Source organism: Streptomyces sp. NPDC048516, assembly GCF_043199875.1.
Lineage (GTDB): Bacteria > Actinomycetota > Actinomycetes > Streptomycetales > Streptomycetaceae > Streptomyces.
Window position 1 is genome coordinate 1 of sequence record NZ_JBICWS010000013.1, and the last position, 56247, is coordinate 56247.

General features: G+C 70.3%; 48 protein-coding genes and 3 pseudogenes. 27 read left to right on the plus strand and 24 right to left on the minus strand.

Going from position 1 to position 56247, the window contains the following annotated elements; all coding sequences use genetic code 11:
• Positions 1–389 precede the first annotated feature (389 nt).
• The 3 genes from ACGFR7_RS24435 to ACGFR7_RS24445 all read left to right on the plus strand — a co-directional run bounded on the left by ACGFR7_RS24435 (position 390) and on the right by ACGFR7_RS24445 (position 2160).
• Positions 390–1610, plus strand: coding sequence for a cytochrome P450 (locus ACGFR7_RS24435; protein ID WP_393323026.1), 1221 nt, complete (start codon positions 390–392; stop codon positions 1608–1610).
• Positions 1611–1657: 47 nt separating this feature from the next.
• Complete coding sequence (locus ACGFR7_RS24440; RefSeq protein ID WP_393323029.1) at positions 1658–1858, plus strand: ferredoxin; 201 nt, start codon at positions 1658–1660, stop codon at positions 1856–1858.
• Between the two features lie 98 nt (positions 1859–1956).
• Entirely contained in the window at positions 1957–2160 is a 204-nt protein-coding gene (locus ACGFR7_RS24445; RefSeq protein WP_393323522.1) for a hypothetical protein, read from the plus strand.
• A gap of 152 nt (positions 2161–2312) precedes the next feature.
• Here ACGFR7_RS24445 and ACGFR7_RS24450 read toward each other — a convergent pair whose 3' ends face one another.
• The 7 genes from ACGFR7_RS24450 to ACGFR7_RS24480 form a co-directional block, all read right to left on the minus strand.
• Complete coding sequence (locus ACGFR7_RS24450) at positions 2313–2564, minus strand: hypothetical protein (protein ID WP_393323031.1); 252 nt, start codon at positions 2562–2564, stop codon at positions 2313–2315.
• Complete coding sequence (locus ACGFR7_RS24455) at positions 2561–3217, minus strand: AAA family ATPase (protein ID WP_393323034.1); 657 nt, start codon at positions 3215–3217, stop codon at positions 2561–2563. Before ACGFR7_RS24455 ends, ACGFR7_RS24450 begins: the two co-directional genes overlap by 4 nt.
• A gap of 191 nt (positions 3218–3408) precedes the next feature.
• Entirely contained in the window at positions 3409–4152 is a 744-nt protein-coding gene (gene narI / locus ACGFR7_RS24460) for a respiratory nitrate reductase subunit gamma (RefSeq protein WP_393323037.1), read from the minus strand.
• Positions 4149–4769, minus strand: a complete 621-nt coding sequence (gene narJ, locus ACGFR7_RS24465; protein WP_393323040.1) for a nitrate reductase molybdenum cofactor assembly chaperone — start codon at positions 4767–4769, stop codon at positions 4149–4151. Before narJ ends, narI begins: the two co-directional genes overlap by 4 nt.
• A complete protein-coding gene (gene narH / locus ACGFR7_RS24470) occupies positions 4766–6409 on the minus strand; it encodes a nitrate reductase subunit beta (protein WP_393323042.1) in 1644 nt (547 codons plus the stop codon). Before narH ends, narJ begins: the two co-directional genes overlap by 4 nt.
• A 1-nt stretch (position 6410) precedes the next feature.
• Positions 6411–10073, minus strand: coding sequence for a nitrate reductase subunit alpha (locus ACGFR7_RS24475; RefSeq protein WP_393323045.1), 3663 nt, complete (start codon positions 10071–10073; stop codon positions 6411–6413).
• A gap of 456 nt (positions 10074–10529) precedes the next feature.
• On the minus strand, positions 10530–11111 hold the full coding sequence (locus tag ACGFR7_RS24480; protein ID WP_393323047.1) for a helix-turn-helix domain-containing protein: 582 nt from the start codon (positions 11109–11111) through the stop codon (positions 10530–10532).
• Between the two features lie 35 nt (positions 11112–11146).
• Here ACGFR7_RS24480 and ACGFR7_RS24485 point away from each other — a divergent pair, with 35 nt between their 5' ends.
• Positions 11147–12409: an alpha/beta fold hydrolase gene (locus ACGFR7_RS24485; RefSeq protein ID WP_393323050.1), complete on the plus strand. Its 1263-nt coding sequence runs from the start codon at positions 11147–11149 to the stop codon at positions 12407–12409.
• A 16-nt stretch (positions 12410–12425) separates the two neighbouring features.
• Positions 12426–12598: pseudogene (locus ACGFR7_RS24490) on the plus strand (transposase); the annotation flags it as partial.
• A gap of 73 nt (positions 12599–12671) precedes the next feature.
• Here ACGFR7_RS24490 and ACGFR7_RS24495 read toward each other — a convergent pair.
• The 5 genes and pseudogenes from ACGFR7_RS24495 to ACGFR7_RS24515 all read right to left on the minus strand — a co-directional run.
• Positions 12672–13252: pseudogene (locus ACGFR7_RS24495) on the minus strand (transposase); the annotation flags it as partial.
• Positions 13253–13339: 87 nt separating this feature from the next.
• On the minus strand, positions 13340–13834 hold the full coding sequence (locus ACGFR7_RS24500) for a DinB family protein (RefSeq protein ID WP_393323052.1): 495 nt from the start codon (positions 13832–13834) through the stop codon (positions 13340–13342).
• Between the two features lie 285 nt (positions 13835–14119).
• Entirely contained in the window at positions 14120–14566 is a 447-nt protein-coding gene (locus ACGFR7_RS24505) for a cupin domain-containing protein (RefSeq protein ID WP_393323055.1), read from the minus strand.
• Positions 14567–14596: 30 nt separating this feature from the next.
• On the minus strand, positions 14597–15328 hold the full coding sequence (locus ACGFR7_RS24510; protein WP_393323058.1) for an SDR family oxidoreductase: 732 nt from the start codon (positions 15326–15328) through the stop codon (positions 14597–14599).
• Between the two features lie 62 nt (positions 15329–15390).
• Positions 15391–15582, minus strand: a pseudogene (locus tag ACGFR7_RS24515) (IS1380 family transposase); the annotation flags it as partial.
• Positions 15583–15895: 313 nt separating this feature from the next.
• On the opposite strand from ACGFR7_RS24515, the gene ACGFR7_RS24520 reads away from it, so the two are divergent.
• From ACGFR7_RS24520 to ACGFR7_RS24535, 4 genes are all read left to right on the plus strand, one after another.
• Entirely contained in the window at positions 15896–16030 is a 135-nt protein-coding gene (locus ACGFR7_RS24520) for an SDR family oxidoreductase (protein ID WP_393323061.1), read from the plus strand.
• A gap of 199 nt (positions 16031–16229) precedes the next feature.
• Positions 16230–16391, plus strand: a complete 162-nt coding sequence (locus tag ACGFR7_RS24525) for a hypothetical protein (protein ID WP_393323064.1) — start codon at positions 16230–16232, stop codon at positions 16389–16391.
• 281 nt (positions 16392–16672) lie between these two features.
• The gene (locus ACGFR7_RS24530; RefSeq protein ID WP_393323066.1) at positions 16673–17635 is read left to right on the plus strand and encodes an alpha/beta hydrolase; all 963 of its coding nucleotides are present in this window, start codon (positions 16673–16675) and stop codon (positions 17633–17635) included.
• A 206-nt stretch (positions 17636–17841) separates the two neighbouring features.
• Positions 17842–18054 (plus strand): transposase, encoded by a 213-nt coding sequence (locus ACGFR7_RS24535; RefSeq protein WP_393323525.1) that lies wholly within the window; start codon positions 17842–17844, stop codon positions 18052–18054.
• A 30-nt stretch (positions 18055–18084) separates the two neighbouring features.
• Here ACGFR7_RS24535 and ACGFR7_RS24540 read toward each other — a convergent pair whose 3' ends face one another.
• Positions 18085–18507: a secondary thiamine-phosphate synthase enzyme YjbQ gene (locus ACGFR7_RS24540; protein WP_393323069.1), complete on the minus strand. Its 423-nt coding sequence runs from the start codon at positions 18505–18507 to the stop codon at positions 18085–18087.
• Between the two features lie 670 nt (positions 18508–19177).
• On the opposite strand from ACGFR7_RS24540, the gene ACGFR7_RS24545 reads away from it, so the two are divergent.
• From ACGFR7_RS24545 to ACGFR7_RS24565, 5 genes are all read left to right on the plus strand, one after another.
• Positions 19178–20101 (plus strand): ABC transporter permease, encoded by a 924-nt coding sequence (locus ACGFR7_RS24545; protein WP_393323071.1) that lies wholly within the window; start codon positions 19178–19180, stop codon positions 20099–20101.
• Positions 20074–21036 carry an ABC transporter ATP-binding protein gene (locus ACGFR7_RS24550; RefSeq protein WP_393323073.1) on the plus strand — a complete coding sequence of 321 codons (963 nt, stop codon included), beginning with the start codon at positions 20074–20076 and terminating at the stop codon, positions 21034–21036. The genes ACGFR7_RS24545 and ACGFR7_RS24550 overlap by 28 nt, the downstream gene beginning before the upstream one ends.
• A gap of 233 nt (positions 21037–21269) precedes the next feature.
• Entirely contained in the window at positions 21270–22319 is a 1050-nt protein-coding gene (locus ACGFR7_RS24555) for an ABC transporter substrate-binding protein (RefSeq protein WP_393323076.1), read from the plus strand.
• Position 22320: 1 nt separating this feature from the next.
• Positions 22321–23526: an LLM class flavin-dependent oxidoreductase gene (locus tag ACGFR7_RS24560; protein ID WP_393323078.1), complete on the plus strand. Its 1206-nt coding sequence runs from the start codon at positions 22321–22323 to the stop codon at positions 23524–23526.
• 184 nt (positions 23527–23710) lie between these two features.
• Complete coding sequence (locus ACGFR7_RS24565) at positions 23711–25054, plus strand: NAD(P)-binding domain-containing protein (RefSeq protein ID WP_393323081.1); 1344 nt, start codon at positions 23711–23713, stop codon at positions 25052–25054.
• 620 nt (positions 25055–25674) lie between these two features.
• On the opposite strand, the gene ACGFR7_RS24570 is transcribed toward ACGFR7_RS24565, so the two are convergent.
• Complete coding sequence (locus ACGFR7_RS24570) at positions 25675–26979, minus strand: MFS transporter (RefSeq protein ID WP_393323527.1); 1305 nt, start codon at positions 26977–26979, stop codon at positions 25675–25677.
• Positions 26980–27112: 133 nt separating this feature from the next.
• On the opposite strand from ACGFR7_RS24570, the gene ACGFR7_RS24575 reads away from it, so the two are divergent.
• The 5 genes from ACGFR7_RS24575 (at position 27113) to ACGFR7_RS24595 (ending at position 32809) form a co-directional block, all read left to right on the plus strand.
• Positions 27113–27865: a (Fe-S)-binding protein gene (locus ACGFR7_RS24575; RefSeq protein WP_393323084.1), complete on the plus strand. Its 753-nt coding sequence runs from the start codon at positions 27113–27115 to the stop codon at positions 27863–27865.
• On the plus strand, positions 27862–29442 hold the full coding sequence (locus ACGFR7_RS24580) for a lactate utilization protein B (protein ID WP_393323086.1): 1581 nt from the start codon (positions 27862–27864) through the stop codon (positions 29440–29442). Before ACGFR7_RS24575 ends, ACGFR7_RS24580 begins: the two co-directional genes overlap by 4 nt.
• Positions 29439–30143: a lactate utilization protein C gene (locus ACGFR7_RS24585; RefSeq protein WP_393323089.1), complete on the plus strand. Its 705-nt coding sequence runs from the start codon at positions 29439–29441 to the stop codon at positions 30141–30143. The genes ACGFR7_RS24580 and ACGFR7_RS24585 overlap by 4 nt, the downstream gene beginning before the upstream one ends.
• 357 nt (positions 30144–30500) lie before the next feature.
• Positions 30501–31742 (plus strand): hypothetical protein, encoded by a 1242-nt coding sequence (locus tag ACGFR7_RS24590; RefSeq protein WP_393323092.1) that lies wholly within the window; start codon positions 30501–30503, stop codon positions 31740–31742.
• 281 nt (positions 31743–32023) lie between these two features.
• On the plus strand, positions 32024–32809 hold the full coding sequence (locus ACGFR7_RS24595) for a hypothetical protein (RefSeq protein ID WP_393323095.1): 786 nt from the start codon (positions 32024–32026) through the stop codon (positions 32807–32809).
• On the opposite strand, the gene ACGFR7_RS24600 is transcribed toward ACGFR7_RS24595, so the two are convergent.
• The 4 genes from ACGFR7_RS24600 to ACGFR7_RS24615 all read right to left on the minus strand — a co-directional run bounded on the left by ACGFR7_RS24600 (position 32703) and on the right by ACGFR7_RS24615 (position 36375).
• Complete coding sequence (locus ACGFR7_RS24600; RefSeq protein WP_393323098.1) at positions 32703–33287, minus strand: NUDIX domain-containing protein; 585 nt, start codon at positions 33285–33287, stop codon at positions 32703–32705. The genes ACGFR7_RS24595 and ACGFR7_RS24600 overlap by 107 nt on opposite strands.
• 204 nt (positions 33288–33491) lie before the next feature.
• A complete protein-coding gene (locus ACGFR7_RS24605; protein ID WP_393323101.1) occupies positions 33492–33998 on the minus strand; it encodes an ASCH domain-containing protein in 507 nt (168 codons plus the stop codon).
• 16 nt (positions 33999–34014) lie between these two features.
• Positions 34015–34410: a hypothetical protein gene (locus tag ACGFR7_RS24610; protein WP_393323103.1), complete on the minus strand. Its 396-nt coding sequence runs from the start codon at positions 34408–34410 to the stop codon at positions 34015–34017.
• Positions 34411–34557: 147 nt separating this feature from the next.
• Complete coding sequence (locus ACGFR7_RS24615; protein WP_393323106.1) at positions 34558–36375, minus strand: ABC transporter ATP-binding protein; 1818 nt, start codon at positions 36373–36375, stop codon at positions 34558–34560.
• Between the two features lie 169 nt (positions 36376–36544).
• Here ACGFR7_RS24615 and ACGFR7_RS24620 point away from each other — a divergent pair, with 169 nt between their 5' ends.
• Both ACGFR7_RS24620 and ACGFR7_RS24625 read left to right on the plus strand, forming a co-directional pair.
• Entirely contained in the window at positions 36545–37021 is a 477-nt protein-coding gene (locus ACGFR7_RS24620; RefSeq protein WP_393323109.1) for a MarR family winged helix-turn-helix transcriptional regulator, read from the plus strand.
• A gap of 32 nt (positions 37022–37053) precedes the next feature.
• Entirely contained in the window at positions 37054–40017 is a 2964-nt protein-coding gene (locus tag ACGFR7_RS24625) for an FAD-binding and (Fe-S)-binding domain-containing protein (RefSeq protein WP_393323112.1), read from the plus strand.
• Here ACGFR7_RS24625 and ACGFR7_RS24630 read toward each other — a convergent pair.
• On the minus strand, positions 40007–41377 hold the full coding sequence (locus ACGFR7_RS24630; protein ID WP_393323115.1) for an alpha-amylase family protein: 1371 nt from the start codon (positions 41375–41377) through the stop codon (positions 40007–40009). The two genes, ACGFR7_RS24625 and ACGFR7_RS24630, sit on opposite strands and share 11 nt — an antisense overlap.
• A 333-nt stretch (positions 41378–41710) precedes the next feature.
• Here ACGFR7_RS24630 and ACGFR7_RS24635 point away from each other — a divergent pair, with 333 nt between their 5' ends.
• Entirely contained in the window at positions 41711–43186 is a 1476-nt protein-coding gene (locus ACGFR7_RS24635; protein WP_393323118.1) for a Gfo/Idh/MocA family protein, read from the plus strand.
• 175 nt (positions 43187–43361) lie between these two features.
• Here ACGFR7_RS24635 and ACGFR7_RS24640 read toward each other — a convergent pair whose 3' ends face one another.
• The gene (locus ACGFR7_RS24640; RefSeq protein WP_393323121.1) at positions 43362–44129 is read right to left on the minus strand and encodes a hypothetical protein; all 768 of its coding nucleotides are present in this window, start codon (positions 44127–44129) and stop codon (positions 43362–43364) included.
• 228 nt (positions 44130–44357) lie between these two features.
• On the opposite strand from ACGFR7_RS24640, the gene ACGFR7_RS24645 reads away from it, so the two are divergent.
• Together ACGFR7_RS24645 and ACGFR7_RS24650 are read left to right on the plus strand one after the other, a co-directional pair.
• Positions 44358–46220: an ABC transporter transmembrane domain-containing protein gene (locus tag ACGFR7_RS24645; RefSeq protein ID WP_393323123.1), complete on the plus strand. Its 1863-nt coding sequence runs from the start codon at positions 44358–44360 to the stop codon at positions 46218–46220.
• On the plus strand, positions 46217–47998 hold the full coding sequence (locus ACGFR7_RS24650) for an ABC transporter ATP-binding protein (RefSeq protein WP_393323126.1): 1782 nt from the start codon (positions 46217–46219) through the stop codon (positions 47996–47998). Before ACGFR7_RS24645 ends, ACGFR7_RS24650 begins: the two co-directional genes overlap by 4 nt.
• Before the next feature lie 246 nt (positions 47999–48244).
• Here the strand turns inward: ACGFR7_RS24650 and ACGFR7_RS24655 are convergent, their stop codons facing one another.
• Complete coding sequence (locus tag ACGFR7_RS24655) at positions 48245–49036, minus strand: metal-dependent hydrolase (RefSeq protein WP_393323128.1); 792 nt, start codon at positions 49034–49036, stop codon at positions 48245–48247.
• Between the two features lie 861 nt (positions 49037–49897).
• Here ACGFR7_RS24655 and ACGFR7_RS24660 point away from each other — a divergent pair.
• Both ACGFR7_RS24660 and ACGFR7_RS24665 read left to right on the plus strand, forming a co-directional pair.
• Complete coding sequence (locus ACGFR7_RS24660) at positions 49898–52411, plus strand: DEAD/DEAH box helicase (protein WP_393323131.1); 2514 nt, start codon at positions 49898–49900, stop codon at positions 52409–52411.
• 52 nt (positions 52412–52463) lie between these two features.
• Entirely contained in the window at positions 52464–53327 is an 864-nt protein-coding gene (locus ACGFR7_RS24665; RefSeq protein ID WP_393323134.1) for an acyl-CoA thioesterase, read from the plus strand.
• Here ACGFR7_RS24665 and ACGFR7_RS24670 read toward each other — a convergent pair.
• A complete protein-coding gene (locus tag ACGFR7_RS24670) occupies positions 53324–54214 on the minus strand; it encodes a DUF6397 family protein (protein WP_393323136.1) in 891 nt (296 codons plus the stop codon). The two genes, ACGFR7_RS24665 and ACGFR7_RS24670, sit on opposite strands and share 4 nt — an antisense overlap.
• Positions 54215–54294: 80 nt before the next feature.
• Complete coding sequence (locus tag ACGFR7_RS24675) at positions 54295–54702, minus strand: roadblock/LC7 domain-containing protein (protein WP_393323139.1); 408 nt, start codon at positions 54700–54702, stop codon at positions 54295–54297.
• Positions 54703–54867: 165 nt separating this feature from the next.
• Between ACGFR7_RS24675 and ACGFR7_RS24680 the strand changes: the two genes are divergently transcribed.
• Positions 54868–55296, plus strand: a complete 429-nt coding sequence (locus ACGFR7_RS24680) for a PPOX class F420-dependent oxidoreductase (protein WP_393323142.1) — start codon at positions 54868–54870, stop codon at positions 55294–55296.
• A 57-nt stretch (positions 55297–55353) separates the two neighbouring features.
• On the opposite strand, the gene ACGFR7_RS24685 is transcribed toward ACGFR7_RS24680, so the two are convergent.
• Positions 55354–55968 carry an ATP/GTP-binding protein gene (locus ACGFR7_RS24685; RefSeq protein ID WP_393323144.1) on the minus strand — a complete coding sequence of 205 codons (615 nt, stop codon included), beginning with the start codon at positions 55966–55968 and terminating at the stop codon, positions 55354–55356.
• Positions 55969–56247: the final 279 nt, after the last annotated feature.

The window sequence follows — 56247 nt, forward strand, 5'->3', positions numbered from 1 at the left end:
CCCAAGGACATCGAGCTCGCCGCATAACCCCAGCAACCACAAACCACCGCAAACCCGACCCAGACGCCTTGACGAAAGACATAGAGGCACCCCCCCGCTGTCGAAGCAGGTGCTGACCGGCGCCTGGGAACCGTCGCGGACCCAGCTGCGCCCGACGGAGCATCTCGCCTCGTTGGATGCGGAGTTCATCCGCGCTGCGCCAAAAGCACCTCGCCGCTCCGCGGGACGTACAGCCGGCAGCCACGGTCCGCTCCGCGCCATGACCCGCCGCACGCGGACCGGCGGCCTTCCGCAACCCCGCAGACAGCAGCGGGCTACGGGTGCACGGTCGCCGCCGCCCGCAGGCGGCACCCGCAAGCCCCCGTCAATTCCCTTGAAGGAGAAGCCCTATGAGCCCGAACGAGCAGATATTGCCGTACCCGCTCGCCTACGAGACCGCGTTGGATCCTCCGGCCGAGTGGGCTGAGCTGCGCAGCAAGTGCCCGGTGGCCACCGTCACCGTGCCCGACGGCAGCCAGGCCAAGCTGCTGACCCGCTACGACGATGTCAAGGAGATGCTGGCGGACCCCCGCTTCACCCGGCCGGACCTCATCGGCGAAAGCGGGAACTCACAGGAGGCATCCGCGACGTCGGCCGCAGCGAACTCCCCGGCCTCGCCCTTCTCCGTTCCGAAGCATGGCGAGGATCACCAGCGGTGGCGCCGGATGGTGGGCAAGTGGTTCACCGCCAAGCGCATGGCCGCCCTGCGGCCCCAGATGGCCGCGATCGCCGACCAGCTCCTCGACGAGATGACCGGGCGCGGCAGCTCCGGCGACCTCAAGGCGCACCTCGCCTTCCCGCTGCCGGTCTACGTGATCTGCGACATGCTCGGCGTGCCCGCTGAAGACCGGGAGCACTTCTCCTACTGGTCCGACAACTTCCTCAACCTCACGCGGTACTCCGTCCAGGAACGGCAGGCGGCCGTCGGCGAGTTCGCGGCATACATGTCCGGTCACATCGCCGCCAAGCGCACCGAGCCCGCCGGCGACCTGCTCAGTACCCTGATCGAAGAGAGCAGCGGCGAAGGTGAGGCGCTGACGGACGCCGAGCTGCTGGGCACCGGCATGGGTCTGCTGGTGGCCGGGCACGAGACGACGGCCAACATGATCGGCAAGACGGTCGCCATGCTGCTGGCCGACCGCACCCGGTGGGAACGGCTGCTGGAGAACCCCTCGCTGGTGCGCAGCACCGTCGAGGAGGCGCTGCGCTTCGACGTCAACGGTGGCTTCGGCCTGAGGCGTCACCTCACCGAGGACGTCGAGATCGGGGGCGAGGTCCTTCCCCACGGCACCACGGTGGTGTGTGCCATGGCCGCGGCGAACCGGGACGAGACCGCCTTCGAGAACGCCGCCGAGATGGACCTGGCCCGCTCCCCCAACCCTCACCTGGCCTTCGGCGCCGGCCCCCACTCCTGCCTCGGCCAGGCCCTGGCCCGCACCGAACTCCAGGTCACCCTCGAAGTCCTGCTGCGCAGACTCCCCTCCCTCGAACTGGACATCCCCGCCACCGATCTCGAACGCCTGGAAGGACTGCTGGTCGGCGGCCTCAGCGAGGTCCCCGTCCGCTGGTGACGGCCCGGCAGCACACGTCGCACCACCAACAGAAGGAGAACCCCTACATGAAGATCACCGTCGACGAGGAGAAGTGCTGCGGCGCAGGACAGTGCGTCCTGATCGCCCCCGAGGTCTTCGACCAACGTGACGAGGACGGAATCGTCGTCGTCCTGGAGCCGGAGCCCCCGCAGGACCAGCACGCCCTCACCCGTGAAGCGGCCGTCGTCTGCCCGGCCGCCGCCATCCAAGTGCACGACACCCCCTGAACCTCCCCACCCGGCAGCGGTGGGGCGGCCCGCGGAGCCGCACCGGCTCCGCGGGCACCGGGGCTCCCCGGAGGGCCCGCCCCTACCGCAGCAGCCGCCTGCGCCACCCGCGGCAGCCGCTCGTCACCGTCCGGGACCCGGAAGCGGCGGAGCACCGCGGCCCCGGCTTCGGCGTCACCGACGTCACTGAGCTGGACGCCGACCTGACCCGCCGGCACACCGGCGAACCGCTCTTCCCCTACGACCCCACCCTGCAGTCCGTCACCGACCCCGCCGCGCGCCCGCCTGGTCGCCGCCCATGACCACGACCTCTCCGTTCCCCAGTGGTCGCTCGGCTGTACGAGGGGCATTGCCGGCACGATCCTGCCGGCCCCGGCACAGGGCTAACGTCTGACAGCCCCGGGGAGCAATCGGCAGCTGGTCATCGACGCATGCAAAGGCGGGGCGAAGCCGCCTAGCCTCCGGGCCGAGACACCCTGCCGACGGTGTCGACCAGGGTACGCAGGACGGTCGTGCCGACGAGCATCACCGAGGAGACCGGCCGCGCCGCCCATCGCGTCAGATCGCCTTGCAGGTCGGGATCCACCTCGACGGTCACCCGGACGTACCTGCTCTGCAGCGTGGTGACCTTGGTGGATCGGGGCCCGGAGACGTCGTCCTGATCGCGCCGCAATGCGGCGCGGTAGTTTTCCCTGCGCTGGCTCATGCCTCTTCCTGACGCTCGATCAGTTCCTCCGCGAAGTCCATGTACGCCGAGCCCTTGGCCTGGACCGAGTTCCCGAAGGACTGGGCGTACAGGTCGAGCCGCGCGATCTGGGTGTTCAACACCTCGAAACCCCGCTCGGTGAGTGCCTCACGAGCATCGGCATCGGGCCCGGTGCGCGTGGCATCTGGACGGTTGGTGCGATTGAGCAGGACCGCCGTGCGGGCCGGCTCGGCACGCAGGGACTGCACGTCACCCATCTCGCCGCGGATGGGTGCCATCCGGTCCAGTTCGATGGGCGCGGGAGTCACGGGCACGATCCACTCACCGGCGTACCTCATGATGCTGCGGGTAATCCGGGGATGGTCCTCCAGCTGGGGCGCATCGAGCACGACGGCCTGCCGGTCGCCGAGGAAGTCGTTCACGCGGCGGTGGACGTCCCCCACCGGCAGGGCGATCACCGGAAAGGGAAAACCACCGGCCAGCTCGCTCCAGCGCAGCGCGGAAGCGGCCGGGTCACCGTCGACCAGCAGGGGCGACAGTCCCGACTCATGAAGCGCATGGGCCAGCCACACAGCACTCGTCGTCTTTCCGACGCCGGGCTTGAGGTTCACGAACGCACAGCTCAACGGCATAAAGCTGACAATAACGGGCATGATCGTCCAGGTTCGGCCGACACGAGGGCATGGCTTCGTGGTTCACCCGCACGCGAGTGAGGAACGACGGGCACCCGGTGGTCGCCGCCGACCAGCCCCTCAGGCGCGCGGCCCCGAGAGCGTCCTCACCCCTTTGCGGCGGGTATCCCGGCAGCGCAAACCAGCCCTGGCGGCCCCCGCCGACGCCGCGCTCAGCGACGCCGCCGGCCACTGATCCCCCGCGCCGCGCCGACCGCCGGATGGCGGTACGGCGCGGACGGTGTGCGCGAGCGGTAGACGACGTACGGGCGGACGAGGTACCCGACCGGCGCGGTGAAGGCATGCACGAGACGGCTGAAGGGCCACAACGTGAACAGCGCCATCGCCAGCAGCGCGTGCGCCTGGTAGACGAGCGGCGCGTGGGCCATGGCGGAGACGTCAGGATCGAGGACGAACAGGCTGCGGAACCAGATCGAGACACCGCGACGGTAGTCGTACGAGTTCGCGGCCATGCCGGAAGCGGTGGCCGCCAGACCCGCGAGCAGAACTGCCGTGAGAAGGGGATAGACGACCCGGTCGCTGCGGCTGGTCGCGAGCCGTACCGCGGGCACGCGCAGCCGACGATAGAGCAGTACGGCCAGGCCCACCGCGGTGGCCAGGCCCGCGCCACCCCCGCACAGCAGGGCGTTCGCGTGGTACAGCCGCTCGCTGATGTGCAGCCGGTCGGTCAGCCACTCCGGGACGAGCAGCCCGGCGACATGTCCGGCGATGACGAACAGCAGGCCGTAGTGGAAGAGCGGCCCGCCGATCCGCAGCAGCCTGCTCTCGTGCAGCTGACTGGAGCGAGTCGTGAAGCCGAACCGGTCGTAGTGGTAGCGCCAGGTCACTCCCCCGGCGAGCAGGACCAGGGTGAGATAGGGCAGTACGCCCCACAGCGCGATGTGCAGATGCTTCATCTGCGGGCTCCTTGGTCGCTGGGTCGCGGCTGGGCGGAGAACGGGTCCAGGCCCACGGTCTCGGTCGGCGGCCCGGTGCGGGCGAGCCTGAGGGCTTCCTCGCGGCTGGCCGGTGCCGCTCCCGGGAGACCGAGACAAACGGCCTGGAGGACTTCGGCGTACGGACTGCGGTAGGCCATCAGGGCAAGGCGCAGCACCTCAAGAGCGGCCCGGTACTCGGTCAGCAGCACTGCGCCCGCCCCGGGGCTGCGGGCGGCGAACTCCAGCACCACGGGCAGGAAGTCGGGCAGTTCCTCCGCCGGTGGCACCCAGCCGTGGTCCCGGTAGAGGGACTTGAGACGGGCCAATGAGGAACCACGGCGGCGGGTGTCACCGTCGGTGTAGTACGTGAGGTAGAGACAGCGCCGCCGGCTGCGATCGAAGGTCGCCACGTACCGGGATGCGAGGGCGAGGGGGTCCGTTCCTGCCGTCTGCGCGCAGAAGCCGAGCAGTAACTCGATGTCCTGCCCCGTCAGTTGACGAACCGCGGAGTGGACCGTGGACAGCCGCCGCGGCCAGTCCTCATCCGGATAGCCGAGCAGCAGCGAGGCGGCCTGATGGACGACGGGGCGGGTCACCGCCGCTGCTCCGGCGCGCGGGGGAAGAGCCCGGCGGGCCGTCCCCTTCCGTTCCAGTTCAGCAGGTTGACGCGCCCACGCGGTCCGGTGCCGGTGGGTTCGGCGTGGAAGGTGTCGGCGTCCTGGCCCGGCATCATCCCGGGGCCTCCGTCGCCGTCCAGGCTGCACCCGTCCGGGCTCCCGTCGTGTGGGGTGGAGGCGGTGTAGCTGGTGGGGATCACGTACCGCTCTTCGTACTTGGCCAGGGCGAGGAGCCGGTAGAGGTCCAGGATGCCCCGCTCGTCCAGGCCCACCGCGGTCGCGATGTCCGGGTCCTGTTCTTCCCCGAGGTTGACCCGCCGCATGTGAGCGCGCATGGCCGCGAGCCGGCACAGCGCGGCCTCCACCGGGGCCGGGTCGCCCGCGGTGAACAGTTCGGCGAGGTACTCAAGAGGGATGCGCAGGGAGTCGATGGCGCCGAACAGGCTGGCCGGGTCCTCGCCGTCGTGACCGGTGGCGGTCAGCGCGTCCACCACCGGCGACAGCGGCGGTACGTACCAGACCATCGGCATCGTCCGGTACTCCGGGTGCAGCGGCAGCGCCACCCGGAAGCGGGTGATCAGCGCGCGGACCGGTGAGCGGCGTGCGGCCTCGACCCAGTCGTGCGGGATGCCCGACTCCACCGCGTCCCGGACGACTTCGGGGTCGTCCGGGTCGAGAAAGCAGCCGAGCTGCGCCTCGTACAGATCCTGCTCGTCCTCGGCGGACGCGGCCGCGCCGACCGCGTCCGGGTCGTACAGCATGACCCCGAGGTAGCGCAGCCGCCCCACGCAGGTCTCGGAGCAGACGGTGGGCTCACCGGCCTCGACGCGCGGATAGCAGAAGGTGCACTTCTCGGCTTTGCCGGTGGAGTGGTTGAAGTAGACCTTCTTGTACGGGCAGCCGCTCACGCACATCCGCCAGCCCCGGCAGCGGTCCTGGTCCACCAGGACGATGCCGTCCTCGATCCGCTTGTACATCGCGCCCGAAGGACAGGCGGCGACGCAGGAAGGGTTGAGGCAGTGCTCGCAGATGCGCGGCAGGTAGAACATGAACGCCTGCTCGTACTCCAGCCGCACCTTCTCGCTCATCTTGCGCAGGACCGGGTCGTGCGAGAGCTGGTCGGGTCCGCCGCCGAGATCGTCGTCCCAGTTGGGCCCCCAGGTGACCTCGGTGGGGCGGCCGTCGATGAGCGAGCGGGGCGGCGCGGTGGGGATGTCGTCGCCGAGTGGCGCGGTGGTCAGGTTCTCGTAGTCGTACGTCCACGGCTGGTAGTAGTCGTCGAGGGTGGGCAGTTCGGGGTTGGCGAAGAGCCGGGCCAGACGCCGGGCGCGGCCTCCGGTGCGCGGTACCAGGCGACCGTGCTTGAGCCGCCAGCCGCCCTTCCACTTCTCCTGGTCCTCGTGGCCTCGGGGGTAGCCCTGGCCGGGGCGGGTCTCGACGTTGTTGAACCAGACGTACTCGGTGCCGTTGCGGTTGGTCCAGGTCTGTTTGCAGGTGACCGAGCAGGTGTGGCAGCCGATGCACTTGTCGAGGTTCATGACCATGGCCACCTGGGCCATGACCCGTCGCCGGCGCGTCCGGGGTGTCGCGCGGGGGCGGCCGGCGGTGTTCTGGGGCATGTCAGTACTCCACGTTCTGGGAGCGGCGCCGGATCGTCGTCACGGCGTCGCGCTGGTTGCCGGTCGGGCCGTAGTAGTTGGGGGCGAACGACAGCTGGCCGTAGCCGCCGATGAGATGGGTCGGCTTGATGAGCAGCTTCGTCAGGGAGTTGTGCACACCGCCGCGCCGTCCCGTCGTCTCGGACCTGGGCACGTTCACCAGGCGTTCCTGCACGTGGTACATGAACACCGTGCCGGTCGGCATGCGGTGGGAGACCACCGCGCGGGCCACCACCACGCCGTTGACGTTGACCGCTTCCACCCAGTCGTTGTCGGTGGCCCCGATCGCCTCCGCGTCCGCGGGGCTCATCCAGATCACCGGGCCGCCCCGGGCCAGCGTCTGCATCAGGAGGTTCTCCTGGTATTCGGAGTGGATGGACCACTTCGAGTGCGGGGTGAGGTAGCGGACGGTCACCGCGCGGCCCGTGCCCGCATCCGGCACCGGGCCGCCTTCCCCGAGCTCGGCCATGTTCAACGGCGGCCGGTAGACGGGGAGTTGTTCGCCCAACTCGGCCATCCAGTCGTGATCGAGGTAGAAGTGCTGCCGGCCGGTGAGGGTGTGCCAGGGCTTGTTGTGCTCGGTGTTGACGGTGAAGGGCGAGTAGCGCCGGTCGGGGGCCTCCTTGCCGGACCATTCGAAGCTCGCCCCGACCTGGACCGGTCGTTGCTGGGTGTCGCTGAACACCACTCTGCGCTCCGCCACCGACGCCGACAGCCCCGCGAGCCCGGACCCGTGGCCGACCCGGTCCGCGAGCCGGTCGAACCCCTCCGCCGCGAGGCGTCCGTTGGTGGTGCCGGACAGAGCCAGGATCGCTTCGCACATCTTGACGTCCGTGTCGAGCAGCGGGCGGCCGCGAGCCGGTCCCTCGGCGGCCGTGCCGCACCGTGCGGCCAGCCAGCCCGCCTCCGGGCCCGGCATGACGGTCACTCCCTTCACCGTCATGCCGTGTTCCTCGGGCAGTGGCCCGAACGTGGCCATCCGGTCCGCGATCGCGGTGTAGTCGCGCTCCACCAGCGCCATGCCCGGTGCGTTGCGCCCAGGTTCGGGCCGCATACGTCTGTCGCGCCAGTCGACGACGCGGCCACGGGGCTGTGCCGTCTCGCCCTCGGTGTCGTGCTGCAGGGCGGTGGCCACCAGGTCGTACGCCACGCCCAGGCGGCCCTCGGCCAGCTCGCTCAGCTTGCGGGCCAGGCCGTGGAAGATCTCGAAGTCGGTGCGGGCCTGCCAGGGCGGGTTGATCGCGGGGCTGAAGGCATGCACGTACGGGTGCATGTCCGTGCTGGACAGGTCGTGCTTCTCGTACCAGGTCGCGGCCGGCAGCACGAGGTCCGAGAACAACGTCGTCGAGGTCATCCGGAAGTCGAGGGAGAGCAGCAGATCGAGCTTCCCTCGCGGCGCGTCCGCACGCCACGCGACCGTTCGGGGGCGGCTTCCCGGCGGCGCCTCCTCGGCACCGGCGCTGTCCCGCGCCCCGAGCAGATGACGCAGGAAGTACTCGTTGCCCTTGGCGGAGGACCCAATGAGGTTGGCCCGCCACACCGTCAACACCCTCGGCCAGTTGCGCGGCGAGTCGGGGTCCTCGCAGGCGAAGCCCAGTTCCCCCGCCGAAAGCCGGTCCGCCACCCAGTCGCCCGGTTCCTGACCGCTCTCGTGCACCTGCCGTCCCAGGTCCAGCGGGTTCGCGGAGAACGTCGGGTAGGACGGCATCCAGCCCAGCCGTGCGGACTGCGCCACCAGGTCGGCGGTGTGCTGCCCGGCGAAGGTTCCCTGGCCGGTGGGCGAGGCCAGCGCATCGGCGGCGTACGACTCGTACCGCCACTGGCCGGTGTGGAGGTACCAGTACGGTGTGCCCGCCATCTGGCGTGACGGCCGCACCCAGTCCGCCGCCGTCGACAGCTGCTGCCAGCCCGCGTACGGCCGCACCTTCTCCTGACCCACGTAGTGCGCCCAGCCTCCGCCGTTGACGCCCTGGCACCCGGTGAGGATCAGCAGCGACAGGAAGGCCCGGTAGATGGTGTCCGAGTGGAACCAGTGGTTGGTGCCCGCCCCCATCACGATCATGGAGCGACCCCGGCTCTGCTCCGCCGTGCGCGCGAACTCCCGCGCCACGCGGATCGCGGCGGCGGCCGGAACCGAGGTGATCTCCTCCTGCCAGGCCGGGGTGCAGGGCTGTGCCGCGTCGTCGTATCCGGCCGGCCACTCCCCCGCCAGGCCGCGGCGCGCCACCGCGTACTGGGCGAGCAGCAAGTCGAAGACGGTGGTCACCAAGCGCCCGCCGATCTCGCGCACCGGAACGCCACGCGTCACGGTACGACCCGGCTCGTCGAACCGGGGAAGCATCACTTCGACGCCGGAGCGGGCGCGTTGCCCGTCCTCATGACCGTGGAAGGACAGCAGCGGATCGACCCCGCCCAGATCCAGATTCCACGCACCCTCCCCGCCCTTGGCCCACCGGTCGCCCATCGTCCCCCTCGGTACGACGACGTCCTCGGTGTCGGCGTCGACGAGCACCGGCATCCACTCCCGCGCCTCCGCCGCCGCGTGCTGGGCGAGCCCCACCTCGGCGGCGGTGACGAACTTGCCCGGCACGTACCGGCCCGCGCCGCGCTCCTCCAGCGCCACCAGGAACGGCAGGTCCGTGAAGCGCTTCACGTAGTCGGTGAAGTACGGAACCTGCCGCTCGACGAAGAACTCCGTGAGCACCACATGCCCCATCGCCATGGCCAGAGCTCCGTCGGTACCCGGATGCGGATGCAGCCACTCGTCTGCGAACTTCGTCGCGTCCGCGTAGTCGGGCGAGACCACCACGACTTTCTGGCCCCGGTAGCGCGCCTCGGCCATCCAGTGCGCGTCCGGCGTGCGCGTCACCGGCACGTTCGAACCCCAGAGCATGAGGTACGCCGCGTCCCACCAGTCCCCCGACTCCGGTACGTCGGTCTGGTCCCCGAACACCTGCGGCGAGGCGATCGGCAGGTCGGCGTACCAGTCGTAGAAGGAGATCATGGGCGCGCCGATCAGGGAGTGGTAGCGCGCACCGACCGCGTGGGAGGCCATCGACATGGCGGGGATCGGCGAGAACCCGGCGATGCGGTCGGGGCCGTACTCCTTGAGGGTGTGCACCTGGGCCGCGGCCGCGATCTCCAGGGCCTCGTCCCAGCCGATGCGGACAAAACCGCCCTGCCCGCGCGCCGACTGGTACCGCCGCCGCTTCTCCGGATCCGAGGTGATCTCCGCCCAGGCGGCCACGGGGTCGCCGTCGAGCCGCTGCTTCGCCGCACGGAACAGTTCCACGAGAACACCCCGCGCCATCGGGTGACGTACCCGGGTCGGCGAGTAGGTGTACCAGGAGAACGAGGCGCCGCGCGGACAGCCCCGCGGCTCGTACTCCGGCCGGTCGGGGCCGACCGAGGGGTAGTCCGTCTCCTGGGTCTCCCAGGTGATCAGCCCGTCCTTGACGTACACCTTCCAGGAGCATGAGCCGGTGCAGTTGACGCCGTGCGTGGAACGCACCACCTTGTCGTGGGCCCACCGCTCGCGGTACGCAGCGTCGTTGACCGACTGATCCGTGCGGTACACGGCCCGCAGATCGAGGGTCGTCGGCGCCTTCCGCCGCAACTGGCCCATCTTGAGCAAGCACTCAGCCGCCGCGGCCGCCGCACGCTCCGCCTCTGCCCTCGCCCTGCCTCGCACCACAGCCCACCACTCTCATGCGAACGCGATGGAGCAACACCTCCCCCAGGGGGCGGGTTGCTCTCCATGTGCTCGCCCAGCATCCCGCTACCCACCCCTGGACTAATGGGTCATATCGGTCATTTAGCGAGACCTAACGAAGCTTTTCATTGCACTTTGCAATTGTTGTCACAGACATATTCTTTGCGAGCGAACGGCTTCGAACACCCCTGGCCATCGCCGACGGGACGGGCCGCGGCCCCAGTGGTGCACCGGTCCCGGGCGGAGCAGCAGCGCCGGCGCACCCGCGATCCGGCGATCCGGCGATCCGGCGATCCGGCGATCCGCCAAGGCACTTGCCGAGGAGCTGGGGTGCACCACACCTGTCGCAGCCAGGAGCCGCCCGGCCGATCATGTGCCTGTCTCCTGCTCGGCTCCTGTCGTCGGTCGCCCGGGTTCCACCTGAGCGGCTTCCATCGGGAAGTGGACAGGACTGAGCAGATATTGCGCTCGCTCGGGGCTCGGCTGATTGGCAAGTTTCGGCGCGATGGCCGCGCGCAGCTCGCCGATCAGTTCCTCCAGTTCCGCCGGGCTGAGCCAGAGTGCATGCTGCCGGTACCCCACCTGGTCGGCCACGGGATCAGCTCCGTCGCGGTCGAGATAGGTGGTGAACTCGGCCAGCAGGGTGGTCATTGCGGTGGCGAATGCCTGCCGGTGGTCCGCGAGGGTGAGGGTGCGGGCCACCTCAGAGCCGATCACAGCCCGGTCCTGTCGCAGCCGGTAGCGCCGTTGCACCGCGCCGCGCACCCTACGCTCCTCGGCCACCTCCAGGATCCCGCCGGCCACCAGCAGATCGATGTGCCGGTAGACGGTGGCTTTGGAGGCTTCCGGAATGCGCGCGCAGAACTGAGCGGTGGTCAGCAGCCTTCCACCGCCCATCGCATGCACGATTCGCAGTCGGATGGGGTGGGCCAGCAGATCCAGGGAATCCATGCTCAACCTTCTCACGACTGCTACCTTTCTCAAGTATGAGATTAAATGAGGATGGGGCACTGGCGGCGGCGCGGGGCGTCGCCGGGCTGCTGCAGGCGGAGCGGTTCGGCGACATCGTGGGGTTGTTCGCGCCCCCGCTGCGGGCCGCGGTCTCCGCCGAGGCGCTACGGCTCGCGTGGACGGCCGAGGCTGCCGGACAGGGCGGGGTCAAAGTGATTGAGGAGCCGGTGACAGAGGCCGGCGAGACCGACCCGGTGCGCGTGCGCACCCTGGTGACGTGCGCCAACGGCAGCTTCACCGTGGTCATGTCCGTCGGCGACGACGGTCTGTTGCACGGACTGAGACTCGATCCGCACGGCGGCGTCGAATGGCAGCCGCCGCACTACGCGGATTCGGACCGGTTCACGGAGCGGGAGGTCCTGCTCGGTACCGGGCCGCTCGCGGTCCCCGGCACACTCAGCCTGCCCGCCGGCCCCGGACCGTGGCCCGCGGTGGTGCTGCTCAGCGGTGGTGGCGCGTTCGACCGGGACGAGAGCAGCGGCCCGAACAAGCCGCTGAAGGACCTTGCCTGGGGGCTCGCCTCCCGGCAGGTGGCCGTGCTGCGCTTCGACAAGGTGACCTTCGCGCACCCGAATCGTCTGCCATCGGACTTCACCATGGCCGACGAGTACCTGCCCCATGCACGCGCCGCCGTCCGGCTGCTCCGGCAGCAGCCCGAGGTGGCCCCGGAGCGGATCCACCTGGTCGGGCACAGCATGGGCGGCAAGGTGGCGCCCCGGATCGCCGCGGCCGATCCATCGATCGCGGGCCTGGTGCTGCTCGCCGCTGACACGCAGCCGATGCACGAGGCGGCCGTCCGGGTGGCCCGCTATCTCGCGAAGCTCGCGCCCGGGCCGAGCGCGGACGAGGCGGTGTCGGCGCTGGTCCAGCAGGCCGCCTCGGTGACGGACCCGGAACTCGCGCCTGACACGCCGTCAAAGCTGCTGCCACTGGGCCTCTCCGCCGCCTACTGGCTCGATTTGCGTGCCTACGACCCGGTGGCCACGGCATCCCAACTGAAATGCCCGATGCTGATCCTTCAGGGAGGGCGGGACTACCAAGTGACCGTCGCCGACGACCTGACAGGCTGGCAGCGTGCCCTGGCGCACCGTCCCGAGGTGGCGATCCGGATCCACGAGGACGCCAACCACCTCTTCATTCCCGGCAGTGGCCGGCCCACCCCGGCCGAGTACGCGCGGCCAGGACATGTTGACCCCGTGGTGGTGGACGAGATCGCGACCTGGCTGGCGCGACGGTAAGGGAGGGCATGGCCCTATGGGGCGGCATGAACGCGGCGATCTCACGGATGCCGAGTGGAACGGCCCCGACCGCACCTGCCGGTGAGCAACAGGCGGTGCGGGCGTTGACGAGATCATCGGCAGGTGATTTACGGGATCCTTGACCGGGTGCGGACCGGGGTGCCATGGCGTGATCTGCCCGAGCGGTTCCGACGGCCGCTGCCGCCCACTAACGAGCTCGTGCATGGTTGGCGGTGAGACGTCGAGCTCCTGTAGACGACTTCGGTTCCCCGTCCTCGGGGATGACCTCACCGTCGGCGATCGCATAGAGGTGTTCGACGCGGGCCTTCTTGGCGGCGTAGTCGGGGTCGCGGGAGGGCTTCCGGGTCTTTATGCGTTGAAACGACACGCCCTCCTGGCGGAGCAGGACCCGAAGGCCCTCGTGGCTGATGTCGTCGATCACCCTCTCGGCGACCAGGAAGTCGGCCAGCTTGACCAGGCTCCAGGTCGAGAACGGCAGACCGTGCTCGGCCGGCCTGGACTTGGCGATCTTCTTGATCTCACGCCGCTCGGGCAGGGTGAACGTCCTTGGCCGGCCGCCGGAGTACTTCGGATACAGGGAGTCGAATCCGTCTGCATTGAAGTGATGAATCATGTCCCGGACCCGGTCCGGGCTGCTGAACGTACGTCACCTCGGCGATCTTCACCACCGGCATACTCTGGGCGGACAGCTACACCATCTGTGCCCGTCACCAGGTCATCACCGCCCCGCTCCCCCAGCTGCCCCGCTGCCCCGCGGACGATCCGCAGCAACCGTCTGCCTTCGTCGTCACCGATCTCACGGACGCGTACTCGTTCTGCCACCCGGACAGCCTGGCGGCACCGAATCGCACGGGACAACGTCCACCGTCGTGTCACATCACAACGGGCCGAGGGCTCTGTGATGCGGCACTAGCGCCCGGTCGTCCCGTCGATCTGTTCCCGCAAGATATCGGCATGGCCGGCATGCCGGGCGGTCTCGCTGGTCATGTGAGCAACGACCCACCGCACCGAGAGGAACGTGCCCTCGACCGGTATCGCGACAGACTCTCCCAGGTCGCCGACGGAACGAATCGCGGCGTCGCCGGCCGCGATCGCCGCGTCGTAATCGGCCAGCACCTGCCCGGCACTACAACCGGCCGGCACCTGCATGCCGACATCCCCGGGATTGTCCGACTCCCGACCGGCCACGTGATACCCGAACCAGAACCGCTCCGCCAGCGTCAGATGATGGACCAGGCCCAGCAGCGTGGTCCCCGACTCCACCAAGCCCCGGCGTAGCTGCTCCTCCGTCAGACCGTCGGTCTTCTTCACCACGCACTGCCTGGCGAACGACAGGAAAGCCATCGCGGTATCCAGTTCACTACCGTCATTGCGGGGCACCGGGCGGCGCTGAGTCTCAGCCATGCAGGTGACCTTAGCGGCGCGCGTACCGCCCGCACCGCGAATGACAGGGCGAACGCTGCGCGATACGGCACTGGCTTGGCTAGTTGTCAACTATCCAGCTTTTGCACCGTGGCCGCCTGGTGGCCTGCGCACCAATTTCGATGCCGCCACCACGCGTGGAGCACAACTTCACCACCAGCAAAGACCGCGGCGCTCCGGGTCGACTGCGCGCCCGCGCGAGGCCGACCAACGGCGACCGGCCGTGGCAGTCGGGCCGCAGTCGCCAGCGGCGGCATCAGTGGCACATCAGGCGCCTGGGCGGGGAGCCCGCAGGTGTTGACGCTGGGCCAGCTCTTCGTCGTCGACCAGGGTGAGCATGGGCTGGCCCTGCGCACACATCATGGTGACGAGAAAGCGGCTCCGGGAGTCCGTCCGGTTGTTCCCGTCCTGGTAGTGGATGACATCGCCGCCCGGCTCCCAGAACGTCTCCCCGGCCTTGATCACCCGCTCGGGCTCGCCTTCGAGCTCGAAGAGCATCTCGCCCTCCAGCATGTAGCCGAAAGCGGGTCCCGAGTGCCGGTGCGGAGGGGTGCCGGGGTCGCCGGGAGGGAACTCGATGAGGACGGTCATCGCCTCTGCCCCCTCCGGAACGGACGGCGGTTTCACCGACTGCAGCACGGTGAGCGCCGTCTTCCATGCTTCCGAGCGAAGTTGACTGCCGTTGCTCTCCGCTACCGGCTCATCGTTCGACATGGTGAGGCCTCCAGTGATGGGCCGGCTGGTTCAGGAGAGCCAGTCGCTGTAGTGGGTGGGAGCGATACGGGCGTCACCCTTGGCGATCAGAGCATCGCCCTGCACGACGGCGAACATGCCGGCGGTGTCGTCGGTGACGACCGTGCGGCCGTCGGGACGGGTATTGAGGGTGATCCGGCCGAGTTCGTCGAGGGGGAGGACGTCGGGCCCGGCGATGTCGAGGGTGCCGTTCAAAGGGGCGCCGACAGCGACGTCTGCGACGGCGTCGGAGACGTCCTGGGCGGCGATCAGCTGAAGCGGGGTGGTGGGCAGGCGGACGGTGTCGCCCTCGGTGGTCCAGGACAGGACCGCGTCCATGAACTCCATGAACTGGGTGGCATGGACGATCGAGTAGGGGATCGGCCCGGCCTTGAGGATGTCTTCCTGCAGGACCTTGGCCCGGTAGTAAGCGAGACCGGGCACCCGGTCCGCGCCGACGATCGAGAGGATGACGACGTGGCCCACCCCGCCCTTCTGAGCAGCGGCCAGAAGGTGGTCCATCGAGGTCTGGAAGAACCCCGGTGATGCGTCGTCGAAGGTCGGCGAATTCGTCAAGTTGACGACAACGTCGGCGCCGGCCACCGCCTCCGCCAGGCCTTCCCCTGTGATCACGTCGACACCTGTGGACTGTGAATGCGGCACAGCCTCATGCCCGGCCGCGTTCAGCCTTTTCACGACCCGCGACCCGATCAGGCCGGTACCACCGATGACTGCGATCTTCATGGGTCACCTTTCGTCGCCCATCAATAGGCCATACGTCCAGATTGCGACGGGGCGGTGCGCGGCGCACGCGGACCGTGCGCTCCTGGGCGCCCCGGTGGCGCTGCGTGCAGCAGGCCGATGCCGGCCAGGCAGTCCCCGCCGCGTGCTACCGCCGGTGCCACAACCAGCAGGACCTTGCCCGGGTCGTGGACCGCACGCGTCTTGCACCGCGGCGCCAGGGCTGCGGAGATTACCTGATCCAGACCGGTCTTGCGGAGAGGTCTTGGCCTCCGCGGCATCCGCGGCATCCGCGGCATCCGCGGCATCCGCAGAACTGCAGCGGAGTCAGCTTCATGGGTCCACCATGGCACCAGGCCGCGTCTACCCAGGAACCAAAGCCGGGAGCGCTTCTTCGCACCGCAGGCGGCTACACGGGAGCGTCTGCCCACGTCCGGGTGACGTCCACGGCCTCGACGAACTCCCTGACGGCCGGGGCGCCTGCCTCTCCATGCAGGGGCAACTCGCAGAGGTCCTTTGCCTCCGGAGTACACGGCACAGGAGGCACTTGACCAGGTCGTACCTCAGCAGATGGGCATCTCCACCGGACGCATCACCGAACCCCAGGAGGTCGCTGACCTCGTTGTGTTCCTGGCCTCCCCGCGCGCCGGCAGCATCACCGGTGCCGAACTCGTCATCGAGGGAGGCCAGATCAAAACCACCTGACATGAACGCGAGCCAACCGGCCCGGTGAGCAGTTCTTTTGCGGCCAGGGATGGGGCCACCCCCCCCCGGAGGGAGAGGATGTTTCGTCCCCGTGCCCCGGCAGCTGCCACCGTCCGACACTGTCCGACACCGTCCGACGATGGTGCGAACGACGGGAGGTCGGCCACATAGCCATCGACGTGCGGAGTCAGGACGAACAATGGCGGACGCGCGGGAGGAGGTCGACGCTGGCGGCAGCCCCGACCTGATCATCACGCTCGGAGGAGACCGCACCTTCTCCACTGCGGAGCACGCCTGGCCGCACGGCACAACGCCCTTGTCCCCCGAGTGTGCTGTCGTCCTGGGCTGGGGGTGGCTCTGAACCTGACCGCCCTCAATGACATCGTCCTCGAGAAACTGGCACACAGCCGGCAGGTCTCCCCCGGCGTGTACCTCGCGGGCCGGCTGCTCGCCTCCTCCGCCTCGGCGTCCACAGTCGAGGATCCCAAGGGCCGCGACTACGATGGGCATATCGCCCCATCGAGGGCTTGACCAGGGGCTCGGCCAGAATCCGGACGTGCGGTGCCGCCGAGGCCCCGGGCGGGCAGCACGCGCCTGGCCCTCTTCACCATGGGCTTCTCGGTAGTGACAGGGAGCATTGTCATGACTGCTCGATCCGCCTCCATCGTCCTGGAGCCGCCAGCGCAGGAGCTTGCCGACGCGACTTCGCACCACCCGTTCCTGTACGAGCTGAAGCCCACCGAAGCGCGCAAGGTCCTGGACGACCTGCAGGCTGCGCCGGTCGACAAGCTTCCGGTCGACGAGGAGTGGATCACCGTAACGGCCCCCGCGGGCAACGTGCGGGTGCGCATCGTCAAGCCGAAGGGCGCCACCGGCACGCTGCCCGTCGTGCTGTACATGCACGGTGGCGGCTGGGTGCTGGGCAACGCCGACACCCATGACCGTCTGGTGCGGGAGCTGTCGGTCGGGGCCCGCACAGCGGTGGCCTTCGTGGAGTACACACCATCACCGGAGGCCCACTACCCCGTGGCCATTGAGCAGGGCTACGCCACCGCGCAGTGGATCACGCGCGAGGGGGCGTCAAAGGGCCTGGACGCGCGGCGCATGGCGGTGGCCGGCGAGTCGGTCGGCGGCAACATGAGCGCTGCACTGGCTCTCATGGCCAAGGAGCGCGGTGACGTCACCTTCGTGCAGCAGTCGATGTACTACCCGGTCACGGACGCGGCCATGGACACTGCCTCTTACGACGAGTTCGCCGATGGCTACTACCTCAGCCGCAAGCTGATGGAGTGGTTCTGGGACGCCTACACCACGAACCCGAAGCAGCGCGCGGAGATCACCGCATCACCCAATCAGGCCACGGCCGAGCAGCTCAGCGGCCTGCCGCCCGCCCTGCTGCTCGTGGACGAGGCCGACGTGCTGCGCGACGAGGGCGAGGCCTACGCCGCAAAGCTGCGGGGCGCCGGCGTTCCGGTCACCACGGTGCGCTACGACGGCACGGTGCACGACTTCATGATGCTCAACTCGCTCAGTCAGTCCAAGGCCACCCGAGCAGCCGTCGATCAGGCCGTCTCGTTCCTGCGCGACGCCCTCGGAACCATCTAGCTGTTGCGGGTCATAGTTGTCGACAGCGCGCGTCGGTGAAGGCAGGTGGTGACGTCATCGCCGGCCCGACCACCGCGAGTGCTGCATGATGCAGGAGATGTGGGTCGCCCCTGAGCAACGCGGCACCAGGGAAGTGCGTGCGCCGGCGGAATCCGTGGCACGTGCTCAGGGCCTGGGGCAGCTCGTGGTTCACTGCTCGCCCGGCAATGCTGGGGGCCGGACCTTCTACGAGGCCCTTGGCTGTCGCCACGACAGGTGTGCAGTGGCGTGACCTGCCGACACTCTATGCGCAGTGGAAGACGGCGCACGAACGGCATCGCCGCTGGTCGGCAGACGGCACTTGGGAACTCCTGCTGCAGCGGGTCCAGGCCGAGGCCGAGGCCGACGCGTCGGTGACATCGACGGCGACGTCTCCGTGAACTCGACGGCCGCCCCCAGGACGATCTTGGTCAGCCGAGGAAGCTCAGCCGCACCTGGCGGTTGGGATTGTCGACGTTGGTGTCGACCAAGCAGACGGACTGCCAGGTACCGAGTGCCATCCTGCCCGCCACGACCGGGAGGGTGGCGTGGGGTGGGACGAGGGCGGGCAGGACGTGGTCGCGGCCGTGGCCGGGGGTGCCGTGGCGGTGGCGCCAGCGGTTGTCGGCCGGGAGGAGGTCGTGCAGGGCTGCCAGGAGGTCTTCGTCGCTGCCTGCGCCGGTTTCCAGGATGGCGATGCCGGCGGTGGCGTGCGGAACGAAGACATTCAGCAGGCCGTCGCGGCCGTTTGCCGACTCTCGGAGGAAGGCGGCGCAGTCGGCGGTGAGATCGGCGACGGTCTCCGACGAGCCTGTGGTGACGTCGAGGGTGCGGGTGGTGAATGCGGTGCTCATGCGTTCATTCTGGTACGGACGGCCTGCCCAGATCCGCAACCCCCCGGGCCTCTTCCGCAATGCTGCCTCCATACTCCGGCAACAATGATCCACGAGCCGAGATGACGTTTGACCCCTCTCACGGCGCACCGCTACGTTCAACGACATGCCTACATCAGCCCTGCTCATCACGCGCGGTCATATCGACCTGCTGCGGGTGGCCTCTGCCGCGTGTCACCGCGGCGGCTGTTGTTGATGCCTCTGCGTTGCCCTTGCTGAAGTCTTCGCTGAGGGCTCTGCTGAGGTGACTTTCCAGGTTTCGCTTTCGCGGTGCTTTGCGGCCAACGCTCGGCTCGCTGCGGCTGTGCGCGGCCGTTTTGAGGCTTTCTGATTCTACTTTCGCCTTGGCGTGGTCTGAACGCCTTTCGAGGCCTCTCGGGTGATCGTCGCAGAGGGTTGCGCTGTTGTCGGCTGCCGGTCTGGTGCGCGATGGCTTCGGCGGTGGTTTCGGCGATGATTCCTGTCGTGGTTTCGGCGTGGTTTTGTTGCCGCCGGCTGGGTGCTGTGACGTCGTGCGGCCGGGCCGGTGGCCTTCTTTCCTTCCCACCCAGTTCCCTTTCCCACTCCCTTTCCCACTCCCTTTCCCTCTCCGTTCTCCCTTCTTCCCTCTGTCCCTCCTCGTGGAGTGTTGATGACTGTCGATCAGGCCGTAGCGCGCCATGCGCCGCCCGATATATCCGCTGAAGCAGCAGCGCCGTCACCGGCGAAGGAGGTGGGGGCGGGGCTGCATTCCGGGATCGGCTCCGGTGCGCCCGAGTTGATGCGCGTCGATCCGGTTTCCGGTCGCCGATGGTCGGTGCCACGGTGGCTGCGCCGGACGATGGGGCCGGTCGCGCTGCTGGTGCTGTGGCAGGTGCTCAGCGCGAGCGGTGCCCTGGAGGCCGAGATCTTGGCGTCGCCCGGGACCATCGCCGCGACCGCCGGAGACCTGGTCTCGGACGGAACGCTGCCGTCGGCGATGCTGGTTTCCCTTCAACGGGTCGCATTCGGGCTGTTGTTGGGGGGTGTGTCCGGTGTGGCGCTGGCGCTTGTGTCGGGGCTTTCGCGGCTCGGTGAGGATCTGGTCGACGCGACCGTGCAGATGCTGCGTTCCATTCCCTGGGTGGGCGTGATTCCGCTGTTCATCATCTGGCTGGGCATCGGGGAGGCACCCAAGATTGCCTTGATCTCGCTGGGCGTGGCGTTCCATCTGTATCTGAATGTTCATGCCGGAATCCGAGGTGTCGATGCCCAATTGGTGGAGGCGGGGCAGTCGCTCGGACTGAGTCGGTGGGGCCTCATCCGGCATGTCGTACTGCCCGGCGCGCTTCCTGGCGTCATGACCGGGCTGCGCTACTCGCTGGCCACCGCGTGGCTCGCGCTGGTCTTCGGTGAGCAGGTCAACGCAGACGACGGCCTCGGCTTTCTGATGAACCAGGCCAGGGAATTCTTCCGCACCGACGTGATCGTGGTGTGCCTCGTGGTCTACGCGCTTCTCGGGCTCATCGCCGACTTCCTCGTCCGTACCTTCGAAAGGCTGCTGCTGCAATGGCGACCGACGTTCACGGGTCAGTGACCGCTACCGCGCGGGGACGGCAGGTCACACGTGCCGGACTCTCCGGTTCCGCCGCCGTACGGGTCGGCGGGTTGGTGCGGTCTTTCGGCGGACGGGCCGTCATCGACGGTCTTGATCTGTCCATTCAGCCGGGCGAGTTCGTGGCGCTGCTCGGGCGCAGTGGTTGCGGTAAGTCGACCTTGCTGCGGGTGCTGGCGGGGCTAGACCAGGAAATCGACGGCGAGGTACTGGTGCCGCGCCGTAAGGCCGTGGCATTCCAGGCGCCGCGGTTGATGCCTTGGAAGCGGGTCTGGCGGAATGTGCTGCTGGGGCTGCCGGACCGTCCGGAACGCGGCGTCGCCGTAGGGGCGTTGGAGGAGGTCGGACTCGGCCATCGGGCGGACGCCTGGCCCAAGACGCTTTCCGGCGGCGAGGCCCAGCGTGCGTCACTCGCGCGTGCGCTGGTGCGGGAGCCGGACCTGCTGCTCCTCGACGAGCCGTTCGGTGCTCTCGACGCACTGACCCGGATCAAGGCCCAGCGCCTGGTGGCCGAGCTGTGGCAGGAGCGCGGTTGCGCGGTGCTGCTGGTGACCCATGACGTGGAGGAGGCCCTGTTGCTCGCGGACCGGGCGCTGGTGATGGAGGGCGGCCGGATCGCGTACGAGACGACGGTGGATCTGCCGCGGCCGCGCACCCTTTCCGATCCACGCTTCCGTGCGTTGCGCGCCCGATTGCTCGACCGCCTCGGCGTGGAGGACAAGGACGGCGAGGAGGGTGAGGACAGCGGGGACAGTGCGGACAGCGGGGACGGTGCGAGAGGCGGGGACGGTGCGAGAGGCGCGGAAGGCCCGGAGGGCGCAGAGGGCGCAGAGGGCGGTGAAGGGTCTGGCCATGTCGGGGGCGGGCCGGAGGGCGTCGGCTCCCATACGGCTGACGTCTCCCCCGCTGCCTTCTGACCCCGCCGCGGCGGCAACGGCCGGCAACCACCGTCATAGCCGCACAGTCACCGACCCTCACCCGACGTCCGGCCCCCGACGCCTGATGTCCAGCCAACGCCCGACGCCCGATGCCCGCGACCCGAAGCCCGATGACGATGCCCTGCTCTCTCCCCTGGCACCACCCGCTCCCCTCATCCATTCCAGCCCACCCCAGCCCACCCCCACCTCACCCCGAAGGAAACGGACGCCCCATGAGAGCACGACCTATCGCCCCAGCCGCCGGCTTGCTGCTCCCGCTCACCCTGCTCCTAGCCGCCTGCGGAGGTGCATCGGGGGCCAAGGGGTCCGGTGGGGGTACCGGCAGCGGGACCGACGGAAAGGGGTCGCTTACCCTCAACGTCGGTGATCAGAAGGGTGGTTCGGAGGCGCTGCTGCGGGCCGCCGGCGAGTTGGACCACCTTCCTTACAAGGTCAAGTGGTCGACCTTCACCTCGGGGCCGCCGCTGCTGGAGGCGATCAACGCGGGGGCGGTGGATGTCGGTGCGGTCGGGAACACCCCGCCGGTGTTCGCCGCGGCGGCAAAGTCGAAGATCAAGGTGATCGCCGGCACGCACAGCAGGTCGGACGGTGAGTCGATCCTGGTGAAGAAGGGGTCGCCCCTCAAGCGGCCGGCGCAGCTCAAGGGCAAGTCCATTGCCGTTGCCCAGGGCAGCTCCGCGCACTACCAGCTCCTTGCCTCGCTGAAGAAGGCCGGGCTGGCCTCGAAGGACGTCACGCTCAACTACCTTCAGCCGGCCGATGCGCTCGCCGCGTTCACCCGGGGGAAGGTGGATGCCTGGGCGGTGTGGGACCCGTACACCTCGCAGGCCCTGGACCAGGCCGATGCCCGGGTGCTGACCACCGGGCAAGGGGTGGTCAACGGGCTGAGCTTCCAGGTGGCCGCGCCGGCCGCCCTGGACGACAAGAAGAAGGCGGCGGCGCTGAAGGACTACACGGACCGGTTGCGTCGGGCGCAGAACTGGGTGTTCAAGCACCCCGGCGTCTGGGCGAAGGCCTGGGCGAAGGAGACCGGGCTGCCGGACAAGGTGGCGCTGGACGCGGTCAAGCGCACCCGGGGTACGGCGGTCGCGGTCGCCGTGGACAAGGCCGCCATCGCCTCCGAGCAGCAGATCGTCGACTCGTTCGCGGCGGTGAAGCTGATCCCCCGCTCATTCCGCTTCGGGGACTTCGTCGATCCCCGTTTCAACGGTGACCTGCCGCCTTCGGGCACGGCGCCGCGTACCTACGGAAAGGCTCAGTGAGATGTCTGTACACCTGCATTGGTTCTTGCCGACCGGCGGCGACGGGCGGACCCTCGTCGACCGGCATGCCTACACCGACGGCGGCATCCGGCGTGACCGCATCACCCCGGTCAGCGGGGTACGGGCCCCTGACATCGAATATCTGGCGCAGATCGCCAAGGCCGCCGAGCAGTTGGGGTTCGAGGCGGTGCTCACGCCGACGGGCACATGGTGCGAGGACGCCTGGCTGACGACGGTGGCGCTCACCCAGGTCACCGAGCGGCTGAAGTTCCTGGTGGCGTTCCGTCCGGGGGTGATCTCACCGGTGCTGGCGGCGCAGATGGCCGCCACCTATCAACGGATCTCACGCGGGCGGCTGTTGCTGAATGTGGTGACCGGGGGCGATTCGACCGAGCAGAAGCGGTTCGGCGATCATCTCGGCCATGACCGGCGGTACGCCCGTACGCATGAGTTCCTGCAGCTCGTACGCGGGGTGTGGGGCGGCGCGCCGTTCGACTTCAAGGGCGAGCACTATCAGGTCGAGGGCGGTCTGACGGCGCTGCCGCCGGATCCGCTGCCGCAGATCTTCTTCGGCGGCTCGTCCGCTGCCGCCGGGCCGGTCGCGGCCCGGAATGCGGATGTGTACCTCACCTGGGGAGAGCCGCCCGAGGAAGTCAAGCAGAAGATCGACTGGATTCGCGGACTGGCGGAGAAGGAAGGACGTACGGTCCGGTTCGGCATCCGGCTGCACACGATCTCCCGGGACTCCTCCAAGGAGGCCTGGGCAACCGCCGACCGGCTGCTCGACGACCTCGATCCGGCGACGGTCGCGGCCGCGCAACAGGCGCTGGGAAAGAGCGAGTCGGTGGGACAGCAGCGGATGCTGGCGCTGCACGGCGGCTCGCGGGACAAGCTGGAGATCTCGCCCAATCTGTGGGCGGGTGTCGGTCTGGTGCGGGGCGGTGCGGGCACCGCCCTGGTCGGCAACCATGCCGAGGTGGCCGACCGGATCGAGGAGTACCACTCCCTGGGCATCGAGCACTTTGTGCTCTCCGGCTATCCGCATCTGGAGGAGGCGTACTGGTTCGGCGAGGGCGTACGGCCGCAGCTTGCCGCCCGCGGGCTGCTGGATGCGGGCCCCTCTCCCCTGGAGGGCGTACCGGCCGCCCATGGCCGTCCGGCGTCCGCACCGGGCGGCGCGCCGCTGCTGATCGCGGGCGGTCGCTGAGTCGGTGTGCCGGTGGGGCGGGGAGGCGGGGAGGCGGGGAGGCATGTGGTCGTTGAGCCGCGGGCCGTCGTGAGCCGCCGGGCCATGGGCCGTTGTGAGCCGCGGGGTGTGAACCGTGGGCCGCGGTGGGAAACGGCCCGCGCCTCGCGGGAAGACAACCACCCCTCACCCCGTTAGGTGAAACATGAACTACACCGGGGTGCGTGGGGTCGAGGCCGAGGCCGAGGTCGAGGCCGGAGACGCGGCCAAGTCCAAGGCCCAAGCCCAGGCCCAGGCCCAGGCCCAGGCCAAAGTCGACGTCGTGGTGATCGGTGCCGGGCAGGCCGGGTTGGCCGCCGCGTTTCACCTGCGACGGGCCGGCTTTGCGCCGGGCCGGGACTTCGTGGTGCTCGATCACTCGCCGGGCCCCGGGGGTGCCTGGCAGTTCCGGTGGCCCACGCTGACGTACGCAAAGGTGCACGGTATGCATGCGCTGCCGGGCATGGAACTGACCGACACGGATCCACAACGCCCTTCGTCCGAGGTGATCGGCGCGCACTTCGACCGTTACGAGCAGACCTTCGGGCTGCGGGTGCACCGGCCGGTGAGTGTGACGGCTGTGCGCGAAGGCAGTGGGGGCCGCTCCTGGACGGAGGCCCCTGGGGCCGTGGGGGCCTCCGGGGCCATGGGGGCCATGGGGGCCATGGGGGCCATGGGGGCCATTGAGGGAAGGCGGCTGCTGGTCGAAACGTCGGAGGGGGACTATGCGGCGCGGGCGCTGATCAATGCGACCGGGACCTGGGACCGGCCGTTCTGGCCGAGGTTCCCCGGCCAGGAGGCATTCGGCGGCCGTCAGCTGCACAGCTCTTCGTACAACGGGCCGGAGAGCTTCCGTGGCTTGCGGGTTGTGGTCGTGGGCGGCGGGACCTCTGCCGTACAGCAGCTGATGGAGATCGCGCCGGTCGCGGCCGCCACGACCTGGGTGACCCGCCGGCCGCCGGTGTTCCGCGAGGGGCCGTTCGGTGCGGAGCAGGGCCGGGCCGCGGTCGCCCTGGTGGAGGAGCGGGTCAGGCAGGGGCTGCCGCCGCGGAGCGTGGTGAGCGTGACCGGGCTGCCGATGACCGAGGCCATCCGGCAGGCCCGGGAGAGCGGCGTACTGGAGCGGCTGCCGCTCTTCGAGCGCCTCACGCCCACGGGCGTGCGCTGGCACGACGGACGCACCGTCGAGGCCGATGTGATCCTTTATGCCACGGGCTTTCGTGCCGCCATCGACCATCTCGCCCCGCTGCACCTGCGCGAACCGGGCGGCGGCATCCGGATGGACGGCACCCGCACACGGCGCGATCCGCGGATCCATCTCGTCGGTTACGGGCCGTCGGCGAGCACCATCGGCGCCAACCGTGCGGGACGTGCCGCGGTCAGCGACATCCGTCGGCTGCTCGCCACTCCTCCTTCACCTCCCCCTCGACCACGACCACGACCAGGACCACGACCAGGACCACGACCGGTCCATGCGGAGGTAGGGGTGGCCGGCGACCTCGCCTCATAGGGCGAGGCCGCTTGCGCGACGGGACCGGCAGGCCCGGGCCCGGAGCCACGGCCGAAGCATGGCCGGAGCACGGCTGAAGCATCGCCGGAGTGTGACCCGAGTGCGAGCGAAGCCCGGGAACCGCCGGAGCGTCCATGGGCAAAACACCCACAATCGCCCTCCCCGTGAGCCTCTCCCCGCACACCTTCAGGCGAACGGACGGCCCCTTGAGCACCTGTTCGACGGTACACAGGATCGAAAAGGGAAGGGCTTCGCTTGACTCATAGCAACGGGCGAAGATGACGGGGCGCGAGCGGCGGGCTGCAGACCGTTACCACGCGTCCGGCCCGAACCCCTTGCTGGGCCGGAGAGTTGAGTCCCACAACTTCAAGGAGAAGATCCCGATGGACATCCTCACCGCTCTCTTGGCCCACGTCCTCCACCTCGTGGGCTGGCTCGTCTGACAGACCTCATCCCCAAGGCGCCGCCCTTCCCTGTCCCGGGAGGGGCGGCGCTTTTCCGCGTTCCCGTTCCCGCCTTGCCCCTTCCCGCACGTTCCCCGTGCCCGCGTGCCTTTCCCGCGTGCCTGTCCCGCGCCCGTTCCGTCCTTGCGGCCGCGCCCCGCCCCGCCCCCTCCGGGCCTACTTGTCCAGCTTCTGCCGGGAGGTCTCCGGAAGCGTCAGATAGACCAGGAACGAGACGAGGCAGAGCGCGGCCACGTACCAGGGAAAGAGGTCGGCGTGGCCGGCCTGCTTGAACCAGGTGCCGACGTAGGGGGCCGTGCCGCCGAAGAGGGCCACGGTGAGCGAGTACGGGAAGCCGATACCGGCGGCACGCACCCGCGCGGGGAACACCTCGGCGTTCACGGCCGCGGCCACCGCGGTGTAGCCGGTGAGCAGCACCATGCCCGCGCACTGCACCAGCAGCAGCGAGAAGAAGGCGTCGGTGACCAGGTGCAGCAGAGGTACCGCGAGGACGGCGAAGCCCAGCGAGAAGCCGAGCAGCAGCGGTTTGCGGCCGATGCGGTCGGAGAGCATGCCGCCGAGCGGCTGGAGCAAGGCGAAGAAGGCGAGCGAGAGAGTGCCGACGGTGAGTGCATCACCCTTGTCAAAACCCGCGTTGACCTGCGCATAGGTGGGCAGGTAGGTCGTCCAGGTGTAGTAGGCGATGGTGCCGCCCACCGTGATACCGCAGATGCGCAGGGACTGGCGGGGGTAGCGGCGCAGCGCCTCGAAGAGGCCGGGCCGGTCGGCCGCCTGCTGTTCGACGCTCCGTGTCTCCTGGGCGCCACGCCGGATCCACAGCCCCAGCAGGCTCAGCAGCGCCCCGATGAGGAACGCGACCCGCCAGCCCCACTGCCCCATCTGGCGCTCGCTGAGCAGCGCCACGAGCAGCGCCGCGGTCCCGGAGGCCAGCAGTTGGCCGAGGGTCGTGGACACGTACTGGAAGCTGGAGAACAGGCCGCGCCTGCCCGGTCCCGCCGATTCGACGAGGAAGGTCGTGGAGGCCGCGAACTCACCGCCCACCGACAGGCCCTGCACCAGACGGGCGATGACCAGGACGAAGGGCGCCAGCAGACCGGTGGCTCCATAGGTGGGGGTGAGCGCGACCAGCAGGCTGCCGCCGCCCATCAGCAGGATGGTCAGCGTCAGTGCGGTCCGCCGCCCGCGGCGGTCGGCGATCGCGCCCATCAGCAGACCTCCGATCGGGCGCATGAAGAAGCCGACCGCGAAGACGGCGAAGGTGGAGAGCAGCGGCACCAGCGAATTACCGGCGCCCTCGGGGAAGACCTGCCCCGCGAAGTAGACCGCGAGGAAGGAGTAGGCGTACCAGTCGTACCACTCGACGGCGTTGCCGACGGAGGCGGCGGCCAGCTGCCGCAGCCGTGACGGCGGGCGGGCACCGTTCGGCGCCTGATCCTTGGCTATGTGCTCGGCACTCGACATGGTGCTCCGCTCCTGGTTCTTCTCGTTGGCCTGCTGCTGGGGCAGGATGAGCCGCCAGGTGATCATGTACCGCGGAAGCGGGTGGCCGCCAGAGGCTGTGGCAGCCGAAAGGCAGCCGAAAGGAGAGCGCAACGTGCGCGTAGCACTGTTCGTCACCTGTATCAACGACATGCTCCATCCGCGGACGGGCCAGGCGGTGGTGGCGCTGCTGGAACGGCTGGGGGTGGAGGTCGGCTTCCCGGCCGAGCAGAGCTGCTGTGGCCAGCCGCAGTTCAACACCGGATACCGGCATGCGACCGAACCGCTGATGCGCCGCTTCGACCGGGCGTTCAAGGACTACGAGTATGTGGTCACCCCGTCCGGTTCCTGCGCGGCGATGGTGCGGGACAACTACCCGCGGATCGGGGCGAAGGCGGCCGCCGAAGGACGCGGCCGGGGACTCGTCGACGCGGCGGCGGTCGCGGTGCCCAAGATGTACGAGCTGACCGAGTTTCTGGTGGATGTCCTGAAGGTGGAGGACGTCGGCGCCTATTTCCCGCACACCGTCACCTACCACCCCACCTGTCACGGCCTGCGGTTGCTGGGGCTGGGCGACCGGCCCCGGCGGTTGCTGGAGCACGTCGAGGGACTGGAGCTGCGGGAGCTGCCGGGCGCCGAGGAGTGCTGTGGGTTCGGCGGCACCTTCGCGGTGAAGAACCCGGCGGTCTCGGCGGCGATGGGCGCCGACAAGGTCCGCCACATCCTCTCCACCGGTGCCGAGGCGGTCTGCACGGTCGACAACTCCTGTCTGCTGCACATCGGCGGCACCCTCAGCCGCCGGGGCGCGCCGGTCCGCCCGGTCCATATCGCCGAGATCCTGGCCAGTACGGAAGGGAACGTGCGGTGAGCGGCACCTACCTGGGCATGCCTGCCTTCCCCCGTGCCGCTGCCACCGCCACCCGCGACACCCGGCTGCGCGCCAACCTCACCCATGCCACGCACACCATCCGCGCCAAGCGGGCCAAGGCCGTTGCGGAGCTGGACGACTGGGCCGAGCTGCGGGCCGCGGGGGCCGCGGTGAAGGACCGTACGCTGCGCCACCTCGACCACTGTCTGGAGCAGTTGGAGACCGCCGTCACCGCCGCGGGCGGGCAGGTCCACTGGGCCCTCGACGCCGACGAGGCCAACCGGATCGTCACCCGGCTGGTGCGGGAGACCGGCGAGACGGAAGTCGTCAAGGTCAAGTCGATGGCGACGCAGGAGATCGGGCTCAACGAGGCCCTGGCCGAGGCGGGTATCCGCGCGTACGAGACGGATCTGGCCGAGCTGATCGTGCAGCTCGGCCACGATCTGCCGTCGCACATCCTGGTCCCGGCAATCCACCGCAACCGCTCCGAGATCCGCGACATCTTCCGCCGTGAGATGGCCTCTTGGGGCCGCCCGGCACCCGAAGGGCTGGCCGACTCCCCCGCCGAGCTCGCCGAGGCGGCCCGGCTGCATCTGCGGGAGAAGTTTCTGTCCGCGAAGGTCGGGATCTCGGGGGCCAACTTCATGGTCGCGGAGACCGGCACCCTGGTCGTCGTGGAGTCCGAGGGCAATGGCCGGATGTGTCTGACCCTCCCCGAGACGCTGATCTCGGTCGTCGGCATCGAGAAGGTGGTGCCCGACTGGCAGGACCTGGAGATCTTTCTGCAGCTGCTGCCCCGCTCCTCCACCGCCGAGCGGATGAATCCGTACACCTCCACCTGGACGGGCACCACGGACGGCGACGGGCCGCAGACCTTCCATCTGGTGCTGCTCGACAACGGGCGCACCGACACCCTCGCCGACACCGTCGGGCGGCAGGCGCTGCGCTGCATCCGCTGCTCGGCGTGTCTGAACGTCTGCCCGGTGTACGAGCGGGCCGGCGGGCATGCGTACGGCTCGCCCTACCCCGGTCCGATCGGCGCCATCCTCACGCCTCAACTGCGCGGCCTGGTTGGCCCCTTGGAGGCGTCGCTGCCGTATGCCTCGTCGCTGTGCGGGGCCTGCTACGACGTGTGTCCGGTGGCCATCGACATCCCCGAGGTGCTGGTGCATCTGCGGGAGCGGGTCGTGCAGGGCGGGCCGGTCACCCTGGGCGGGACGCGCACCGTCCTCCAACCGGCCAAGGGGCATGCCGCGGAGCGGGCCGCGATGCGCGCGGCGGGCTGGGCCTTCGATCACCCGGGCGCGCTGCGCACCGGGATGCGGCTGGCGGCTCGCACCCGCCGGCTGCATCCACGGCGGCTGCCGGGGCCGGGCCGCGCCTGGTCGCAGACGCGCGATCTGCCCGAGGTGCCCGCCGAGTCCTTCCGTGACTGGTGGCAGCGCACCCGCGGAACGTCCTCGGGGCGCGGTATGTCTTCGGGGCGCGGTACGTGGGCGGAGCCCGGTACGTCGCCGGAGCCCGGTACGTCGTCAGAGCCAGGGACGTCGTCAGAGCAGCGAGGAGACGTCAAGTGAGCAGCCGGGACGTGGTGTTGGCGCGGGTGCGGCAGGCGCTGGCCGATGTGCCGGCCGGCGGGGGCCCGGGCGGCAACGGTCCGAGCGGCGGGGGCCCGGGCGGCGAAGGCCCGGGCGGGCCGCCGGTGGTACGGGACTATCACCGGGTGCACGGTTCCCGGACGCAGGCGCAGACCGTGGATCTGCTCGCGGAGAATCTCGCGGACTACCGGGCGATCGTGCACCGCACCGATGCCGAGGGGCTGCCCGGGCTGATCGGCCGGCTGCTGGCGGAGCGCGGGGCGCGGTCGGTGCTGGTGCCGCCGGGCCTGGACGTCTCCTGGACGGCCGGCACCGACGTCACCCTCGTCGAGGACCGCGCCGCGAGCACGGCCCGTGAACTCGACCTCGTGGACAGCGTGCTGACCGGCTGTGCGGTGGCCATCGCGGAGACCGGCACCCTGATCCTCGATGCGGGCCCCGACCAGGGCAGACGCCGGATCACACTGGTGCCGGACCACCACCTCTGTGTCGTCCGGGTCCCTGACCAGGTGGTCGGCTCGGTGCCGGAGGCGCTGCCGCGGGTGGCGCCGGACCGCCCGCTGACCTGGATCTCCGGCCCGTCGGCGACCAGTGACATCGAACTCGACCGGGTGGAGGGGGTGCACGGGCCGCGGACGCTGGAGGTGATTCTGCTGGCGGCGGCACAGGGAGCGGGCTGAGCGGAAGGACCTTGGCCGCGGAGGGCTGCCACAGGTGTGCGACCCCGTTGTCAGTGGGGATTCCTACACTGATCGGGATGCCCTTCGCACACGCTGTGCGGGGTGCGCGCCCGGGGGAGGAGGGAGCAGATGGTGCTGCGGCAGGGCTTCCCACCACGGCGTTCCGGCACGGTCGGCCGTTCACCCTCACGGCGTTCCGGCGCGGACGGCCGTCCGCCCTCACGGCGTTCCGGCGCGGACCGCCGCTTATTCGCACCGGATCCCGGACGGCCGCCTCTTGCCCCTCCGCCGGACTCCGCCCCCTCCCGGCTGCTGACGTGGCTGGGGCGGCTGGGCGTCCCGGCCGCCGCATTCGCCGTGTTCCAGGCGCTGCTGGGAATCCTGCCGCAGAATCTCGCGGGCGAGGCGGCGCGTTACTGCGTGGCGGCGACCGCCGGCGTCGGCGTCGGCGCGGTGGTGTGGCTGGCCGCGGCCCTGCTGCGGACGCGCGCGGCGGCCACGGACGCCGTCGCGGCAGCACCGCCCGGACCCGCGCCCTCCCCCGCCGGATCGCTCCCCGAGCTGATCGACGGCACGTACCAGGCACTGCGGCGCGGCCTCTCGGTGATCGAGGTGTCCGGGCACGGACCGCTCACCGGATGGCCGCACTCTCTCGCGGAGAGCGATCCACCGGTGCATCCGACGGCGTTCGGTACGGCGTACGGGCTGCATCTGCTGCTCGACATCGCGCCGTACGACGGCCGCATACGGGCGGGGCAGGTGGCCGAGACGCTGTGGCGGCTGCGGCTTCCCGGAGGGGGGTGGGCCGCCCGCTCCCAGGGCAGCGGGGCGCGGCCCGAGGTGTCCGCGATCGTGCTGGGTGCGCTGGCGCGGGCCGGCGCCGATCCGCGACTGCTGGAGGCCGAAATACGCTCCTGCGAGGTGTTGTGGAACCCCGACCATGACGCGTCCGGGCTGGCCAACACCTATGTCGTGACGAATGTCCTGCGCGGACTGCTGCGGGCGGCGCCCGGGGCCGCCGCCCTGGAGGGACTGCGCGAGGTGCTGGTCCATGGCGCCACGGCCGACCCGGCGCGCGGCCATCACCGCTGCTGGGGTGCGGCGCTGGCCGGCGGCCGCGGCAACCCGGCGCCGTCCGCCGCGCACACCGCGCGGGCGGTGGTGGCGCTGGACCGGGCCGCAAGCGTACTGGGCGAGGACGAGCGGCAGCGTACGGTGCGCGAGGAAGGGCTGCGCTGGCTGCTGGCAGGCCCGGCGACACCGGCGGGTGGCATGACCGATCTGCAGAACTGCCAGGAAGAGGTACGGCGGCCGGACCAGGAGGACCCGCTGCATCAAGAGCTGCTGTCGGTACGGCATTTCGCCGCGGCATGGGTGGCGCGTGCGCTGATGACGGACGGAGCCCGCAAGGTCGCGGCCGAGGACGTGGGGCTGCCGGCGTGGGAGGCGCAGCTCACCGCTGCCGTGGCGCGGGTTCACGGCATGCAGCGGGGCGGGGTGTGGCGGTGGGACGACGGGCCCATGGGACACCCGGTGTGGATGGCGTATCAGGGCCTCTCGGTACTGCGGCGGCATGCGTTGATGGTCTACCGGCCATGAGACGACGGCGGCGCCTCCCGGGGTTCCGAGAGGCCGGGCCGGGCCCGCCCGTTCGCGACGACGCTCATGGCCGGTGAGGGATCAGGGGGCGGGGTGCTCGAGTCACAGTGAGGAGCCGTAGTGGTCGAACCGTAGTGGTCGAACCGGGGTGATCGAGGCGGGTCGTCGAACCGGGGGTGCCGGGCCCGGTGGTCGAACCGGGTGATCGGGTCGGCATGACGGGCCGAGGGTGTGGTGAGCAGCGGCGGAACGGTCGGGGGCGGCGAAGAGGAGTCGGACTCATGCAGATCGAGGAAGCCCGGCGGCTGCTGGCGGAACGGCTGGGCGGCGGGCCGGGGCCGCCGTCGCCCGAGTCGGCACGCGCGGTGACCGCCCGGCTGGCACACCCGGACACGCTCGGTCCGCTGGTGCGCCGGTTATCCGCCGGCGACCTGGACCTTGCGGAGTGCACCCGGCTCTCGTACCGCCATGTACTGGGCTTCGACAAGCTGTTGCTGCTGGCCGGCGCCCCGCGGTTCATGCTGCGCGTGCATTTCTGGCACGGCAGGGCCGGCAAAGGCCCCGAGGACATCCACAACCACCGGTGCGCGATCGCCTCGGCGGTGGTGCGCGGCCGCGTCCGGATGGAGTGCTTCGAAACGGCCGCGAACGGCGTGCCCGCGACCGCCTACCGGGAGACGATCGACGGTCCCGGCGGCGCCTGGCGGCTCCGGCGGGTCGGGGACGCCCGCCTGCGGCTCATATGCACGGAGCAGTACGGCCCGGGCCGGAGCTACGGCCTGGCCGCCCATACGCTGCACCGGGTGGTGAGCGAGGAGCCGACGGTGACGCTGTTCCTGGAGACCGCCCCACAGCGGTCGGTGACCGATGTCTACGTCCGGAACAGCGGCGGCGCCAGGGGCACCGGCGTCGGGGGCGCCGCCACCCCCGACGGCGGCGGGGTTCTGGCCGGCGGCGCCCTCAGGGCCGGCGGCGCCGAGCGGGCGGATACGCCGCCCAAGACTCCGCTGTCACCGGCCGTCTACCTTGCCGAACTCGACTCTCTGGCAGGCTCTTTGGGCTACTGAAGGGGGGTGGTGCCAGGCGCCCGAAGCGGGCCGTCAGGGCACGGATCCCCGCGGCGTCGAGCCGGCCGCCGAGTGCCTGGCGGATCACCCCGAGGTTGTAGGCGTCCACCCCGATCCCGGCCAGCTCGGCGGGCCGTGCCCACGCATAGGCCTGATCCTCGCTGGGCAGGACCACATCCAGCGTCAGGGGGCGGACGATGAAATTGTCCTGGTGGTTGTGGACCCGGCGGCCCTGATAGTCGCTCAGGAAGCCGGAGGATCCGGTGTGCGCGACGATGGTGCCGAGGATCCCGGTCTCTTCCTTCAGCTCGCGCAAGGCGCCGGTTTCGGCCAACTCCCCTCGATCGAGCTTCCCGCACGGCACACCCCACGCGCCGGGCAGAAAACGCTCGCGGTAGCTACGGCGCACGATCAGCACACGAGCATCGTGCACCACCACCGCCGCGGCCAGATATGTGTCTGCTGCAGTCTGGTTCATCGGACTTCTCGCAATCCGAAGAGACGGGCGCAGGCCCGTGGCGGAGGTCCACCGTACCGGCGATGACTCCACGGCGGGCCGGTTTGGCGGGCACCCGCGGGAGCACCCGGCGGGTGCCCCGACGTGCGGTACGGCCCTACGTCCACCTCACCGCGCTACGTCCACCTCACCGCGCTACGTCCACCTCACCGCGCTACGTCCGCCTCACCGCTCTTGAGCGGAAGCGCTCCCGCTCTCCAGGCGCTCGGTGATCCGGAACCTTTCGAGCACGACCAGGGTGTCGTCGTCGACGGTGAACTCCGGGTCCCCGAGCGCAGTGCGCATGTCAGGGCCGTGCCAGAAGGCCTCGTGAGCAGCCCGCCAGGCGGCCACCGTGGTGTGGCCCTCGCCCTCGTCTTCCGCGTGCGCCCGGTCAACCTCTGCCAGACGCACCACCCGTACTCCGGTCACCTCGATCACGGCCACCGGCCGGCCGGCGGAGTCGGGCACGACCGACCGTTGACCGGCGGACGGCAGCGGCTCGTCGTCACGCTCGTATTCGGTCAGCAGACCGGTCGTGGCGGTCTTGGCGCCGGAGAGCACCGCGGAGACCAACTGGTCGCGCAATGGTCCGGGGAAGCCGAGCTCGAACTGCCGGAGATCCAGGTAACCCTGATGGTCCTGATGGTCCTGCTGGTCCTGATGGTCCTGATGGTCCTGGTGCGTGGTCATACCGCGCAGCGTAGGTCTACGGGCGTCGTGCGGGTGCGGTCTCGCGGGCCGCACGGGCGGCGTGCAGGGCCCAGCCGATCAGCGGGAGCTGGCCGGGCAGGCGCGCGTAGGCCACGGCCTTGAGCGGGGCGGGGCGGTTGCGCCAGTCGTGCGCCATCTTGAGGTTGGCCGGGAAGACCGCGGCGAACAGGCCGGCCGCGGCCAGCGCGCCGGCCCGGCGGGTGCGCGGCAGGGCGACGGCGGCGGCGACCGCGATTTCGGCCACGCCGCTGGCGTAGGTCCAGGTGCGGGGGCTGCCGGGCAGTCGCCGGGGCACGATCGCGTCGAACGGCTTCGGGGCGAGGAAGTGGAGGGTCCCCATCCCCGCCAGCAGACGGGCCAGCGCGCGGGCGGAACGGTCGTCGGCTGTCACGGACGGCTCCCTGATCGGACGGGCGGAGGCTGAGCAGGAAGGGCGGCGGGTGCGGAAACCCGCAGGCCTGGCGGCCGGGGAGTGGGTGCGGCGGCCACCCCGACCAGTGAACTGGCCGCCGCGCGTTCGACCTTACCCGTGGGTCACTTACGGGGCCATCATCTGATCGTCCGCGGGGGTGAGGTGTGCGTCACGCCGTACCAGCGCCGCATAGTGCCCGTCGGCAGCGAGCAGTTCGTCATGGGTGCCGCGCTCGGCGATCCGGCCGGCGTCCAGCACGACGATCTGGTCCGCGTCGCGGACCGTGGAGAGGCGGTGCGCGATGGTGAGGGTGGTGCGGCCGGCGGACAGCTCGTCGATGGCCTGCTGTACGGCGTGTTCGGTGTGGTTGTCCAGGGCGCTGGTCGCTTCGTCCAGGACCAGGACGGGCGGGTCGCGCAGGATGGTGCGGGCGATGGCGAGACGCTGTTTCTCGCCGCCGGAGAAGCGGTGACCGCGCTCGCCGACGAGGGTGTCGTAGCCGTCGGGGAGGGCCGCGATGTGGTCGTGGATCTGGGCGGCGCCGGCGGCGCGGGCGATCTCCTCGTCTGTGGCGTCGGGCTTGGCGAAGCGGAGGTTGTCGGCGACCGAGGCGTGGAAGAGGTAGGTCTCCTGGGAGACCACGCCGACCGAGCGGGCGAGGGTGTCGAAGCCGAGGTCACGGACGTCCGTACCGTCGAGGGTGACCCGGCCTCCGGTCACGTCGTAGAGCCGCGGTACGAGGTAGCTCAGGGTGCTCTTGCCGCTGCCGGTGGGACCGACGACGGCGAGGCTGGTGCCGGCCGGGACGGTCAGGTCGATGCCGTCGAGGGTGGGGGCGGCCTCGGGGTCGTAGCAGAACCGGACGTTCTCGAAGCGGATCTCGCCGCGCGGCGCCGGGAGGCGGACCGGCTCGGCGGGCTCGGTGATGGCGACCGGCAGATCGAGGTACTCGAAGATGCGCTGGAAGAGCGCCAGCGAGGTCTGCATCTGTACGCCGGTGGACAGCAGCGAGACGGTCGGCCGCAGCAGGCCCTGCTGGAGCGAGACGAAGGCGACCAGGGTGCCGAGGGAGAAGACCGGGCCGCCGAGCTGGAGGACCATGCCCGCCGCCCAGTAGATCAACGCGGGCATGGCGGCCATCACGATCCCGATGGTGGCCATCCGCCAGCGGCCGGCCATGTTGGCACGGACCTCCAGGTCGACCAGGCGCTCGGACTCGTCGGCGAAGTTCTTGGTGAGGGAGTCGGCGCGGCCCATCGTGCGGCCGAGCAGAATGCCGCTGACCGAGAGGGATTCGGTGACCATCGCGGACATCGCGGCCATCTGCTTCTGCCGCCGAGTGGTGATCTTCTTGCGTTCGCTGCCGACCCGGCGGCTGATCCAGACGAAGAGCGGAAGCAGCAGCAGCGAGACGACGGTCAGCCGCCAGTCGAGGGCGAGCATCGCGCAGACGGTCGCGATGACGGAGGTCAGGTTGGAGACCAGGGAGGTGGCGGTGGAGGTGACCGTCGCCTGCATCCCGCCGATGTCGTTGGCGATCCGGGACTGGACCTCGCCGGTGCGGGTGCGGGTGAAGAAGGCCAGCGGCATCTGCTGGAGTTTGGCGTAGACGGCGGTGCGCAGGTCGTGCATGACGCGCTGGCCGACGGTGGTGGACAGCAGGGTCTGCAGGACGCCGAAGACGCTGGTGGTGACCGCGGTGGCGATCATGCCGAGGGCGAGCAGGGTCAGCAGTCCGGTGCGCCGGCCGGGTATCGCCACGTCCAGGATCTCGCGGAGGAGAAACGGAGAGGCGACCGAGACCAGCGAGGAGGCGCCGACGAGCAGGCCGACGAGGGCCAGCCGGGCCCGGTAGGGGCGGAAGAGCGCGAGGATCCGCCGCAGCGGTACCGGCTTCTCCGGGTCCTTGGGCGGTGGGGTCCACTGGGGTTCGTCGCTGCGCATGGGCTCCTTCGAGGGGTGCGGATTTTGCGGGGCGGGACTACGGGCGGGCAGGAACTACGGACGAGCGGGAGTTGCGGAGGAGCGGACACGGGCTGAGCATCGTGGAGCTTAGCTCATTGTTACCTATGCTCACAATGAATTAAGTCCTGCCATCGGCTATCCTCGCGCCATGCCCTCCCCCGAGCCGACGGTCAGCACCACCAACCTCGCCGAGCAACTGGTACGGCTGACCCGCCGGATGCACCGCGCCCAGAAACACCACCTGGAGCACCTGGACCTCGTCTTCACCCCCGCCCAGTCCCGGCTGCTGCGGATCGTCGACCACTACCGCGACACCCCGCCGCGGATGGCCGACCTCGCCGAGCGGCTGGAGGTGGTGCCCCGGGCGGTGACCACCCTGGTGGACGCGCTGGAGGCGCATGGCGCGGTGCGCCGGGTACCCGATCCGGCCAACCGCCGCGTGGTGCGGATCGAGCTGACCGACACCGGCCGTTCCACGCTGCGCGCGTTGCGCAGCGCGCGGCGGGCCGCGGCGGAGGAGATCCTGGCCCCCCTGACCGCCGATCAGCGTGAGGTGCTCGGCGGCCTGCTGTCCACCCTGGTCGACGATCCGGACCGTCCGCATCGACCGGACCGACCGCATTGAGCTGACGCGGAGTCAACCGGAGGAGTGCCGCCATGCCCCTGCTGGAACCGGACCCACAGACCCTGCGCCCCACCGCGACCGGCAACCCCGCGCACGACCGGGTGGCGGACCGACGGGCCTTGGGCACTCCCGAGCCGCTGCGCGGCGAACTGATCGCGCTGCTGGGCCCCGGCAAGGTGCTCCACAAGGTCTCCGACCTGGTCCGCTACGCCTCCGACGCCAGCCCGTACCGCTTCGTCCCGCAGGTCGTGGTGGTGGCCACGGACCTTGACGACATCTCCGCGGTCTTCTCCTACGCCCATGGCAAGGGCCGCAACGTCGTCTTCCGGGCCGCCGGGACCTCGCTCAACGGCCAGGCGCAGGGCGAGGACATCCTCGTCGACGTCCGCCGGCACTGGAGCGGGATCCAGGTGCTCGACAACGGCGCCCGTGCCCGGATCCGGCCCGGTACCACCGTGCTGCGCGCCAACACGGCGCTGGCCCGCCACGGCCGGCTGCTCGGGCCCGATCCGGCCAGCGCCGTCGCCTGCACCCTGGGCGGTGTGGTCGCCAACAACGCCTCCGGGATGACGGCCGGCACCACCCGTAACTCCTACCGGACGCTGGCCTCGGTCACCCTCGTCCTGCCGTCGGGCACGGTCGTGGACACCGCGCGGCCGGACGCCGACACGGAACTGGCGCACGCCGAGCCGGCGCTGTGCGCGGGCCTGCTGGCACTCAAGGCGGAGATCGAGGCGGACGGGGAGCTGGTGGCCCGGATCCGTGCCAAGTACCGGATCAAGAACACCAACGGCTACCGTCTGGACGCCTTTCTCGACGGCGCGACGCCGGTGGAGATCCTGCGCGGCCTGATGGTCGGCTCCGAGGGCACCCTCGGCTTCATCGCCGAGACGGTCTTCGACACCCTTCCGTTGGACCGGCACACTTCCAGCGCGCTGCTGTTCTTCCCGACGCTGAGTGCCGCGGCCGCGGCCGTTCCGCGGTTCACCGAGACGGGGGCGCGGGCGGTGGAGCTGATGGACGGCAATACCCTGCGCGCCTCGGTGAGCGTGGCCGGGGTGCCGGCCGACTGGGCGGCGCTGCCCGCGGAGACCGCGGCGCTGCTGGTGGAGTTCCGGGCACCCGACGAGGCCGCCCAGGAGGCGTACGAACGGGCCGCGGCGCGGGTACTGACGGAGCTGGAGCTGGTCGCTCCGGCCGCGTCCGTCACCAACGCCTTCACCCGGGACCCGTCGGCCATCGGCGGTTACTGGAGGGCCCGCAAGGCGTTCGTGACCGCGGTGGGCGGCAGCCGGCCGTCCGGTACGACGCTGATCACCGAGGACTTCGCGGTACCGCCGGACCGGCTCGCCGAGGCCTGTACGGCCCTGCTGGAACTGCAGGCGCGGCACGGCTTCGAGGCGGCGGTCGCGGGCCATGCCGCACACGGCAATCTGCATTTCCTGCTCGCCTTCGACGCGGCGGAGCCGGCCGAGGTGGCGCGCTACGCCGCCTTCATGGACGCGTTCTGCCGGCTGACCGTCCGGCGCTTCGACGGCTCGCTGAAGGCCGAGCATGCCACCGGCCGGAACATCGCACCGTTCCTGGAGCTCGAATGGGGGCCGCGGGCAACGGAGTTGATGTGGCGGATCAAGGAGACCGTGGACCCGCACGGCATTCTGGCTCCGCGCATCCTGCTCGACCGCGATCCGCAGGCGCATCTGCGCGGGCTGAAGACCATCCCGGAGACCGAGGTCCCTGCCGACCCCTGCATCGAGTGCGGCTTTTGCGAACCGGCCTGCCCCAGCGGGGATCTGACCACCACGCCCCGCCAACGGATCGTGCTGCGCCGCGAGATGGCGCGGCAGTCACCGGGTTCGCCGGTCACCACCGCGCTGCTGGAGTCGTACGGCTATGACGCGGTGGACACCTGCGCGGGCGACTCGCTCTGCCGTCCGGCCTGCCCGGTGGGGATCGACACCGGCGCGCTGATGAGGGACTTCCGGCACCGGCGCCACTCACCGCGCGAGGAGTGGGTCGCCGCGCAGTCCGCCCGCCACTTCAAGGCCGTCGAGCGGGCGGCACGGATGGCGGTGGCCGCCGCCGACCGGATCGGCGACCGGCTGACGGCGTCGCTGACCCGTGCCGCCCGCAGGGCCGTACGCCCCGGCCTGGTACCCGAATGGCTCCCGCGGATGCCCGGCGCGGCGGCCCGAACGCTGCCCGTGACACGGAGGTCCGGGGCGGCGGCGGTCTACTACCCGGCGTGTGTGAACCGGATCTTCGGTGAGCCCGCGGGGCATCGGGGGCCGTCGCTGCCGGAGGCGGTGGTGGCGGTGTCGCAGCGGGCGGGCCTGCCGGTGTGGATCCCGTCGGACGTGGCCGGGACCTGCTGCGCCACCATCTGGCACTCCAAGGGATACCGGCGCGGCAACGTGGTGATGGCCAACCGCATCGTCGAGGCGGCCTGGGGATGGACGGCCGGCGGCAGGCTGCCACTGGTGGTGGACGCGTCCTCGTGCACCCTGGGTCTCGGCCGTGAGGTGGTGCCGTATCTGACGCCGGGCAATGCCGCACTGCACGCCGGGCTGACGGTCGTCGACTCGGTGGTCTGGGCCGCCGAGGAGCTGCTGCCGCGGCTGGACATTCTGCGCACGGTCGGCTCCGCGGTGCTCCATCCCACCTGTTCCCTGCAGCACTTGGGGGCCGAGGCGCAGCTGCGCCGGGTCGCCGAGGCGTGTGCGCGGGAGGTGGTGGTGCCGGACGACGCGGGCTGCTGCGCCTTCGCCGGTGACCGCGGGATGCTGCACAAGGAGCTGACGGAGTCGGCCACCGCGAAGGAGGCGGCCGAGGTGAACACGCGGCACTTCGACGCCTATCTGTCGGCGAACCGGATGTGCGAGATCGGCATGGACCAGGCAACGGAGGGCCGAGGCTACGGCTCGGCCCTCCTGGCGCTGGAGCGGGCCACGCGCCCGGCCCGTCAGCTGCCTTCGGGGGTGCGCCTCAGCGGGTGACGTGCAGCGCCACCGCTCCCTTCGCGGGGACCGAGAGCTGCGCCTTCCCGTCGTCCCCGACGGTGGCCGTGTGTCCTTCGCAGGAGGACGGCGCGGCGGCGACGACGTTGCAGTACGTGCCGGCCGGCAGCGAGGTCGCAAAGGTCTGGTGCAGCTCGGCGTCGCCGTTGTTGAGGGCCACGAATCCCTTGCCTCCCCGGCCGAAGGCGAGGGCGCTGCCCCCGTTGTCCCACCAGTTCGTCAGCTCCGTCGAACCCACCGCGTTGCGGAAGCCCACCATCCCGGTGATCGCCTGCTTGGCGTGTTCGTTGGTCCAGCCGCCGCTGCCGCTGGGCGGCCCGGCGTCCTTGTCGGTCCACTCGTAGCCGGAGTAGATGTTCGGTGAGCCGTACGGCGAGGCCAGCATGAAGACGTTGGCGAGGGTGTAGGCGGCGCCGTCCTTGTAGGTGAGCGTGGAGCCGTTGCGCTCGGTGTCCCAGTTGTCGACGAAGGTGCGGGCCTGGTCGCTGCCGAGCTTGCCGTCGGCGACGGACTTCAGCCGGGCGAGGTTGCCGCTCTGGAAGGCACTCTTGAGGTCGCCGCCGTAACGGAATTCGTCGACATCGCCGACGCCGGTGTACTCCTCGGGCTGCACCGCCTCGCCGGCGCCGTGGATGACCTCCTGCACCCAGTAGCCCGGGTCGCGCATCTTGCCTTTGACAGCGGCGAGGTCGGTGGCGGAGATGTGCTTGGCGGCGTCCACCCGGAAGCCGTCCACGCCCAGCGACCGCAGGTCGTCGAGGTACTTGGCGAGGGTGGTGCGGACGTGGTCGCTGCCGGTGTCGAGGTCGGCGAGCCCGACGAGTTCGCAGTTCTGGACGTCGTCGCGGTTGGTGTAGTCGGAGATGCTCTTCCGGCAGCCGTGGAAGTCCTTGTCCTCGTAGGAGCCGGGGTAGCGGTACTTGCTGTACCGGGTGCCGCCGGTGCCCGTACCGGAGCCGGCCGCCATGTGGTTGACGACGGCGTCGGCGATGACCTTGACGCCCGCGCCGTGGCAGGCGCTGACCATCGAGGCGAACGCGTTCCGGTTGCCCAGCCGTCCGGCGATCTTGTAGCTGACGGGCTGGTACGAGGTCCACCACTGGTCGCCCTGGATGTGCTCGGAGGCGGGCGAGACCTCGACATAGCCGTAGCCGGCCGGGCCCAGCTGAGTGCGGCAGGCCTTGGCGGCATCTGCGTACTTCCACTCGAACAGGGTGGCGGTGACGGTCTTTTCACCGGGTGGGGCGGCCTGGGAGGGCCACGGCGCGAAGGTGGCGAGGCCGGCCGCGGCCAGCACTCCGGCCAGCGCCCCGCCCAGCACACGGGAACGTTGCTGCATCTTGCGGCTCCTTGGTCATGGGGCACGGCAGGACGCACCGCGCCCACGAGTGCAGCCACACGCCAGGCCGCCATGGGGGGATTTCCGCATCGGAGCCTGCCGTTTGCCTTGTGGACACGTCAAGGTTTTCCGCAAGACTTTTCAGCGACTTGCGAAAGGTGCGGGTGACGGCATCTCCGGTGTTGCCGCGAGCCGTCCGGTATTGCGGCAAAGAGTCCAAGAGTGCCGTATCAAGAGTCCAATCGGCCCTCTTGTGCCTCAGGCCGTCGGCCGACAGGGTCCTGACCGAGGTTCACGTATGCCCCGGCACACCACCGCTCCCCTGGAGGACCGATGAACGAGGCACCATCGCAGAACCACGACCGCGACCGCGACGGCGACCGCGACCGCGACGGCAACGAGGCCGGTCCGAGCCGCCGTTCGGTGCTGTGGACCGCCGGTGCGGCGGGCGCCGGACTCGGGCTCGGCGGCCTGTCGTCCGGGCCGGCCGCGGCGGCCACCCCCTCGACGACCACGGCGCCGGCCGCATCCGCTACGGCCGCCGCCGCGTCGCCCGACGCCAAGGGCAGGACCATGATCGGGGTGCCGTTCGAGCGGCGCAGCACCGTCCGTGTCGGCATCATCGGGCTCGGCAACCGCGGCGGCACCATGATCGACCTCTTTCTCGCGATGCCGGGCGTCCGCGTCGTCGCCCTGTGCGATCCGGTGAAGGACAAGACCGCCAAGGCCGCCAAGAAGGTCACCGCAGCGGGACAGCCGGCGCCCGCCGTCTACACCAACGGCGACCAGGACTTCGAAAACCTCTGCCGGCGCGGCGACATCGACTTCGTGTACGCGGCCACGCCGTGGGACCGGCACTTCGACATGGCGAAGACCGCGATGCTCAACGGCAAGCACGTGGGCGTGGAATGTCCCCTTGCGCTGCGTCTGGACCAGCTGTGGGAGCTGGTCCACCTTTCCGAGCGCACCCGCAGACACTGTATGCAGCTGGAGAACTGCTGCTACGGCAGGAACGAGATGCGGGTGCTGCGGATGGCGCATGCGGGCCTGTTCGGCGATCTGCTGCACGGCGCCGGTGCCTATATCCACGATCTGCGCGGCCTGATGTTCGACCCCACGTACTACGAGGGGCCGTGGCGGCGGCTGTGGCACACCCGGTTGCGCGGCGACCTCTACCCCAACCACGGCTTCGGCCCGGTCGCCAACTATATGGACATCAACCGCGGGGACCGCGCCGTGCGCATCTCCAGTGCCGGCACGCCCGCCCTCGGCCTCGCCAAGTACCGCAAGGAGCACATGCCGGCCAACGACCCCAGCTGGAAGGAGTCGTACATCGGGAGCGACCGGACGATCAGCCTCGTACAGACCGCCAAGGGGCGGGTGATCCGACTGGAGCACGATGTCTCCACCCCGCACCCCTACAGCCGGATCAACAGCCTCGGCGGCACCAAGGGCCTCTTCGAGGACTACCCCGAGCGGATCTACCTGGAGCCGGACCAGAGCAACGACGAGTGGGGCGACTTCACCAAGTACGCGGAGTGGGACCACTGGCTCTGGAAGGAACACGCCAATCCGCCCGGCGGGCACGGCGGCATGGACTACATGCTGGTCTTCCGGCTGATGCAGTGCATGCGGCTCGGCCTGGTACCGGACTTCGATGTCTATGACGCGGCGACCTGGACCGCGCCGGTGCCGCTGAGCGACCTCTCGATCAAGGCGAACGGCGCCCCGCAGGAGATTCCCGACTTCACCCGCGGGCTGTGGAAGAAGGCGCGGCCGGGGATGGATTCGTCCAAGCCGGAGGGGTGAGGGCGCGCAACGGTGCGGGGCCCGGCGGGCGGTGGTGCGCCGGGCCTCACGATTCCTCCCGCTGTACGACGGCAGGCGGCAGTACCTCGTCCACGCGCCGCGCGTGGGGCGCGGGCTCGCCGTACGCGCACCGTGCCGAGTGGCCCGCCTTCGAAGTCGCGCCTGCTGCCGGCGCTCAGGCCGCCAGGTGCGCCGCGTCCCCCATGACCACCACGGGGTGCCGCGCGGGATCGAGGGCGCGCAGCAGTGCCTGCATCCCGGCCTTCGGGACGCTGACGCACGCGGATGTTCCGCTGCCGTGGTCCAGGTGCAGCCAGACCCCGCCCCCCTTGGACTGACCCTGCGGGCGGGTCGGGTCCAGCGGGGAGGTCCCCTTGACGCGGTTGTAGTTGATCGCGACGACGTAGTCGAAGTCGTGCCGGGTGTTCTTGGACCAGTACGACGGCGGGGTGAACGCCGATGAGTGCGTATAGGGCAGCTTGGCGCCGGGGTCCTGGAGCACCCCGCCCGCGTCGGTCAGCGGGAACACCCCGACAGGGCTGCGCTTGTCCCCTTCGTGGTGATCCACCGTCCAGCCGCGCCGGCCGTTGTGGGCGGCCCAGCTTCCCTTGCGGTCCCAGCCCTTGGCCCCCTTGTCGTAGAGGACGACCGTGGCCTCTGCGGAGTTCACGCCCTTGCCGTAGACCGCCACGACCTGCCGGGAGCCGGCCGGGATCCGCGACCGCAGGACAGTGCCGACCTCGGGGATGTTCTTGAGGTGGGTGGTGGCCGACGCGCCGCGGGCCGGGCCGCCGGGGCGCTCCCCCTTGCCCGCACCGTCGCCCTTGCCGTCCCCGCCCTTGCCTCCGCTCGCACCGCCGCCGCAGCCCGCCACAAGGACCAGTCCCGCCGCGGCCACCGCCGCCATTCGCATCGCACTGCCCGCTGTTCGCATGACGCCCATGGTCGCACCGCCGGCCCGGCGCCCGGCCGGCACCCGACCGCCGCCTGCAGGCCGCCACCGCACGATTGTCCGGATCGCGTGGCCACAGCGGAAAAACCGTTTGAAATCCGCCCACGTCGCGGGCCAGTCTTCCAGGACCTCCGCCGGAGACGAGACGGGCGAGAGGGGCATTTCGCCTGCCGCAACGGCCTGTTGCCGCCCACCCACCACGACTTCGCCTGGGACATCATGCACATTCGCGATCTTCCGCATCCCGACCCGGGCGTCCCGGACGTCCGTACGGGTGGCGCCTTTCTCCGCTGGCTGTGCGCGCAACAGCTCGGCGGGCAGCTCAAGGCCCTCGCCTGGGGGCTGGTGAACTTCGGCGCCATCGCCGCCTCCCCGGTGCCGGTGGGACTGGCCGTCCAGGCCGTGGTGGACCGCGACGCCGGACGGCTCCTCCTGGCCGGCTCCCTGATCATGGCCTTGGGCGCCCTGATCGCGATCGGTGGCACGATGCTGCACCGCGCGGCCGTCACCAACTGGATCACCGCCGTCGCCCGGATGCAGCAACTGCTCGCCCGCAAGACCACGGAACTGGGTTCGGCCATGACGCGGCGGGTGGCGGCGGGCGAGATCGTCGCCGTCAGCACCGGCGACCTGGAGAAGATCGGCTGGTTCGTCGAAGCGCTCTCCCGGTTCGGTGCCGCCGCGGTCACCGCCGCCGGCGTCTCCGTTGCCCTGGCCCTCTACCGGCCGGAGCTCGGCGTCCTGGTGGCCGTCGGCGTGCCCGTCATGGCGCTGGCCGTACTGCCGTTGCTGCCGCACGCCACCCGACGCGCCGACGCACAGCGCGAGAAGGCCGGTCAGGCCACCGAGCTGGCGTCCGACACCGTCGCCGGACTGCGTGTCCTGCGCGGCATCGGCGGCGAAGAGCTTTTCCTCGGCCGCTACCGCAGCGCCTCCCAGGAGGTGCGCAAAGCCGCCGTCCGCAGCGCCCGGATGTGGTCGCTGATCTCGGCCGTCCAGGTGCTGCTGCCGGGCCTGCTGCTCATCGCGGTGGTCTGGTACGGCACCCGGCTCGCCCTCGACGGCACCCTCGCCGTCGGCGATCTCGTCACCGTCTACAGCGCGGTCACCTTCCTGCTCCTCCCCCTCAGACACTTCGAAGAGATCGCCCAGGCCTATTCCTTCGCCAAGCCGTCCACGAAGCGCACGGCCCGCGTCCTGGCACAGCGCCGCCCGGCCGGCGGGCGGGACACCGGCCGGGAGGCGACACCCACCGGGGATCTGCACGACCCGGTCAGCGGCCTGACCGCCCCGGCCGGCCGGCTGACCGCGGTGGTCTGCGGCGACCCCGACAGCGCGGGCCGGCTCGCCGAACGCCTCGGCGGACACCCGCCGCAGCGGGACGAAAGCGGCGGTGACGGCACCGCGCCGGTCTCGGTCGTGCTCGGCGGCACCCCGCTGGACGACCTGGCACGTGACACGGCCCGCGGTGCCGTACTCGTCCAGGACAAGGACCCGATGCTGCTCTCGGGCACGCTCGGTGAACTGCTCGACGTACCGGCATCCGGCCGGGTGGGCGCGCGGGAGGCGCTGACCGCGGCGCAGTGCGGCGATGTGCTGACCACGCTCGCGCAGGCGTCCGCCGACGACTCGGGAGACCCCATGCACGCCCACATCACCGAGCGCGGCCGCTCGCTGTCCGGCGGACAGCGCCAGCGGCTCGCCCTCGCCAGGTCGCTGGTCGCCGACCCGGAGGTGCTGGTGCTCGACGAACCGACCAGCGCCGTCGATGCGCACACCGAGGCCCGGATCGCCGAGGGCCTGCGGGAGATCAGGAAGGGGCGGACGACCGTCGTGCTCACCTCCAGCACGCTCCTGCTGGACCGGGCCGAACAGGTGGTGTTCCTCCAGGAGGGGAAGGCCGTCGCCGAGGCGACCCACCGCGAACTGATGCGCAGCCACCCCGCCTACCGCGCGATCGTCACCCGCGAACCGGACCCGGAGCCGGCGGTACCGGCCGTCCGGACCGACGCGCGGACCGATGCCCGGACCGGAGCCCGGACCGGAGCCCGGACCGACGCTCAGATCGAGGAGACCGCATGATCGGCCTGGCGCCGCCGGAGCACGATCCGGACGCCCCGCAGACCCTCACCACCCTTCCCGTCGGCTCGCCGGCCACGGTGCGCAGCTATGTCGGCGGCCTGATCCGCCGTCACCGCAGAGCGTTCACCTTGCTGGTCGCCGTGAACGCGGCCGCGGTGATCGCCTCCATGGCAGGCCCCTATCTCCTCGGCGGAGTCGTCGAGAAGCTGTCCGCGGGGGCCCGCGACCTCCCGCTGGAGCGCACCATCGGGCTGTTCGCCGTGGCGCTGGCCGCCCAGACGGTGTTCGTCCGCATGGTCCGGCTGCGCGGGGCGATGCTCGGTGAGCGGATGCTGGCGGATCTGCGCGAGGACTTCCTCGTACGGTCCGTGGCGCTTCCGCCGGGCGTCCTGGAGCGGGCCGGCACCGGCGACCTGCTGTCGCGGATCACCACCGACATCGACAGGCTCTCCAGCGCGATGCGCGAGGCCGTTCCGCAGCTGTCCATCGGCGTGGTGTGGGTGGCGCTGCTGCTCGGCGGGCTGACGGTGACCGCACCGCCGCTCGCGCTGTCCGTACTCATCGCCCTCCCGCTGCTGGTCGTCGGCTGCCGCTGGTACTTCAGACGGGCGCCGAGCGCTTACCGCTCCGAGGCGGCCGGTTACGCGGCGGTGTCCGCGGTGCTCACCGAGTCCGTGGACGCGGGGCGTACGGTCGAGGCCCACCGGCTGGGCGCCCGCCGGACCGCCCTGTCGGAGGACCGGATTCGATCATGGACTCAGTGGGAGCGTTACACGCTCTTCCTGCGCTCGGTGCTCTTCCCCGTCGTCGATCTGACCCATGTACTGCTCCTGGGCTCGGTGTTGCTGCTCGGCGGAGCCTTCGTCATCCAGGGATGGATCACTCCGGGGCAGCTGACGACCGGGGCGCTGCTGGCGCAGATGATGATCGAGCCGGTCGGCATGGTCCTGCGCTGGTACGACGAACTGCAGGTGGCCCAGGTGTCCATCGCCCGGCTCGTCGGCGTCCGGGAGATCGAGCCGGAGGCCACCGCTGCGGAGCGGTTCCCGGACGGCCGGGAGGTCCACGCCGACGGGGTCAGCTTCGGCTACCGTGCGGGCGTCGATGTGCTCCGGGCGGTGTCGTTGCGGGTCCGTCCGGGGACCCGGCTGGCGCTGGTCGGGCCCTCCGGCGCCGGCAAGTCGACGCTGGGCCGGCTCCTGGCGGGCATCTACGGTCCCCGGGTGGGCAGCGTCACGCTGGGCGGCGCCGAACTCTCCGCGCTGCCGGCCGAACGGATCCGCGAGCAGGTGGCGCTGGTCAACCAGGAACACCATGTCTTCGTCGGCTCGCTCCGCGACAATCTCCTGCTGGCGCGCAGCGGTGCGGCCGATGCCGAACTGTGGGCGGCGCTCGGCGCGGTGGACGCCGATGACTGGGCGCGGGCCCTGGACAAGGGACTCGACACCGAGGTGGGCTCGGGCGGCCATACGCTGACGCCCGCCCAGGCCCAGCAGATCGCACTGGCCCGGCTGGTGCTCGCCGATCCGCACACCCTGGTGCTGGATGAGGCGACGTCCCTGCTCGACCCGCGGGCGGCCCGCCATCTGGAGCGCTCGCTGAGCAGGGTGCTGGACGGCCGTACGGTCGTGGCGATCGCGCACCGGCTGCACACCGCCCATGACGCCGATGTGATCGCGGTCGTCGAGGAGGGCCGGATCAGCGAGCTGGGCAGCCACGACGAACTGGTCTCGGCCGGTGGCGCGTACGCGGCGTTGTGGCGGTCCTGGCACGGCTGATACGGGGCACGGGTCCAGATACGGCTGATACGGGGCCGGTTCCTGGCGCGGCGGATGCGGCGCGCGGGTCCTGGCGCGTGCTGGTGCGCGGCGAAGTCGGCCGAGACCCGGCCGGGCGCCGTCACGGCGGCTTCGGGGGCGGGCAAGGCCAGGGCCCGCGAGCGCGTACGCCTCGCGGGCCCCCGGGAAGGACGCAGGACCTCCCCCATACCTCCGTGTCAGCCCCCGGTGACCGGGCCGCGCAGGTCAGAGATAACCGAGCGCACTCAGGCCGCCGACGCCGCCCAGCACCATGAACACCGGCATCAGCACCTTCAGCTCCACCCAGCTGCCGGCCTTGAAGCGCATGCCCTTGGGCGGGCCGACCGGGTACCAGCGCTTGCGGCCTATCGGGATGGGCCACAGGACGGGGCAGCCCGAGACGGTCAGGGCATCGCCGATGTCATGGACGAGCGCTCCGAGAACGACCGGGAGCCCCAGCCAGAGGTACTGCTGCCCCGGTTCGCTGAACAGCCAGCTCGCGCCGTTGCCCGGCTGGTCGAGAACGCCGGCCAGGATCCAGGCCGCGGCGGCACCCAGCAGCCACACCAGCACATCGCTGGAGACCCGTGCGGCCCGCCACAACAGCCCTTCGATGGCGAGCACCATATGGACGAAGAGGATGCCGAGGACGGCCCAGCGGCCGCCCTGCATCGCCAGCAGCGACATCCCGCCGCCGACCAGCACCGCCCACACCCAGGTGTGGGTCAGTGTGCGGTGGCCTCCGTTGCGGTTCGAGTCACCGCGCATCTTGGTCGCCTTGTAGACCGCGTGCGAGATCGCGTCGACCAGTTCGCACAGCCACCGCGAGAGCGGCCCGAAGGCCCGCGAGATGGTCGCGGACTTGTGGTCGAGGTCCGGGGCGAGCGCCGCACCGGCACAGATCAGAGCTCCGCAGACGAGCACCGGCCAGGGCATGGGATGTCCGGCGGCAGCGGCCGCCGCGCCCACCCCCAGCCAGGCCGCGGCCCCGGACAGTGAGTGCGCCGGTCCCATCATGGTTGTTCCCACCCCTTGTTCTCTTGGTTCTCTTGCGCTCGTGCTCCGGCGCGGACGGTGCGTCTCTCGTACTGCTGAGCCGCACCTCTGACGCCCGGTCGGCGACTCAGCGTAGCGTCAGATGATCTCCCTACGAGGAGGGGGTGAGCGCACGTCCCCACGGGCGCACGGGCACAGCATCCGCAGGACCGACCGCAGGACAGACACCGGCCCTCGGCACCGGCCCTCGGTCAACTGCTCGCCCCGCACCCCTTCCTGCCTACCGTCCCGGACGACGCCACCGGAGCGCGCCCGGCAGATGGAACCAACTGCTCTGACGGCCAGCGCCGTTGGGACACCCCTCCTGCCTGGCCCCCACCCATGAGTCCGCCTTACGCGCCTCCTCCCCCACGGTGACCGACGACCGTGGTCGGTGGTCGGTGGTCGGTGGTCGGTGATCGGTGGCCGGTGATCGGCGACCAACGACGGGTGGCCGGTGGCCGACGACGGACGACGGACGACGGACGACGGACGACGGACGGAACGAATCGGGCGTCCACCCTGCCGCACGCCCGCCGCGTGATCTGCGCCACGCGCGCATGGCGCGACGGCCTGGAGAGCGCTCGCCGGCACCAACAGCGCGCCCTTGACTCTGTACGGAGGGTGAGGGCGCCGTACCGCCCCCTCCGGACCGCGCCGCAACGGGACGTGTCTCCGCGGGCCGGGGCCGCCGGAAGGGTGCCCGGAGCCGGCGCCGGGGCCGGGGCAGCGAGGTCCGGGGGCCTTCCGGGCGGGCGGGCCACGGGCCTCGTCGATCTTGAGCCGGCCTCCCTCCGAGTCGCCGGTTCCCTGATCCGGGCCGAAGACAGGCAGTATGGGGGCGTGACCCTCATCGATCATCTCCCGAACGACGCCGACCCCGATGCCCTCTTCGAAGCCTTTTCGGGCTGGGCCGAGCAGCAGGGCATTTCGCTCTACCCTGCCCAGGAGGAGGCGCTGATCGAGGTGGTCTCCGGGGCGAACGTCATCCTGTCCACCCCGACCGGTTCCGGTAAGAGCCTGGTGGCGGCCGGTGCACACTTCACCGCGCTCGCCAATGATCAGGTCACCTTCTACACCGCCCCCATCAAGGCGCTGGTCTCGGAGAAGTTCTTCGACCTGTGCAAGATGTTCGGCACCGAGAACGTCGGCATGCTCACCGGTGACGCCTCGGTCAACGCCGATGCCCCGGTCATCTGCTGCACTGCCGAGGTCCTTGCCTCGATAGCGCTGCGGGACGGGAAGGACGCCGACATCGGCCAGGTCGTGATGGACGAGTTCCATTTCTATGCCGAGCCGGACCGTGGCTGGGCCTGGCAGATTCCGCTGCTGGAACTTCCGCAGGCGCAGTTCATTCTGATGTCGGCGACGCTCGGCGATATGGCGCGCTTCGAGGAGGATCTGACCCGGCGCACGGGGAAGCCCACGTCGGTGGTGCGCTCCGCGACGCGGCCGGTGCCGCTGTCGTACGAATACCGCACGACGGCGATGACGGAAACCCTCACCGAGCTGCTGGAGACCCGGCAGTCGCCCGTGTACATCGTGCACTTCACCCAGGCCGCCGCCGTCGAGCGGGCGCAGGCGCTGATGAGCATCAATATGTGCACACGCGCCGAGAAGGACCAGATCGCCGAGCTCATCGGGAATTTCCGGTTCACCACCAAGTTCGGCCGGAATCTGTCGCGGTATGTCCGCCATGGCATCGGCGTGCACCACGCCGGCATGCTGCCGAAGTACCGCAGGCTCGTCGAGAAGCTGGCACAGGCCGGTCTGCTGAAGGTCATCTGCGGCACGGACACCCTCGGCGTGGGGGTCAACGTCCCGATTCGTACGGTTTTGTTCACCGCGCTGACCAAGTACGACGGGACGCGGGTGCGGACGCTGCGGGCACGGGAGTTCCATCAGATCGCGGGCCGCGCCGGCCGCGCCGGCTTCGACACCGCGGGCTTTGTGGTCGCACAGGCTCCCGAGCATGTGGTGGAGAACGAGAAGGCGCTGGCCAAGGCGGGCGACGACCCCAAGAAGCGCCGGAAGGTGGTGCGCAAGAAGGCGCCGGAGGGCTTCGTCAACTGGGGTGAGAACACCTTCGAGAAGCTGATCGCTTCCGATCCGGAGCCGCTGAACTCCCGCTTCCGGGTGACCCACGCGATGCTGCTGTCCGTGATCGCGCGGCCGGGCAATGCGTTCGAGGCCATGCGCAAGCTGCTCGAGGACAACCATGAGCCGCGCAGGAATCAGCTCAGGCACATCCGGCGGGCCATCGCGATCTATCGCTCGCTGCTGGACGGCGGGATCGTGGAGCGGCTGCCCGAGCCGGACGCCGAGGGCCGGATCGTCCGGCTGACCGTGGACCTTCAGCAGGACTTCGCGCTCAACCAGCCACTGTCGACATTCGCGCTGGCCGCGTTCGACCTGCTCGACCCGGAGTCGCCCTCCTACGCGCTGGACATGGTCTCGGTCGTGGAGTCCACGCTGGACGATCCGCGCCAGATCCTGGCCGCGCAGCAGAACAAGGCCCGGGGCGAGGCGGTGGCCCAGATGAAGGCCGACGGCGTCGAGTACGAAGAGCGCATGGAACGGCTCATGGACGTCGAGTACCCCAAGCCGCTGGAGGAAGTACTCTTCCACGCCTACGGCCTATACCGCAAGAGCCACCCGTGGGTCGGCGACCATCCGCTGTCGCCGAAGTCGGTCATCCGCGATATGTACGAACGCGCCATGACCTTCACGGAGTTCACGTCCTTCTACGAGCTGGCCCGCACCGAGGGAATCGTGCTGCGCTACCTGGCGAGTGCGTACAAGGCGCTGGACCACACCGTCCCGGACGACCTGAAGTCCGAGGACTTCGAGGACATCATCGCCTGGCTGGGCGAGATGGTGCGCCAGGTCGACTCCAGCCTGCTGGACGAGTGGGAACAGCTTGCCAACCCGGAGGTGGAGACGGCCGAGCAGGCCGCGGAGCGGGCCGATCAGGTCCGGCCGGTCACGTCCAATGCGCGGGCTTTCCGGGTGCTGGTGCGCAATGCGATGTTCCGGCGGGTGGAGCTGGCGGCGCTGGACAAGGTCGAGGAGCTCGGCGAGATGGATGCCGATTCCGGCTGGGACGTGGACGCCTGGGGCGAGGCGATGGACGCCTACTGGGACGAATACGACGAGCTGGGCACCGGTCCGGACGCGCGCGGCCCGAAGCTGCTGCAGATTCAGGAGGATGCCGAGCACGGACTGTGGAAGGTGCGGCAGACTTTCGCCGACCCGAGCGGTGATCACGACTGGGGCATCTCCGCGGAGGTGGACCTGTCCGCCTCCGACGAGGAGGGGCGCGCGGTGGTACGGGTCACGGACGTGGGTCAATTGTGAGGCGACGGCTTCGACCGAGGCCGCCGAAGGATCTGACGGAGGGCCACCGGTCATGACCAATCCCGCCGAAAAGCTGGTCGATCTGCTGGATCTGGAACAGATCGAGGTGAACATCTTCCGGGGCCGCAGCCCGCAGGAATCGTTGCAGCGGGTCTTCGGTGGGCAGGTCGCCGGCCAGGCGCTGGTGGCTGCCGGGCGGACCACGGAAGGGGACCGCCCGGTCCACTCGCTCCATGCGTACTTCCTGCGCCCGGGCCGGCCCGGGGTGCCGATCGTGTACCTGGTCGAGCGGGTCCGCGACGGGCGGTCCTTCACCACACGCCGGGTCGTCGCCGTCCAGCAGGGACGCACGATCTTCAATCTGACCGCCTCCTTCCACAAGCCGGAACCCGGCTTCGATCACCAGTTGCCGCTGCGTCGGGTGGTTCCCGACCCGCAGGAGCTGCCGACGGTCGCGGAAGAGGTCCGCGAGCACCTGCGCAGCCTGCCCGAGTCGCTGGAGCGGATGGCACGCCGGATGCCCTTCGAGATCCGGTATGCCGACCGGCTGCGCTGGACCCCGGAGGAGATCGAGGGCGCGGAACCCCGCAGCGCGGTGTGGATGCGCGCGGTCGGGCCGCTGGGCGACGACCCGCTCGTACACACCTGCGCGCTGACCTACGCCAGCGATATGACGCTGCTGGACGCCGTCCGCATCCCCGTCGAACCCCTCTGGGGCCCGCGCGGGTTCGACATGGCCTCGCTCGACCACGCGATGTGGTTCCACCGTCCGTTCCGCGCGGACGAGTGGTTCCTCTACGACCAGGAGTCGCCCATCGCCACCGGAGGCCGCGGCCTGGCCCGCGGACGAATCTACGACCGCGAGGGCAGACTGCTGGTTTCGGTCGTCCAGGAGGGGCTCTTTCGTCCTATCTAAGAACGCGGACGCGCAAGACCATCCCAGGAAGGGCTGTTCAGAAAGCTCGGGGACTGACCCGGGCGGGCGACGGCGGAGGGTACGGCGGCCGGTGTCCGCGGGCGGCCCGGGTCTTCCCTGCGGGCCCTTTCCAGGCAGCGCGAGAGGTGGACGCGGTACCACAGCACTTCGTCGAACTCATCTGCCGTCAGTACGCGCTCGAAGGATTCCCTGGCGGCCGGGGTCACCGTGATCACGGAGGCCAGGGTGGGCCTGAGCCGGCGCAGCAGGCACCGCTCCAGCGGGTTCTCGGCCACCGAGGCCAGTTCCTCCGGCGGCAGCACGGCGGCGATCACCCCTGCCGCTTCCCAGGGGTCGTCGGTCTGCCCCATGAGCTGGGCGATCCGCCGGCTGCGCCACTGGCGGGCCCGCCAGTCCTGTCCGCTGTCGAGCATCACCCGCATCGCCGCCGGGGTGTTGCCCCGCATCAGGTCGGGTTCACGGTCGGCGAAGTCGGCGACCTCGGCGGCGAGATAGAGCCAGACCACCGCGCCGAAGCGGTTCACATAGAACCGGACGGGGCCCAAACAGCCCGCCCGGGTCAGGCGGACCGCCCGGCCGGGCCCGATGCCCATGAGAGCGGCGGCCTCGGTCGTGCTGACTGCGCGGATCCGCTCGCGGAGCGCGTCCGGGAAGCCCGGCTCTGCCTGCAGCCGGGCGATCTCCCCCGCCGGAACCCGGCGCCGGCCGAGCGATCCGGCTCCGGTCGGCCGGCCGCCGGCCCCGGCCGCGACCGTCCGCACTTCTCCGAGCTGGGTCGCGAGCTCCAACTCGCCTGTCCTCAACTCCAGTTCGCGGGCCGCCCGCCCCGCCGTGAGCGTCTGCTGCCCGTCGCACACCACTGTCATGTCGCTTCCCCCGCAACTCGGTCGATCACTGACAGTGACGACGATAGCGGCCGGTGGCGACAGCGGGTCAACCCCCGCCCTCAGACCTGTGGATAACTTTCCGGCTGGCGGGCCGCGACGCCCAGATGCTCTCCGACGCGATTGACCAACAGCGTCATTTCGTAGGCGATCTGCCCCATGTCCGCGTCGGCGCCCGCCAGCACGCACAGACAGCTGCCGTCTCCCGCGGCCGTCACGAACAGCACTCCGTCGTCGAATTCGACCATGGTCTGACGCACCCGGCCGATTCCGAAGTGGAGCCCCGAGCCCTTCGCGAGGCTGTGCAGTCCAGAGGCGACCGCCGCGAGATGTTCGGCGTCCTCCCGCTCCAGTCTCTCGCTCGCCCCGGTCACCAGCCCGTCGTTGGAGAGCACCAACGCGTGCCGTACCTTCTGCACCCGCTTGGTCAGATCGTCCAGCAGCCAGTCGAGTCCGCTGCTCAATGCCATTGCTGCTTCCTCCCCGTATCCCCGTCCGCATCCCTGGCCGGACGGCAGCCCGCGGACCGCGAACTGCCGTGCCAGCCTGTCCCACCTCCGCCGTCTCGGCAAGCGGCTCCCCAGCCCGGCGTGGCACGCGGCGCGTGCCTGTGCCGCATGGATGAGGATGTCGGCATGGCACACAAGATGACGAAGGATGAGTGGCAGAGGTTCCTTTCCGAGGGCACGCGTACCGGCAAGCTGGCGACCGTACGGGCCGACGGAAGCCCGCACCTCGCACCGGTGTGGTTCCTCATGGACGGTGACGAGTTGGTGTTCAACACCGGTGCGGACACGGTCAAGGGCCGCAATCTCGCCCGCGACGGCAGAGTGGCACTGTGCGTCGATGACGATCGGCCACCGTTCGCTTTCGTGTCCGTACAGGGAACGGCGGAGATCAGCGACGATCTGACGGACGTCCGCCACTGGGCGACCCGGATCGCGGCCCGCTACATGGGCGAGGACCGTGCGCAGGAGTACGGCGCGCGCAACGGCGTTCCGGGCGAGGTGCTGGTCCGGGTCAGGATCGACAAGGCCGTCGCCCTCGCGGGTGTCGCAAGCTGAAGGCTGCGGGTGCGTGGCGCGCGCCGTCCGGCATCCGCGCCACCTCCGCCCGTCGGCTCAGCCCACCGAATCCAGCACCCTGGTGGAGTGCCGCCGCCCCGCGTGCTCGACGAGCCGGACCAGGACTTCCTTGCCGGAGTCCCGGTCCCTCGCGTCACAGAGCACCACCGGGGTACCACGGTCCAGGTCCAGTGCGCGGGAGACCTCGTCGGCCCCGTAGGACCGGGCCTCCGCAAAGCAGTTGACGGCCACCAGGAACGGAATCGCACGGCGCTCGAAGTAGTCGACGGCCGGAAAGCAGTCCTGCAGCCGCCGGGTATCGGCCAGCACCACGGCGCCCAGCGCACCCTCCGACAGGTCGTCCCACAGGAACCAGAAGCGGTCCTGTCCGGGGGTGCCGAAGAGGTAGAGGGACAGGCCCTGTCTGATGGTGATGCGGCCGAAGTCCATCGCCACCGTGGTGGTGCCCTTGGCGTCCACTCCCCCGGTGTCGTCCACCGTCTCGCCCGCCTCGCTGAGCCGTTCCTCCGTGCGCAGCGGGTGGATCTCGCTGACCGAGCCCACCAGGGTCGTCTTGCCCACGCCGAAGCCGCCCGCGACTAAGATCTTCAGGGTCAACTCGGCGTCGGGGTCCGGGGCTGCGCCCTCCGGGGCCCCTTGTGCGGCGTTCATCTGCCGTCTCCTCCAGGATGCAGGGTCCTGCGCGTCACGGGGTGTACGGATCCACGGCTCGACGAGGGGAGCCTTCGGCGGCGGAGGGCCGTCCGAAATCCATGGCGTGGACCGTACCTCCCGCTGAGGGGGATGTCCCCGGATTCGCCAAAGCCGCCACGTGTTCGGATCAAGAAGCCCATCAACCGCCCCCTTCGTGATAGTTGAACCACTGTGGGGCACCACCGGGCCGGCGTGCGGCCGAGCAAGTCACGTCCGGGGGGCGGGGTGGAATACGGG

Excerpts from the sequence above, each read along its gene's own strand:
- ACGFR7_RS24560 (WP_393323078.1), top strand. The coding sequence starts at position 22,321 with ATGTCTGTACACCTGCATTGGTTCTTGCCGACCGGCGGCGACGGGCGG.
- narH (WP_393323042.1), bottom strand. The coding sequence starts at position 6,409 with ATGCCCCAGAACACCGCCGGCCGCCCCCGCGCGACACCCCGGACGCGC.
- ACGFR7_RS24570 (WP_393323527.1), bottom strand. The coding sequence starts at position 26,979 with ATGTCGAGTGCCGAGCACATAGCCAAGGATCAGGCGCCGAACGGTGCC.
- ACGFR7_RS24565 (WP_393323081.1), top strand. The coding sequence starts at position 23,711 with ATGAACTACACCGGGGTGCGTGGGGTCGAGGCCGAGGCCGAGGTCGAG.
- ACGFR7_RS24600 (WP_393323098.1), bottom strand. The coding sequence starts at position 33,287 with ATGAACCAGACTGCAGCAGACACATATCTGGCCGCGGCGGTGGTGGTG.
- ACGFR7_RS24545 (WP_393323071.1), top strand. The coding sequence starts at position 19,178 with ATGACTGTCGATCAGGCCGTAGCGCGCCATGCGCCGCCCGATATATCC.
- ACGFR7_RS24645 (WP_393323123.1), top strand. The coding sequence starts at position 44,358 with ATGCACATTCGCGATCTTCCGCATCCCGACCCGGGCGTCCCGGACGTC.
- ACGFR7_RS24630 (WP_393323115.1), bottom strand. The coding sequence starts at position 41,377 with ATGCAGCAACGTTCCCGTGTGCTGGGCGGGGCGCTGGCCGGAGTGCTG.
- ACGFR7_RS24505 (WP_393323055.1), bottom strand. The coding sequence starts at position 14,566 with ATGTCGAACGATGAGCCGGTAGCGGAGAGCAACGGCAGTCAACTTCGC.
- ACGFR7_RS24440 (WP_393323029.1), top strand. The coding sequence starts at position 1,658 with ATGAAGATCACCGTCGACGAGGAGAAGTGCTGCGGCGCAGGACAGTGC.
- ACGFR7_RS24435 (WP_393323026.1), top strand. The coding sequence starts at position 390 with ATGAGCCCGAACGAGCAGATATTGCCGTACCCGCTCGCCTACGAGACC.
- ACGFR7_RS24665 (WP_393323134.1), top strand. The coding sequence starts at position 52,464 with ATGACCAATCCCGCCGAAAAGCTGGTCGATCTGCTGGATCTGGAACAG.
- ACGFR7_RS24670 (WP_393323136.1), bottom strand. The coding sequence starts at position 54,214 with ATGACAGTGGTGTGCGACGGGCAGCAGACGCTCACGGCGGGGCGGGCG.
- ACGFR7_RS24605 (WP_393323101.1), bottom strand. The coding sequence starts at position 33,998 with ATGACCACGCACCAGGACCATCAGGACCATCAGGACCAGCAGGACCAT.
- ACGFR7_RS24525 (WP_393323064.1), top strand. The coding sequence starts at position 16,230 with ATGGCGGACGCGCGGGAGGAGGTCGACGCTGGCGGCAGCCCCGACCTG.
- ACGFR7_RS24520 (WP_393323061.1), top strand. The coding sequence starts at position 15,896 with ATGGGCATCTCCACCGGACGCATCACCGAACCCCAGGAGGTCGCTGAC.
- ACGFR7_RS24455 (WP_393323034.1), bottom strand. The coding sequence starts at position 3,217 with ATGCCCGTTATTGTCAGCTTTATGCCGTTGAGCTGTGCGTTCGTGAAC.
- ACGFR7_RS24625 (WP_393323112.1), top strand. The coding sequence starts at position 37,054 with ATGCCCCTGCTGGAACCGGACCCACAGACCCTGCGCCCCACCGCGACC.
- ACGFR7_RS24650 (WP_393323126.1), top strand. The coding sequence starts at position 46,217 with ATGATCGGCCTGGCGCCGCCGGAGCACGATCCGGACGCCCCGCAGACC.
- narI (WP_393323037.1), bottom strand. The coding sequence starts at position 4,152 with ATGAAGCATCTGCACATCGCGCTGTGGGGCGTACTGCCCTATCTCACC.
- ACGFR7_RS24675 (WP_393323139.1), bottom strand. The coding sequence starts at position 54,702 with ATGGCATTGAGCAGCGGACTCGACTGGCTGCTGGACGATCTGACCAAG.
- ACGFR7_RS24555 (WP_393323076.1), top strand. The coding sequence starts at position 21,270 with ATGAGAGCACGACCTATCGCCCCAGCCGCCGGCTTGCTGCTCCCGCTC.
- ACGFR7_RS24485 (WP_393323050.1), top strand. The coding sequence starts at position 11,147 with ATGAGATTAAATGAGGATGGGGCACTGGCGGCGGCGCGGGGCGTCGCC.
- ACGFR7_RS24685 (WP_393323144.1), bottom strand. The coding sequence starts at position 55,968 with ATGAACGCCGCACAAGGGGCCCCGGAGGGCGCAGCCCCGGACCCCGAC.
- ACGFR7_RS24680 (WP_393323142.1), top strand. The coding sequence starts at position 54,868 with ATGGCACACAAGATGACGAAGGATGAGTGGCAGAGGTTCCTTTCCGAG.
- ACGFR7_RS24550 (WP_393323073.1), top strand. The coding sequence starts at position 20,074 with ATGGCGACCGACGTTCACGGGTCAGTGACCGCTACCGCGCGGGGACGG.
- ACGFR7_RS24535 (WP_393323525.1), top strand. The coding sequence starts at position 17,842 with ATGCTGGGGGCCGGACCTTCTACGAGGCCCTTGGCTGTCGCCACGACA.
- ACGFR7_RS24500 (WP_393323052.1), bottom strand. The coding sequence starts at position 13,834 with ATGGCTGAGACTCAGCGCCGCCCGGTGCCCCGCAATGACGGTAGTGAA.
- ACGFR7_RS24635 (WP_393323118.1), top strand. The coding sequence starts at position 41,711 with ATGAACGAGGCACCATCGCAGAACCACGACCGCGACCGCGACGGCGAC.
- ACGFR7_RS24475 (WP_393323045.1), bottom strand. The coding sequence starts at position 10,073 with ATGGGCCAGTTGCGGCGGAAGGCGCCGACGACCCTCGATCTGCGGGCC.
- ACGFR7_RS24615 (WP_393323106.1), bottom strand. The coding sequence starts at position 36,375 with ATGCGCAGCGACGAACCCCAGTGGACCCCACCGCCCAAGGACCCGGAG.
- ACGFR7_RS24510 (WP_393323058.1), bottom strand. The coding sequence starts at position 15,328 with ATGAAGATCGCAGTCATCGGTGGTACCGGCCTGATCGGGTCGCGGGTC.
- ACGFR7_RS24640 (WP_393323121.1), bottom strand. The coding sequence starts at position 44,129 with ATGGGCGTCATGCGAACAGCGGGCAGTGCGATGCGAATGGCGGCGGTG.
- ACGFR7_RS24480 (WP_393323047.1), bottom strand. The coding sequence starts at position 11,111 with ATGGATTCCCTGGATCTGCTGGCCCACCCCATCCGACTGCGAATCGTG.
- ACGFR7_RS24450 (WP_393323031.1), bottom strand. The coding sequence starts at position 2,564 with ATGAGCCAGCGCAGGGAAAACTACCGCGCCGCATTGCGGCGCGATCAG.
- ACGFR7_RS24655 (WP_393323128.1), bottom strand. The coding sequence starts at position 49,036 with ATGATGGGACCGGCGCACTCACTGTCCGGGGCCGCGGCCTGGCTGGGG.
- ACGFR7_RS24620 (WP_393323109.1), top strand. The coding sequence starts at position 36,545 with ATGCCCTCCCCCGAGCCGACGGTCAGCACCACCAACCTCGCCGAGCAA.
- ACGFR7_RS24530 (WP_393323066.1), top strand. The coding sequence starts at position 16,673 with ATGACTGCTCGATCCGCCTCCATCGTCCTGGAGCCGCCAGCGCAGGAG.
- ACGFR7_RS24595 (WP_393323095.1), top strand. The coding sequence starts at position 32,024 with ATGCAGATCGAGGAAGCCCGGCGGCTGCTGGCGGAACGGCTGGGCGGC.
- ACGFR7_RS24540 (WP_393323069.1), bottom strand. The coding sequence starts at position 18,507 with ATGAGCACCGCATTCACCACCCGCACCCTCGACGTCACCACAGGCTCG.